Consider the following 52,008-nt stretch of genomic DNA (forward strand, 5'->3'; position numbering starts at 1 on the left):
TTCTTGAAGCTGACCACTTCTGTCACAACCGCCATCTTCTTACTTCTTCATTGCCGCTTTTAGTGCTGCTGCTAATGGGCTTTCTTCTGGTTCTTCTGCCTGTGCATATTTTTTCAGCAAGCGACGTTCTTCATGTTTGGTCATTTTCTTCTTCTGCTCTTTTTTATCAAGCATTTTTTCTGTCGTTCCGTCGTATTTACAACGGAAATAAGCACCATTTTTGCCTTTGATGATTTCCATTTTCCGGTGACATTGTGGGCAGCGATGGTTGGAGACTTTCGGATCTTTTCTTCTGCGATAGCTGCAATCTGAATTGGTGCAGACATAAATTTTGCCGTCTCGTGTGTTTTTCTCACGCAGATTGGCCCCACATTCTGGACATTTCTTTTGGGTGATCGAGAAATCTTGATATTCTTGTTTGCTTGATTTGATTTCATTCACCAAGCGTTTTGTTTCTTTTTCGATCCCATTCAAGAAGGTTCCTGCTTGTTTCTTTCCTGCAGCAATCGCTTCAAGGTCTTTTTCCCAGCTCTCTGTCAGATCCGGTGTCACTAAAGATGGGTTGACTAATACTAATAATTGTTTACCTTTAGGGGATACTTGCAGTCCTTGAGGGGTACGTTCCATCAACTCTGATTTGATCAGTTTCTCAATGATCTCTGCACGAGTAGCCGGGGTTCCCAGACTGTATTTTTCCATTTGTCCAAGCAAGCTTGCTTCTGTCAATGGTTTAGGCGGTGCAGATAATTCTTTTTTGATGGTGAAATCAGGATTGATCCGCATTCCTTTTTCCCATTTGACTGTTTCCGTTTCAGATTCCGTTTCGCCTTTCCACCCTGCTTGGACGACACGATTTTGTCGGAAAATGAATTGTTCTTTACCAAATTCAACCGTGACTTTTGTCTGACTGACTTTGTGTGGTTGAGCAAATAAGCCTAAGAAACGAGAGACGATCATCTGATAGATTTTTTGCTCTTCATTACTTAGTTTTTCATAACGTGCTCGGTTTTCAGTTGGCAAAAGCGCATGGTGATCGGTCACTTTATTGTCTTGGAATACTTTTGTCTGTTGGACGATGGCTCCGTTTTTCAAATACTGCTTGACCTCAGGAGCAAAGTCGCTGACTGCTTGCAGTCGTTCGTTCATCGTACTTTTCATGTCGTTTGTCAGATATTTGCTGTCTGTACGCGGATAAGTAACGATTTTATGGGTCTCATATAAACTTTGTACAAGACTTAATGTTTTCTTTGCAGAATAGCCATAGCGTTGATTGGCTTCTCTTTGGATCTCTGTTAAATCATAAGGCAGCGGCGCAGATTCCGTTTTTAATTTTTCTTGGACTTCTGTGACAGTTCCTTTGCTTGTACTGATCAATTGAACAAGTTTTTGTGCTTCTTCTTGTGTTTTTAAAGCAAATTGATTTTTTTGAACCATTTTGGCTTGTTCTTTTCCAGCGTGTAACGTGATCGTGAAATACGTTTGTGGACGGAACTGTTCGATTTTCTTTTCTTGATCTCTCACTAATGCTAGTGTCGGTGTCTGCACACGGCCTGCTGATAAATTGTCCGCATACTTCACAGTTAAGGCTCTGGTCACATTCAATCCTACCAGCCAGTCCGCTTTTGCCCGGGCAAGAGCAGATTCATACAATGCATCATACTCTTTTGCAGGTCTTAGTTGCTTGAATCCTGTTTTGATTGCTTTATCTGTTTGAGAAGAGATCCATAACCGCTTCACTGGTTTATTGAAATGCACATACTCTAAGATCCAGCGAGCAACAAGTTCTCCTTCCCTTCCGGCATCTGTCGCAATGACTGCTTCTGAGACATCTTTTCGTTGAGCCAGCTGCTTGATTGCTTTTAATTGATGTCCTGTTTTAGGAAGTGGTTTGATTCCTAGTTTTTTAGGGATCATCGGCAACGTGTCCATTTGCCAGCTCTGCCATTCCTTATTCAGATCTTCCGGCATTTTCAATCCTAATAAATGACCAAGGGCCCAAGTAACGATCACCTTGGGTCCTTCATAATAATTTTTGTGCTTTTGATTAGCACCAAGCACCTTGCTTAGGTCTTTCGCAACGCTTGGTTTTTCCGCTAGAATTAGTTGTTTCATAAAATTCCTTTCTGCTTTCTACTGTGATGGGCTGATGATTTTTCAACAACGCAAGTCCCTTGTATTGCTGTAAATCATCGTCACACTCTTCACACCAGCGCTCATCTCCATCATTCCAAAAGGCGCTGAGAAAGTTGCTTTTTGCATTGATATATTCATAATTTTGATGGATCGCGATCCATTGTTTTTCGTACGCTTGTCGTGCTTCTTCAAAAGACTCGAATGTTTCTTCTGCTTCAATATCTTCTTCCCAGTCTTCAAAAAACCACCAAGGCTCATTGTCCCCGAACATGGTAATTACTTGATACATACTCGTGCTCCTTCTTTCAGCTTTTCTAGACTCATCTTAGTCACTTTTCAAGAAAGTTGCAAGAATTTTCTCTTATAAAAGGATCATTTAATGAACATCTTGAAAATGATACCAATGAATCTGATTGTTTAAGGCAAAGTAGCGATAAAGTCATTGATCATCCAAAAATAGCTGTCCTCTGGATCGATTGTCGGTTCTTTTGTAAAGTATCCTAAAAAACGCAAGGAAAGATAGCCGTGGATCATACTACGTAATTCTCTGCTTCGGTGGACTTTTTCTTCTTTCGTTAATTGAAAAGCCTCAAAGATCTGCAAAATGATCTGGTTCGTTTCATGGATTCCCTCTAATAAAACTGCTTCATTGGTGTGGGGCACACTGATCAGCAACTCATACACTGCTTGATTCGAAAAAGCAAAGGATCGATAAGTTTCTGCATAGATCTGCAGTGCTTCCTGACCACTTTTTCCCACAAGAGCCCGACGCAGCTGGTCATTAAGTTCCTGCAGAAGTTTTGCTGTTAGCGCTGTTTTGACATCACGAATATTTTTGAAATGGTTATACAGCGAGGGAGCCTTGATATCCAAGCGTTTTGCTAAATGCTGAAAGGTTATTTGCTGAACATCCATCTCTTCTGCTAGTTCTCGAAAGCAGTCGATGATTTTCTCTTGAGACAGATTTCTTTTTTTCATTTCCATGTTTCCTCTCATAAAATAAATCCTTCACTCTTTCAGTTTACCACGAAAAAGAACGAGAAAAAAGAGACTTTCATTGATAAACTACATATTGTAGTTTATAATAAAGAGTCGTAGATGAAAATTTTCAGAAAGAAGGAGTCTAATTGGCTGCAAGAATAAAGGAAAAATTATTTAGGAAAAGAGAAACTTGGGAACAAAACTTGTTTGTCTTATGGTTTGGAACATTTATGGCTGGTATCGGATTTAGTTTAGTCATGCCTTTTATGTCACTTTACATAGATACGTTAGGTAATTATAGTACGGCACAATTGAACTTTTGGAGCGGATTGACTTTTTCATCTACTTTCTTGGTGACTACGCTGATCTCTCCTTGGTGGGGGAAATTAGCCGACCAAAAAGGAAGAAAATTGATGCTGCTGCGTGCTTCATTAGGAATGGCAATCGTCATTTCTTTGATGGGCTGCGTGACTAGTGTGTATCAATTAGTCGCATTGCGTCTGCTTCAAGGGATTTTTTCTGGTTATATCAGTAATGCCACTGCCCTTGTCGCAACTGGGACGCCAAAAGAAAAAAGTGGTCAAGTTCTTGGAACCTTAGCAACTGGTTCTGTTACAGGAACATTACTTGGACCGCTTCTTGGCGGGATCTCTGCTTCAGCGTTTGGCTATCGCCCTACCTTTTTCATTACAGGGATCATCTTATTTTTCGTCTTCTTGTTGAGTCTGTTTTTCGTCCATGAAAAATTTGTCCCAGTGAAAAAAGAAAACATGGTTTCTGCCAAACAGATTTTCAAAGACTTGAAATATCCACACGTCGTCATCGGTATGTTCGTCACAACGATGATCATCCAAGCATCCAACAATTCCATCAGTCCAATCATCAGTCTGTACATTCGTCAATTGCTGCATGGACATGGGAATGTTACGTTGATCAGCGGAATCATCGCTTCGATACCTGGAATTGCTACTTTGATAGCTGCTCCAAGATTTGGTCGCTTAGGTGACAAGATTGGGAGTGAAAGAATACTTGCGATTGGTTTGGGTTTTGCGATTTTGGTTTATATCCCAATGGCATTCGTCACGAATGTTTGGCAATTAGCTGCCTTACGTTTTTTGATTGGTATCTCTGATGCTTGTCTGCTCCCTGCTGTCCAAGCATTGATCACAAAATATTCGCCTCATCAAGCTGCTGGACGGATCTTCAGTTATAACCAATCTTTCCAAGCAACTGGTAACGTAGTAGGACCTATGATCGGCTCCAGTGTTTCCAGTGCATTTGGTTATCGTGGCGTCTTTCTTTCGACTTCTCTTCTTGTTTTGGTTAACTTCTTGCTTGTACGACACAATACACAAGAGATCCATCAGCAAGAAACTGCAGAAGAAAAAGCTTCAGGAGTCTCCATATCTTCAGAGCACTCTCCTTCTCATAGACAATAAGCGTAAATGAAAAACACTGCTTGAACAGTTGTCACAGACTGTCCTTGCAGTGTTTTTGTTTAGGCCTGTTTTTTCAAGAACTCAGATAAGAGGGATAATCCCTTTTCCAAGGTTTCTTTTTTACAACAGTAACCTAGTCGGGCATGCTTCGGCAAATCAAAGGCACTTCCTGGTACTAATAGTACTCCTGTTTCTTCTAATAAATTGATACAAAATGTCTGGTCATCTTCTTCGATGGCTAATTTGATGAAAGAAGTAGAGACGTAATTGGGAGCGACAAGTTCAACTTTCGGTTCATTTGCTACCCATTGTTTTAAAATCGCAAGGTTCTCTGTAATGATCTTTTTGTTTCGCTCCAAGATTTTTTCTTTGTTCTTCAATGCATGTACAGCAAGATCATCTGACAGGACTCCACCGCAAATCATCGTGTAGTCTCGATATTTTCGAAAAAACTCTGCCAACTCAGGTCCAGTAGCTGTCCAGCCAATACGGATACCTGGAATGGAGTAGGTTTTGGATAGGGAATTGGTTGCTATACCTTTCTCATAGACATCTACGATCGACAAGAATTCACCATTATCCGTTAAAGGCGCATATACTTCATCTATCAATACATATGCATCTACTGTACGAGCAATTTCTGCGATTTTTTCTAAAGTTTTCCGATCTAGCAATGTACCTGTAGGATTGTTTGCACTATTCAAACAGATGATCTTTGTTTCAGGTTTGACTAAGGCTTCCAGCTGTTCTAAATCAAACTGCCAATCTTCTTCTTCCTTCAAATGAACAAAGTCAACAGTGGCACCTAAAGATTTGGGGATGTCATATAATTGCTGATAAGTAGGAAGCATCGAAACAACATGGTCTCCTGCTTCCACTAACGCGTATAGAGCTAAAAGATTAGCACCAGTCGCTCCGTTCGTTTGTAAGATGTTTTCTGGATCGACGGTTTGATAAAGAGAAGCGACTTCTTGTTTGAACGCATCTGATCCTTCAATCCAGCCATAGTCCAATGGTTCATTTTTGCGTTTTTCGAAAAACTCACTTACGTTGGTCCCGTCTAAGCCAACGAGTTCGTCTAATGTCAATGCTTCGATCGAGCTTTGTGCAATATCATATACCGCTTTCTTCTCCCATTTATTTAGCCATTCTTCTACACCGAAATTTGCGATTTCCATGTTTCTTTCCCCCTTATATCTTGATCCAGCCTACAGCAAGCAACCCGATTGAAAGCAGTGCGGCCACACAAATCAGCCCAATCATTACTTTTTCTTTTCCCGTAATTTGATGGTTGGTTTCCCGACAAGCGATCCAGTAGAAGCAAAAACCAGGAAGATAGGCAATACTACATAAAAGGACATAAGAAAATCCTGCTAAAGTGATTCCTATCAATTCAAAAACTACAGCAATCCCACCGATCATTACTTGTTTTTTGACTCCTTCTTTTAAAGAAAACTGGACTTGATAGATTCCGACAAGCAGATAACAAATCAAGATTGCCGCTGTACATAAAGAATAGGCAAATTGATAGGCATAATCAGTAACTAAGAAAGTCAATAAGAATAGATTAGTCAAGATGGCAGTAACAACTAACGAATAAGTTGGGGCATTTTTTTTATTCGTTTTTCCCCAAGCTTTCGGCAACAGACCGTCTCGAGCCATCAACATCGTTGTTTCTGCTGGGAGCATCGTCCAAGACAGCCAAGAACCGATGATCGAAATGATCAAGCCGATATTGATCAGTGCCGCTCCCCAATTTCCCACGATTCCTTTTAAAATATTTGCCATAGCAGGTTGTGAAATAGTTGCTAACTCTTCTTGAGATAAGACACCGTATGGCAAGATCGAAGCAAGGATATAGATAAACAATAAACAAAGCAGCCCAATGATTGAGGCTTGCTGGGCTTCTGAACGTTTCTTCGCGCGGTTAGCTAAAACACTTGCACCTTCGATCCCTACAAAGACCCACATCATGACCATCAAACAACCTTTGATCTGCAACCAGATCGTTCCTTGCTGTCCTGATCCATTCACTAGATTAACAGATACGTTGCCCCAAAAATCAGTAGTGAATATATTCACTTTAAATGCGATAAATACAAATATTAAAAATAGGAATAATGGCACTAATTTACAGATCGTCACGATCGTATTGATCACGCTCGCTCCTTCAATCCCATTGTTTACTAATAAAGTCAGACCCCAAATAAAAAGACTTGCAAATAAAATAGAAGGAACATTTTGTCCCCCTTTGAATATCGGAAAAAATTCTCCCATGGCACTCATTAGCATCGTCGCAAAAGCAACATTTCCTAGCCACGCAGACAACCAATAGCCCCAGCCACTAATGAAGCCACCTAACTTCCCAAATGAAGCTTCTGCATACCCAAAAATCCCGCCATCCAGATCTGGGCGTTTTTCTCCTAAATGATTCAGCGATAATACCAAAGCTAAAATACCAATCCCGACGATTATCCATGAAAGGATTGCTGGCCCAGGGGCGGCAGAACTAGCCAGATCACTCGTGATTCCAAACACACCGCTTCCGATTGACGAACTGACAACGAGAGCAACCAGTCCCCACTTACTAATACCTGTCGATTTCTTTTCCATTTCCATCACCTTCACTTATAAAATTGAACAAACCACCTGCAAAAGATATCCTTTATTTTGCAACTGCTCTTGCTTACCAAAAAGCAACTTTATTCATATTATTGGATATTATGGACTGTTTTCACTGAAATTACAAGTATAAAATGAATAAAAATTAATTTTATTGCAAAAAAACAGCTATGCTGTCCAAAAGAAAAGATGTTTCTTTTGTTAGCCATAGCTGTTTTGATTCATTTCATATCGCTTAAACGTATTGTAAAACTTTTGTTTCTTGGTATGCGTGGTCGATCAAACCGCCACCTAGACATTCCATTCCGTCATAAAATACAACTGCTTGTCCAGGAGTAATGGCACGTACAGGTTCGTCGAATACGACTTCTGCACGGTTATCATCCAATAAGCGAACTGTCACAGGAACATCTTGTTGACGGTAACGGAATTTCGCTGTGCACTTGAATTCTTTTGGCATTGGTTCATTCGTCGTAAAGTGGATTTCACTTGCATCCAAGCTTGTGGCGTACAGTGCAGGATGGTGGAACCCTTGACCCACGTATAATGTGTTCGTCGCTAAATCTTTCCCTACGACAAACCAAGGTTCTTGCGAATCTCCTCCGCCACCGATTCCTAGGCCTTGACGTTGACCGATCGTATAGTACATCAAGCCAGCATGCTGCCCTTTGACTTCACCGTCAAGAGTGACCATATTGCCTTTTTTCGCTGGTAGATAGTTGCTCAAAAATTGTTTGAAGTTCTTTTCACCAATAAAGCAGATTCCTGTTGAATCTTTTTTCTTAGCAGTCGCAAGGCCTGCGCGTTCAGCAATTGCCCGCACTTCTGATTTTTCCATACCGCCTAGAGGGAACATCGTTTTTGAAAGCTGTTCTTGTGATAATTGACTAAGGAAGTAAGTTTGATCTTTATTGTTGTCTACTCCGCGAAGCATATGGACCACACCGTTTTCATCGCGAGTGACTTGCGCATAATGTCCAGTAGCTACATAATCAGCACCAAGATCCATTGCATAGTCCAAGAATGCTTTGAATTTGATTTCTTTGTTACACATCACGTCTGGGTTAGGTGTACGTCCTGCGCGGTATTCGGCTAGGAAATATTCAAATACACGGTCCCAATATTCTTTTTCGAAATTCACAGAATAATAAGGAATCCCGATTTGAGCAGCTACTTTCGCTACATCCTTATAATCTTCCGTGGCCGTACATACGCCGTTTTCGTCCGTATCATCCCAATTTTTCATGAAGATCCCGATCACGTCGTATCCTTGTTCCTTTAATAAAAGTGCTGTTACAGATGAGTCGACACCGCCGCTCATCCCTACGACAACGCGTGTTTGGCTGTTGTCTGTCATGATATCACCATCATTTCAATTAGATTCTGAAACATCTACGAGTTGAAGGTCGCAACTTTTCAGTATTTTACATTATACGTCATATTTCTGAAAATTTCATCCCTTAATTATCAGCGTTCGAATACATAACCTATCATAGGGAAAAAACAGCGCTATCTTCATACTCCAGTGATTCTCATGATCAAAAGAGGAACGGCAGTTTCGATTCATAAGAAAAACAAAAGAACAACATTGTAATAAGTAGCAAATAGATAATTCATTCCTAAAAGTAGCCACTTTATTCGATTATCCTCAAGTTTTGTAGAGAAATAGAGACCCATCAAGCCGGAAATCATTATGAAAAGCAACAAAGCGATGATTGCCCACATCCTGTCGGTATTTAAATAGAAAGCCAATAGATAATGGATCCAAATAAGTAAACTGATCGATATCAACATCGGTAGACCTAGACCGAACAAAAAAAATGCTTTTTCTTTCTGTTTATATTCTAATATTTCTACTAAACCAATATACAACACACATCCTAGCAACAAATCCAACCTAGATAAACTTAACCACCCAATGATGAAAAACAGCCCTAATCCGCAAATCAAAAGAAAATGAAGAGCAATCACTAGCCATTTTACTTTTATGGAATCCATTCTTCTTGTAAAAGCTAGACTGATACCACTTAAAATCCAACATGAATACTGGACGATTAGAAACCCTATCACTTCATGACGAATATACAAATGACTGCTGAGCAAAATCATACAGAAGACTAACAGAACCACCGATACCCGCTTACTTTTCTTACTTTCTATTGATAACATCCAACTCTCTCCTTTTTAATTGACCCATACATCGCCTTCCTCATGCCCCAATGATTCTCATGATCAAAAGAGGAACGGCAGTTTCGATTCATAAGAAAAACAAAAGAACAATATTGTAATAAGTAGCAAATAGATAATTCATCCCTAACAGCAGCCACTTTATTCGATTATCTTCAAGTTTTGTAGAGAAATAGAGACCCATCAAGCCGGAAATCATCATGAAAAGCAACAAAGGGATAACAAGCCAAGATTTAATAGTATTTGAATGGAAAGCCAACAAGTAATGGATTCCAATAAGCGAACTGATCGATATCAGCATCGGTAGACCTAGACCGAACAGATAGAATGTTTTTTTCTTTTTTTGATAGTCTAATGTTACGACTGCTCCAAAATACAACACACATACTAACAACAACTCCCACCTAGGTAAACTTATCCACCCGATGATCCACCCAATGATGTAAACAAGCCCTACTCCGCAAGTCAAAAGAAAATGAAGAGCAATCACTAGCCATTTTACTTTTATGGAATCCATTCTTCTTGTAAAAGCTAGACTGATACCACTTAAAATCCAACATGAATACTGGACGATTAGAAACCCTATCACTTCATGACGAATATACAAATGACTGCTGAGCAAAATCATACAGAAGACTAACAGAACCACCGATACCCGCTTACTTTTCTTACTTTCTATTGATAACATTCAACTCGCTCCTTTTTAATTGTTTGCTTCGTTGCTGACTTCAAAAAGTTTGAAACAAAATAAATAGAAATTGGAAAACATTAAAATATGTAGCAAATAGATAATTGATAACTAACAACAGCCATCTTACCTTCGCAGATTTGATATTTGTCGAAAAATAAAGACCTGCTAAGCCGGGGAAGGATATGAAAATCATTAAAGCTGCACTTTGAAGACTATTTCCATAATAGAAATGAGCCACCCCTAGACACCAGCCAGACAGTAACATAGATATACATAACCCGACCAAATTGATAGTTAGTTTCATTTTTTCTCCTTTTGTTTTTAATCCTCTTTTTCTTACAACAGAAACGTTCCGCCATTTTTTACCAACCAAAAATGATCCAGTTAAAGATACATATCAAATTCGATACTATAACAATCGCTTTTAAACATTTAGAATTGATTTTTGTTGAAAAAACAAGGCTTAACCCACCAAATAACCAAATACAAAACATTATTCGTATACGAGTCCCATCGTCGTTATAATTTATTGAAGGGAAAAAAATAGTCAAAGCTATACAAAGCACTAGCAGACTTATTGAAATGATTGTACACGTCTTACTTTTTAGTGGTAACATTCACACATCTCCTTTTCGATTGATACATGGCTATCTTAATAAATGACCATAAAATTGCATCATAGTAAGATGGGTAGCTATTAGATAATTTAGTATTATCAGGAACCATCTCATTCTTACAGACTTGACTTTTGTAGAAAAATATAGTCCTGTTAATCCTGGAAAAATCATCATAAGTAACATATATACTCCTTGAGGGCTATTTCCGTAATAGAAATGAGCTATCCCGAGACACCAGCCAGACAGTAACATAGATACACATAAACCGATCAAATTGACATTTAATTTCATTTATTTCCCCTCATTTTCGTTTTTTATTGAAACAACAAACTAAAACAGAACAATTTACATAGCATAAATCACCCAACTATAAATACCAATCAAATCAAGCAGGATAACTAGCATTTTTAATATTTGAGAATTGATTTTTGTCGAAAAAACCAAACTCAAACCGCCAGTACTCCAACAACAAAATGTTATGAACACTAAGAACTGAAAATTATTTTCTATAGAAGGATGAAAATAAAAACTAGCTGAAATGAAACAAATTGACAACAAAATTATTGAAATGATCGTACACGTCTTACTTTTTAGTGGTAACATTTACACATCTCCTTTCTAATTGATTGATACTTGTCTATCTTCAAAAAAACTCTAAACAAAAAATCTCACAATTTGTTATTTAAAAATAAATAAATAAAAAATATAATAACGTAATAAAATAAATAGATATACAAATCAACACCCCTATTCAATACTCATCCCTACCAAGAAATTGTATCTTCTGTAGACTATCTAACCCCAAATAAAATATAACACCTTTGATTTAATTCGTAAAAATCCTAAGTTAAACGCTAATTATTCCATTAAAGATAACAGTTCTCAATTATTGATATAGCTGATTTTACTCTTTGGTGTTATGTGCAATATACGCCTATATTAAATAACTGATATATTTTATTTTTAAGCTATCATCATTCTTATTCATATGTTATTATTCTAGCATAAAACAAGGAGGGATTACATTGAAATCAAAAATTAAATTGTTTCTGACTACCTGTTTACTCGCCGTCGCATTTGCCATCCCAATCACTACTGTACATGCTGATACAGATACCCAGCAGATATTGGAGGAGTATTATGAAGAATTCAAAAATGAATACGCTTCCTTCGATCAGGCATTTGAAGAGTTCACCTCGAATTATTACAACCAACCATTCAATTCCGCGATTTCCGAAGAAGACCACTTGCGTGACTACCTAAACACCGTCAATGAGCACTATATTCGTAAAGAAGCCGAACAATTATCCAAAGACCCGCCTCTCTGGTCATTCAATATCGGAAATGCTTTGGAGAATATCACTTTTGAAAAAGTACCAACTTATCATAAATATGATCTGATGAATATCGTTCAACCAGGAGATATCATTTTTGAAAGAAAACGAGCGGATATGGTTTTGCGTTATCTTCATCATGTGATGATCGTAGAAGGCATTTATGAAGAGACACATATCATCAATGGAAAACCAGAGACTTTCACATATATTCGAACTATCGAAGCAACTGATTATAGTCCTATGCTTGAAACAAAAGCTGGAGGCGTTGTTTACGGTGTCTTGGATGATGAGCGTTTCGATTATACTGATTCGACTATTTTAAGAGTTCCAGAAGCGACAACAGCACAAAAAAAAGCAGCCATCTCATTTATGCATGGACAATTAGGTAAACAGTATGATGCAGGATTTGGCCTTTTTACTAAGAACCGCTTATCTAGTAGGAAAGATTGGTATTGCTCTATCCTAGTGTGGGCTGCTTATATGAACGCAACACCAGATGGGAGAATCGATGAACTAACTGATAAAAGTGATCCTAATTTCCAAGGAATTGATTTAGAAACAAAGCAGTTAGTAAACGAACCAGGAGTAAGCCCCAATGATATTTTTCGTTCTCAAAAAGTCGAGAAAATCAATCCCTTTTTTGCAAACTACAAAGACTATCTGGAGAATATTCAATGGTCAAACGCTGGGACAATCATCAACGACGAAGATTTCATTTTTAGCCGCGGTTCCAACTCATACACCTTAAGGAATGATTATCATTTCATCGCCACGGACAAAAATAACGGGAGACCTTATGCAAGTACACGTCTTACTTTCGGGCGTAATCATTCTGGAACGATCGTCGTAGAATTCGATATGTTCACCCGTTTTCTTTTAACAGACGAAGCAAGAGCCAAATTTTCTGACAGGAATATCCCGCTTATTCCAGAGACGATCGAAGATCATGATGTTCCGAACCATGTGATGAACTGGATCAATACCTATACCCAATGTTCGTTGGAGATCGTTTATTCTAACAATATCTCTACTGACAACAATCACTTAAGATATAATCCTTCTTTTACAAAAATCACGAAGAAAAAACATCCAGTCAATCCTTATCAGATCAACCAAGTCGTCCATACACCGCCTGCCTTCACTCAGCAAAGATTTGATTATACAGAGAACCTCAGTATCTATGACAAATACGAAATGACGCGACCGAATCCTTTCAATGCAGATGTTTCTTATAATCGAGCTACACCAAGCTGGTATTATTTTTACAATAATTATCATGCGTTGATAAAATTAGAGAATGGTACCTATCGCCACGCCTCTTATCTAAGGATCCATGGTTCATTCACAACTGCTGCTTCTGTCAGGAATGGTTATGGCTTCAATCATGATTTCACGATGACGGACGAAGCAAAAGCGATTTATGGGAATTATTTCTATCATATCGGCGTGAATCAGTCGGTAGATTATGCGATTGACTGGCTAAACCGATACACAAAAGAAAACACCCTGATCGTCTATTCCACTAATATAGATAATGATGTTAGGAAGTTGAATGACGGTACTGCCACGGTCAGAAAAGCAGTTAATGATCATGGGAAATTCGTATACTGTATTTTGTAGTTCCTCCTATAACATATGGCTGTATTACTAAAAAATAGGATAAAAAGCCGCGCCAAAAAGGGACGACTTTTTATCCTATTTTTGAAAATCAGGTACTTCAATTCTTTTATAACATGCGCGAATTGCTTTTCTATTTTGATCCTTATGACACAGAATTGGGCAGCAGGCTCAAAAGCTTGTATTTGTGGGGACAAGTCTTGCCAAATCAAAAACAGGAGAAGCTGTTTTTAGTTGCCTGTTCTTATCACTTGATGCAGGGCAGCTTTTTCACGACCTCTTTGCTTCATATATTTCTTTGATTTGCTGTTCGGATAATGGCGTACCGAATGGCAGTTTTTCTTTTAGAAGGTCTCTTTCTGGTGCGTCTACGCCTACATTGACGACGTTTTCGATGGGAACACTATAATGATGGATATGCCCGTGAAGGTTTCGAATGGTGTCGTTAGGTCCGAGTAACATTGGATAATGCGTCAAGTAATATTGCTGATGGTCGAACTTCACGATAGCACCTATGTCATAAAAATAAAATTTGGGACTGCCATCAGAAAGTCCAGGATCGTTTTTTTCTAAATAACGGAAGAACGCACGACTGTCATGATTCCCTTTGATCAAGTGGATCGTTCCTTGCAGTTGACTGACTAATTCTAAGATTTCTGCATTTGCTTTTTCATATTGCGGATGCATGGCAAGATCACCTAGATGATAGACGTGATCCGTTTCTTTTACTACTGCATTCCAGCTAGTGATCAACTGTTGGTTCATCTCATCTACATTTGCAAAGAGTCGCGGAGCAAAGTCATTTTCTCCTAGTAAACGCTCATGAAAAAAGTGCATATCACTCGTAAAATAATTCATGTTTCTCCTGCCTCCCTTTTCCTTAGAGTAAACAAAATTGCTGATTGGAGCAACTCATAACATCTAAAAAAGCTGTGAAAAAACCACTTGATTTCAAGTAGGAAGAAAATTTTTATCACCGCTCCTTTTCTATTCGTTTTCTTGTTCACGGTGTTCTTTCACCAGTTTTTTCTGTAATTCTTTATCATAATTTCGAGCAACGGGTGTCAAAAATAAAACGATCCCGCATAAAAGCGTACCAATTCCCGCAATCAGAAACATCTTTTCTACACCAATCTTATCTGTCAAGGGGCCCGCAAATATTAAGCCAATCGGCCCTGGCAAAGTCATTAATGAGTTGAATACACCTAAGACTCGTCCTAAAACGTTCGGTTCATAACTCTGTTGGATGATCGCCATCAGTAAGGTATTGAAATAAGGTGTGGCAAAACCTGCCCCGGCATTCAGTAAAAGAAAATAAAAGAATCCCTGTGTTGTCCCCGGCAACAATCCACTAGCACCAATCGTGGTACCTACGACTACATAAGCCATGAAAATCGGCTTCATCCGGTCTTTCCATTTTCCAAAAAAGCCAATCACCGCCCCACCTGCAAGCATCCCTACTGAATAGACTACTTCGACAAGACCCGCCTGTCCTACATTTTGACCAAAATAGCCCATCGTCATCAACGGATACAGACTGGCAGCCGGCATAAACAATAACGTGAACACAGCACCGTTGAGCATGATATGCCAAAGACCTTTATTCTCGTACAATTTTTTCACACCAAATTTTGTATCTGTCAACAAATGAATGGTTTCGCCTTGCGAAATAACCTTAGGGATCGTCACAAAAACAAGTAAGCCCACACCAAATACCGCGCCTAGCACATCAAGCAAAATCAGCCAGTTGATAGGTATTACTGTAAATAAAAACGCACCTATTGCAGGCGCAATGATAAAATTCGCTGACTGGACCATGCCTAGCTGTCCATTGATACGTGTCAGCTCTTCTTCTGGGACCATCGTAGGAAGGATCGATTGGATCGTCGGCATCTGGAAAGTTTGAGCAATCGCACGAATGAACAACGATACAAACACTAGCCACAACGGAAATGTGTCAGAAATCGTACCGACTACTACCAAGACCATCGCAAACAATGCGACAATGATATCTGTCAAAATCAGCAATCGCTTTTTGTCCCAACGATCCACCAACGGACCAGCAAACGGACTCAGCAAAACCATTGGGATCATACCTAATAACGTAGCAAAGCTCAAGATCGTTGCTGAACCTGTCTCTTTCGTCAGATACCAAATGATTGCATATTGCACGATCATACTCGTGATTCCAGATAAAAATTGACCTGTCAAAAACAAGTTGATATTTTTACGCCAATGTAAAACCGGCTCCTTTTCTTCTCCCATATCCTTCCCTCACTTCCTCTAAAACTTATCGTCCTTACGTAGCTAGAATTATACTTGATTATTTCCTTTAAACCTAGCTGTTTGTTCAAATACCATCGTTATATATTTTCAGTTTTGTTAAAAAAGTAAAATTAGCAGAAAAAAATCAGCAATCATGCTAAACTAAGAAAAAACTAGGAGGGCATCAGTCATGAAAATCAACTTTCAGACCACTCTTACCCCTGAAGAAATCAAAATCGTACTTGAACAGGCACAAGGTACAATCTGGATCAGCCGCAAACTGCCTAAGCTTCCAGAAAATGCTTTTTATCTCTTTTATCATCAAAAGGTGTGTACAGCAATTGGGAAAACAGTCCAACCAGAAACAATCGATACCGTCATCATGATTCAGCTTCCTTGGGATATAGAAGCCGATTATATGATCTACTTGCTCACCGAACAAGCAGAAAAAGCTGGTCTTACAATAGCCAAAGAATCGTTTCCTTCGATTCCTGAAACGGCTAGAAAGAAAATGGCAGAACACCAAGAGAAGATTGCTGCTATACTAAGTACATTTGGTTATCCAATCGATTCTTCCGTGCCATCTGCCGCTGTAGATACGAAGAAAAAACCAGCAAAAGCTCGTCATCGCTGGTCAAAAGAAGTCAGCGAGATTCCTTTTACCGTCGATTTCAGGGGAAGTCAAGCAACGCTTTACTGGATCAAACGAAATGAATTGCTGATCAAAGCAGGCGCGACGCTCGTCAAAGATCCTCCTTTAAATAAAGACGGCTCATTAGGTTATGCTGCAAAATATGGGCAAAAGCTACGAGATGATTATAAAGACAAGATTTCAGGCACAACCACGATCGAAGATATCATCGTAAAAAGTGTGAATGAGGCAAGCTTGCTGTTGTACTTTGCCGGAACAAATAGTTGGTTGGAAATAGTGGATGAACATGGAAAATCAATTGATGAGTGGACGAGAGTCTGATTTACAGCAGAAAAAATAAAAAAGACAACTATTTTGTGTCGTCCTTTCAAAGTTAGAGATCTAACGATTAGGCCGTTTCAAAACTAGTTGTCTTTTTATATCCACAGGTTATTCGACTTTTTCGAATAATCCTCGGCTGATCATCCCATCCATCAAAAAATAGAATTTATCTTGACTCATTTTCTGTTTCGGATCTTTGAAAATATTGACTGCTTTCAGTCCGTTTGCTGTAGTAATCGACATTTTCAATGTTTGGATATCTTTTGATACAGTGATTTTCAGTTTGAAGCCTTCTTTGCTTTGCGGCGTTGCATCTAATGGTCGGATCAATTGATAATTGCCTCCGTTTGTTTCTGTAAACCCATTATCACGCAATGTATATCTTTTTGCATCAGGATGCAAACGATAGCTGATCGGTGCGCCAAGTACAGTTGCTGTTGTTTCAAATGCCATGATTTTCACCTCGATAAAATTAGTTTCTCTTTATTATAAAAGTTTATCCTGATTTTTACTAGGTTTTTCAGTTAAGTTCCCTAAAAAATGAAGGCGTTCTCTCAGACATCTGTCCACATCAGAATGACTTTATTAGTTATTTTTTGACAGCACGAACTAATTGATCAAGGAAATAATGGATGTCTTCTTCAGTATTTCCCAATCCAAAGCTGATACGAATGGATTCTTTTAGTATCGGCGTATCTTCTCCATACATCGCTTCTAATACGTGAGAAGGTTCGATGTTCCCTGCTGTACAAGCCGAACCAGTAGAAATAGCGATTCCGTTCAGATCAAGCTTCATCAGTAGCAAATCATTTGCTTCGCCAATCAAGCGAAGATTCAACACATGAGGGAGTTTATTCGTTAAATCACCATTTACTTGATAAGGGATGTCGTTTGCTTCTAATGTATCAAGAATCAATTGTTGGAATCCTTGATATTTGTTGTTACGTGCTTCACGTTCTTCAGGTGACAGCAGTTCAACTGCTTTTGCCATTCCCCAGATTCCTGCCAAGTTTTCTGTACCTGCACGCCGCTTTTCTTCCTGCTCGCCACCTAAAAGCAAGGCAGGGATATTTACTCCGTCTCGTTTATATAAGAAACCGACGCCTTTTGGTCCATTGATTTTATGAGCAGAGATACTTAATAAATCGATTCCTAATTCTTCTGGATGGATCGTTTGGTTTCCATAAGCTTGTACCGCATCTGTATGGAAATAAGCTGGATGATCTGCTAAAAGTTCACCGATTTCTTTGATTGGCATCAAATTTCCGATTTCATTGTTCCCGTACATCACAGAGACCAAGATCGTATCTTCTCGTAACGCTTTTTTGACCTCTTCGATCGACAGATTCCCTTTTTCATCTACAGGCAGATATGTAACGTCAAACCCCTTTGTCTCTAAATATTTCATGGTATTAAGAACAGCAGGATGTTCGATAGCTGTAGTGATTAGATGTCTGCCTTCTTTTTGACGCGAGAACGCTGTTTCTAAGATAGCTGTATTATCCCCTTCTGTTCCACCACTATTAAAGATGATCTCATGAGGTTTTGCTTGCAGACTATCTGCAATGATTTGTCTTGCTGTTTCCAATTTTTCATGCGCGTGGCGGCCAAACCCATGTATGCTTGAAGGATTACCAAACGTTTCTTGCATGATCGCCGTCATCGCTTCAATTACTTGCGGATGCATGGGGGTAGTTGCCGCATGATCCAAATAAATAGTTTTCACTTCATTCATCCCTTCCAAATTATCGCTAGGCACATTCTAGCATAAAACAGCGAACATACCAAAGAAGAGATTACTTTTACCTAGAAGGCACTTAGTGTAGCGAAAAAGAGGTCGTGAAAAAGCTGTCCTGCATCAAGTAATAAGAACAGCCAAACAAAAATAGCTCCTCCTATTTTTCGTTTGGTTGGGCTTATTACCGCAGATGCAAGCTTTTGAACACCGTTTACCAAGAGGTCGTGCGCCTGCCGTTTAACTTTGAGTCACAAGGAGCAATTTCAAAAAACAGCTTCTCATGTTTGATGAATATTGTGACTTGTGACCGAGGAGTTGGCAGGAGAACACCGTTTATTCGGAAAAAGAGACTGTGACACAACTTTTGTCACAGTCCCTCTTCTCGTTGCTAATTGATCTTCTCGTTTTTTGTCTTTTTTCTTATTCGAATTCTTTTTCTTCCAGACGGAATAACGGACTCATCGGTGTATTTTCATGGATGCGTTTGACCGCTTCACCCATTAATTCTGAGCATGTAACGATCGTTAAGTTTTCCGGATGACGATTTTCTTCTGTGAAAACAGAATCAGTGATACAAATATCTTTGATTGGTGCATTGTCTAAAATGCTTTTCGCATGATCGGACAATAACCCATGTGACGCACAGGCATATACTTCTTTTGCGCCGTTTTCTTTTAATACATTTGCTGCTCGTGCAAGCGTTGCTCCGGTGTTCAAGATATCATCTACCATGATACATGTCTTTCCTTGAACATCACCAATCACATAACCACCCTCCGTTGAAGCATCATCTGCATGGTCTACGATGGCTAATGTACTGTTCAAATATTCTGAAAGACTACGTGCACGCTGAACGCCGCTGTTTTTTGGCGACACAACTACGATGTCATCTCCCGTCAGACCTAATTGACGGTAATAATGAGCAAACAATGGCATCGTAAATAAATTATCTACAGGAATATCAAAGAATCCTTGTACTTGAACCGTGTGCAAATCTAAAGTCAGTACTCGAGTTGCTCCTGCTTCTTCGATTAAGTTAGCAATCAATTTCGCAGTGATCGGTTCATGAGGTTTCGCCGTGCGGTCTTGTCTAGCATACCCATAGTAAGGCAATACGACATTGATCGTTTTCGCACTTGCTCGCTTCATTGCATCAATCATAATCAGCAGTTCCATGTAGTAGTCATTGACAGGTGCATTCGTTGATTGAACGATGTACACATGATCCCCACGGATACTTTCTTCAATATTGATGGAAATCTCCCCATCACTAAATTGCTTCACGACGCTTTTACCTAATTCTGTTCCAAACACTTTCGCGATTTTTTCAGCTAATGGACGATTCCCATTCAAACTAAAAATCTTCAACGTGTCATCCTGATACTTATTACTCATGTAGTCCTCCCCAAAACTTCTCTATTCTTCGATAGTTTAACATATTTTTCCAAGATTTTCTGTTAATTTCAGCAAATTCTTAAGGAAGTGAAACTGTTCCGTTACTCCAACTGGCAGGAATAACTTTATGATAGTCCCCCCAGTTGTCGTGTACTTTGTAATAACGTTCTCCTGTTTCAGTTTCAAAATAAGCATACGCCGTCACCCAATGATTGCCGTAAGTACTACCAAGTACTTTCAAGATTCCAATCATCACAGGCTTGCCTTCACGTATACGTTTTGTGGCTCGCTGCCATGAACCTAGAAGAGTTGCTCGTGCACGCTCGTGATTGCCATTCTTCTTTAAAAAACTAGAAATCCCTGTACTGACTTGAAAAGGAATCGTAGGAAGGCCTAGTGGTTGGATTTGGCTACGCAACGCCTTTGTCAATGCCATCGAGTTAGACGTGTTTTTCTTGCGGATCTCTAGGGGAAGCATCCACTCTTCACGATAGTCTTGATAGTAGGCAAGTAAAACCGCCGCCGCATAAGTCCCGCAAAGATAACCTGAAGGAGTAGCTCATTTCTTATACCTTAAAAAACGTTCTTCTGGCAATCCCACCCAACAATTTGTGAGTTCTTTTCCTGACCTTTTTTCTTCGATCAAAACAGGCACCTCTTCTTTTCTGTGGATCCATTGAGAGAACTCGATTGGTGCTTCATTGATCAGTCTCCATTGGCTACGAGAAATACCCTCTTGATAGGTATATTCTGCTGGAGAGTATTCTATCGGATGTCCTGATTGATCGATGATCACATAACTTTGATCTTCAAAAATCAGTGCTAAAAAAAGCCGTTCGCTTTTTTTTGATTGTAGTTGCTGGGTGCTGGCTAATTTTTTGATTTTTTTATCTATTTTAAAATAGAAAGGTTTATCCACTACTTGTTTCAGTTGGGATCGCCTCCTTTTTTTCATTATAAGTGAACGATTGAAAAAAACAAATCAGTTTGATTGTCCGAATTTTCAAATTTTTTTATGTTCTATTTGTTAATTCCTTCATTTTGTAAGATAATGGGCACACGAAACAAAAAAGGAGCGATCGATGAATGAACAAAGAACGATTGAAACAAGATTTCTATGAAGCAGTCAATGAAGAATGGCAAAAAACAGCAAAAATCCCTGCAGATAAACCAGCTACAGGCGGTTTCCAAGACTTAGTTGACGGGATCGACCAACTTTTGATGGGAGAAACAGACGATCTGCTTGCCCATCCAGAAAAAGTATCTTCAGAAAAAATGAAACATTTCCTTGCTTATTATCAACTGGCAAACGATTATGACCGAAGAAATGAGTTGCATGCTCAACCACTTCAGCCTGTAATCGAGAAAGTTGAATCATTGCAGTCTTTCGACGAATTGAATGAGCAATTCCCGGAATGGTTGTTGGATACACTACCATTGCCATTTAATCTAGATGTAGATGCTGATATGAAGAATGCACAGACGAATGCTTTCTTTGCTTATCCGCCTTCTTTATTTCTTCCAGATAAGACGTATTATGCACCAGAACATCCTAACGGTGCACAACTAATGGGCGTTTTCTTTGATATGGCGGTTCAATTATTGGAGCTTGCTGGCAAAGAAAAAAGTCAGGCAGAAGCAATCACAGAACAAGCAGTGCAATTTGATAAATTGATTGCTCCTCATGTAAAAAGTGCAGAAGAAAACGCAGATTACAGCAAAATGTATAATCCCCAATCTTTTGACACATTTATTCAATACACAGATAAACTTGACTTGAAAAAACTTGTCACTGGTTTGATTGGGACAACCCCAGATAAAGTGATCGTCACTGATCCAGTGTACTTTGATCATTTGAATGACATCCTGACAGAAGCTCATTTCCCCTTATTCAAAAGCTGGATGATCATTAAAACAGTACGTTCTCTTAGTGGGTATCTATCAGAAGAATTCCGCCAAGTCAGCGGAATCTATTCTCGCGTATTGTCTGGAACAGACGAAGCAATGCCTCAGAAAAAAGCAGCGTATTATCTTGCCTCTGGTCAATTTGATCAAGTCGTTGGTGATTACTACGGGAAAAAATATTTCGGCGAAGCTGCTAAAAAAGATGTAGAGCAAATGGTGAAAAAAATGATTGCCGTTTATAAAAAACGGCTAGAAGAAAATGACTGGCTTGGGGATGCAACAAAAGAAAAAGCCGTCATAAAATTAAATAACTTAGGTATCCAAGTCGGTTACCCCGATAAGATCCCAGCACTATTCGACCAATTCAAAACAGTGCCTGCAGATCAAGGTGGTACTTTGCTTTCAAACACTCTTGCTTTCAGCAAACTCACATTAAAAGATCGTTTCAGCAAATGGAACAAACCGGTAGATCGTTCAGAATGGGAAATGAGCGCTGATACAGTCAATGCTTATTATCATCCATTCCGGAATGTGATCGTCTTTCCGGCAGCCATCCTTCAAGCGCCGTTTTACAGTCTAGAACAATCAAGCTCTGCTAATTACGGGGGAATCGGAGCTGTTATCGCTCATGAGATTTCCCATGCATTTGATAATAACGGCGCTTTGTTTGATGAATATGGCAACTTGAACAATTGGTGGACAGAAGAAGATCTTGCACAATTCCAAAACAAAGCACAAGCAATGATCGAAGAATTCGATGGTCTGCCTTTTGCTGACGGAAAAGTAAACGGAAAATTAACTGTTTCAGAAAACATTGCGGATGCAGGCGGTCTAAGCTGTGCATTGGAAGCAGCAAAAACAGAATCAGATCTTTCTATCGAAGAATTCTTTGTCAATTGGGCAACGATTTGGCGTACAAAAGCAAAAAAAGAATACCAACAACTTTTACTGCAAATCGATGTTCATGCTCCTGCTAAACTCCGAGCAAATGTGCAACCCAAAAACCTTGACGAATTCTATGAAACATTTGGTGTCACAGAACAAGATGCTATGTATCTAGCGCCAGAAAAAAGAGTGCGAATCTGGTAAGAGGTTGTGAAAAAGCTGTCCTGCATCAAGTAATAAGAACAGCCAAACAAAAATAGCTCCTCCTATTTTTCGTTTGGTTGGGCTTATTACCGCAGATGCAAGCTTTTGAACACCGTATATCAGAGGTTGTGAAAAAGCTGTCCTACTTCAAGAAATAAGAACAGCCAAACAAACACAGCAAGTGGGATCTCATCTATAAAAATGATAGAAGGAAGCGGGACGAATTGACGTCTCACTTCCTTCTTTTTTTACTTTCCTCAACTAATTGTTCTACCTTATCAAAAGGATACCGTGCGTTTATTTTTTTCGCTGTTTCATGACATAAGCAGCTACACCGATCAACAAAATTCCTCCAGCTACTGCTAACAACGGGCTATTAGACTCTCCTGTTTGTGGAAGTCCTTGAGCGCCATCTTTTTCCCTTTCTTTTGCTGTCCCATCTGGATCAGAAGGTTTTTCATTTGGCGATCCATTCCCTGGATTTTCCCCTTCTGGTTCATCAGTTCCTGGTGGCACACTGACAGCTTCTCGCACTGTGATCGCTTTTTGCTGGGTAACAGGTTCTGTATGAGCAACCCATTTTTCACCATCAAATGTTTCCGAACGATAAGTGACTTCTAGCGTATATTCTCCTTTTGAGGGTGCTGAAAAAATAGCGGTATGATTAGAAAATTGAGCACTTGACTGTGTTTCAACGATTTGGATCTTTTCTGGGAAATAACGCATATCTTCAAAGACAGGCGTTCCTTGATTTGGTGTGAATGCTGACACAGATACTGTAAAAGGCTTCAGTTCGATGATATTTCCTTCTGCATTCTCCGTCATACCATTTGCCTCTTGGATAATGATTGGATTATTTTGTTCGTTTGGTTTTGTCTGATTTGGTTCTTGTACGATTGCATATTCTGGATACTCCGAAGACGGTGAGGTTTCTCCGTCAAAAGTAGCACCTACAGATAGTGGAAGACCATCTACTCTTCCCTTTTCTGTTTGACGATTCTCCGGCTTGATTTGCATCAATCCATGGACATGGATGCTTCCATTCGCATAGCGCGTAACAGGCTGCTGCCCTTCTTGCGAATGTGTATTTAGAGATTCGATCCAATCTTTTGATACGGTATGTCCAAGAGTATTTTCTGATTGTTTCTCTCGTTCATTCCAATAGTAGTTCAACGAGTGATAGATTTGATCTTCGTTTTGATTCAATGGGCGTATCTGCTCTCTCATCTCAAGATTTTCTGTTCGGAAAGATAAGATACCAGAAGCATGGAAGTCTGTGTTTCCTGCCGAAGAGGTATAAAGAGCCACATTATAGGAACCATTGTTGAAGCTTGTACTGCTATTGACGATAATATCTGTTCCGCTATTGGAATCGATTCCTTTCGCAAGATTTTCGAAAGACAAACTATTGATCAATTCATGAGGGCCCGATAAAGAGGAACCACCCATTTTGAATCCATTACCGTTCCCTTCTCCTTCAACTCCCGGTACCCAACCGTTTCGATAAGCAACTGAGTTTTTGATGACTACTTTCCCGATTGAACCTGTTTCATTTTTAGCAAAAAGATCCCAACCATCATCTGCATTATGATAAGCGATACAACCGTCAAATACATTCCCTTCTCCTATTGTCAGTTTGGCCGCAAATCCATCGGCATCTTCAAATCCCGGGTCGGCATTTTCAAAAGATGTACAGTTCTTGACTAAGTTATGCGCTGGCCATGCTTCGAAAGGATCATTTGAGCTACCACTGATTTGGATTCCTGTATTTCCATTCCGATAAGCATGGATCTCTTCAATCAAATTATGGTTTCCAGAAATCTGCAATCCTTTTTGCATAGCAGCACTATTTGTAACGTCAAACCCACGTAAAACCCAGTAGTGACTAAACAGTGTCATCCCATTTCCAGTTCCTTTAAAATCAAGTACAGGTCGCTTGTTTTCTGGATTTTTCTCTGCAATCAATTGAATCGGGTTTTCTCTTGTCCCGTTAACTCCTTTTGGAATCGTCAATCCTCTTTCAAAGGAATAAGTTCCAGGAGCCAGGACGATTGTCTGCCCAGCATATGCGTATCTCAATGCTTGCGTCAGAGATAACGGATTTTGTCTGCTTCCGTTTCCTGTATCTGACCCTTCCGGTGTTACATAAACTGTCGAGTATTTAGGTTTACGGTAATCAACTGTATGCAGGATCTCTTTTGTTTCATAACTAGCCATCTCTACGTATTCTTCTGGCGGATAGTTTTTATCTGGTGTAAAACTGAAAGTAAATTCGTTCGTTCCTTCCATCAATTTTGTCTGATAATCAAATTCCCGATTTGCAGTGATTGCCAAGTCTTTCGCGTTCTCAAGTACCTCTCCTGTTGCTTGATTTTTGATTGTTAATAATCCGTCAGCATTTGCTCTAAAGGACATAGTATGGTCTTGGTTTCCTGAATGATTACTAGAGGTCACAGTGTAAATCGGATCAATCAAGCGAATGGGCCTTTCTTGTCCAGGAGGATCTGTCGCAGGATCTGAGTAAGCCACTTCGATTCCTTCTACCTTGATCGTCATATTCCTTGCTGCAGCAAATCCTGCATAGATAACCGATTCATCGGAAGCATATAGCTTTTCCCAGTCATACATGATGTCAGAAGCTAGCTCTTCCCCTGTTTCAGGATCGTAATAATATGCCTCTAAACCAGTGTTCGTTTTTTTCATCTCTACATCTAGTTTAGTAATCGAATCCGTAGCCGGAAACAGATTCCCATGACCGTTTCCGAATATATTATAAGAACCTGCTTCTTTTTCTAAGAGCCCTGCTGAAGTCTCTAAAGGCGTTGTTTCCACTGAGACACTCCCAGGAGCAGGCGCGGCTTGAGGATCTTCAGATGATATTCCTGTGATTGCCCGTGTCCCCAATCCAAGTCGCATCGTATATTTGCTGCCGTTCGTGCTGACCACTTCTTGTCTATCCGAGTCCCAGACATATTCGATCCGACTGCCCAGTATGGCAAATGAATTCGAATAAAATGCTTGCCCAAACAAATGATCTTTTGGTACTGTGTCTCTCACCATCAATGCAAATCCTTCTTGAGCATTCGTATAGGTCCAAGATTCTATTTCAATCGTCGCCCGCATCCTAAAATTGGTATCTTTCGGAATGGCTTGATAATAATAGGTCATTCCATCTGATCCGCTTGACTGGAATTTCCCACCGTTATTCGTGGAAGAGAGCCGCACGCCGTCTTCTAATGGTTCAATCGCATATCTGCTGGCACTTGTGCTTTCTCCGAAAACTACCCCTTTCCACTCTTCAGGAACTTCATCAGATTGCTTTTCTGTCTTTTCATTTTCTGATTCTTTTATCATAGGATCATTTCCTTCTTCCACATCCTTCTCTTCACTAGCCGTTGATTCTTCCTCCAATATTGACGTTTCTTCGCTGTTCACGTGTGCATTTTCTTCGTTCACAGTCTGTTCGTTAGCAGCAACTTCAACGACAGAAGTCAAAATCGGGGTACTGAGCATGAGGAGATTCATCATTAGTGCACTGTATTTTATTCGTTTTTTTATCAAGTCCATCCCTCCTGAAACAAATTAGAAAGCGTTTACTTAAAGTATTACCTAATTTATTTTTGCTGTCAATAAAAAACAAAATTATAATAAGTGATATTTTATAAAAAGAAAAATATAACTTTAGTTGTTAATAATAAAGGGATTTATTACAGTGTAAATGATATGTTTGATAAAAAATAACAAATAAAAGAAGAGCACAAAACAATGTGATTCGTTTTACGCTCTTCTTTTATTATTTTTTGATTTTTATTTTAAAAAAAGTTTTGTTTTTTTATAGAATCTCTGCACCTAACGCGGCTTCAAAATGTCTCAATGCCCATTCGTGTCCGACAGGATCAAAACTTGCCACGGCATCTTTGAAAATATGGAGTTTGTATCCTAGATTATACGCATCGACTGCTGTATGCAACACACAAATATCTGTACACACGCCGGTCAAATAAACATCTGTAATCTGACGTTCTCGCAAACGAATGTCTAGATCTGTTCCACTAAAAGCGGAATAATGCCGTTTGTCTATCCAATAAACATTTTCCTGCTGCTCATGCTCTTGGTACAAATTTTTTAAAGAGCCGTACAATTCCCGTCCACTCGTTCCTATCACATTATGCGGAGGAAATAAGCGGTTCTCTGGATGGAAAGAATCTTTTGGATCATGTGCATCAATGGCAAAAACGACAAAATCCTTTTGCTCCATAAACTTTTTTGTGTGGGCAGTCAGCTTTTTTTCAATTGCTTGTCCTGCTGCACCAGTCGTCAGCTTTCCATCCTCTGCAACAAAATCATAGGTATAGTCAATCGAAATCAATGCGTTCATCTTAGTCCTCCTTATACGAGATGTTTGACAAATTCGATCACCATTTCTGCTGATCGCTTGCCTGCGTCTTCGATAAATTCGTCAAAGCTTTGTGTCGCCGAGTGATCCGCTGTGTCACTCATTGCACGTACGATCAAAAATGGGATATTGAACTGACGGGCCGTTTGTCCAACAGCGGCTCCTTCCATTTCACAAGCTAAAGCTTCTGGGAAATTCGTTAAGATTTCTTTGATTTTATCTGGAGAATCGACAAATGTATCGCCTGTAACGATCAATCCTTCTTTTGCATTCAAATCCGTTGCTTTTGCTGCTTTAGCCATTTCACTGCGCAAATACGTGCTTGCTTCATAATATAGAGGCATACCTGGTAATTGACCTGGTTTGTAGCCAAATCCTGTTGCATCTGCATCAAAGTAAGCTACTTTATCTGATATAACAATGTCGCCTACTTGTAAGCCTTCACCGATCCCGCCAGCTGAACCTGTATTGATCACCATGTTCACGCCGTATTGTTGGATCAACAGACTTGTGGTAATAGATGCTAAGACTTTTCCTATACCGGAACGTACGACAATCACTTCGTGGTTACCTAATGAACCTGAAATAAATAAAGCGCCTGCGCGTTCCCATGATAATGGTTCGCTTAGGTTCTCTCTCAAAATTTTTACTTCTTCTTCCATTGCGCCGATAATACCGATTTTCATCTTTTTAATTCCTTCTTTCTATATAAATGCGATTGCTAAAAAAACCACACATAACATTAGGATAACAATAATAAGAGATTTCATCAAAAAAGAGTTCCATTTGGTCGTCTTTTCTCGTTCACTGATCCTTGTTTTCGTGATTGGTTTATTCTTTTTGCTTTCTTTACGATAAAAGCTGGCAATCTTTTTTTCTTCTTGCTGATAAGCTGTTTCTGCTTTTCGCTGTTTTTTTAATGACTCGCTTGCTTGTGCTTGTTGTCGCTTGCGAAGTTCGCTTCGCGTAATAAGCGGTCCTTTGGCCATAAGCCGATCCCTCTACTTTCCTTTGGTCAATAATTCCCAGTATTGAATCGCATAAATCGTCTTTGCATCACAAATCAACTGATCTTTCATCGCTTGTTGTGCCTCTTCAAGAGTTAGATGATACAGCTCCAGTACTTCGTCTTCATCTTGAGCTAAAGGATTCTCGACCTTCTCTACTCCTTGTGCATGATAAATATGAAGGACTTCATTTGCAAAACCTGGTGAAAGATACATCGAAGTAAGATGGCTCAGCGACTTCGCACGATAGCCGGTTTCTTCTTCTAATTCTCTGGCTGCAGTCATTTCAGGATTTTTTCCTTCTCCTGGATCGATTTTTCCAGCTGGAATCTCCAAGATCACTTTTTCTAAAGGCTTTCGAAACTGTTTGACAAGGAGCAGGCGGTCATGTTCATCAAAAGCAATGATCCCAACACCGCCAGGATGAAATACCAGTTCCCTCTTCGAAGTTCCTCCGTCTGGTAAACGGACTTCATCTACAGCAACATCGATAATTTTCCCGCTATAGATTTCTTTGCGACTGATTGTTTTTTCTTCAAATTGCTCATTGTTCAGCATATCTTCTCCTGCTTTCTTTGTAATCATAACTGCTTTTTTTTCATTTTTCAATTTTTCTCGAAAACTCCCTATTAGTTTACCATAGATAAACCTTAGATTTTCTCTAAATATAGAAAATCCTTCTTTAGTCCGATACTCTTTCTAGTAGTCAGTATGCTAAAATAAGAATGTAATCGAATAACGGAAAGAATTCAATACTCAATGATAAATGACTTGGAGGGCTTATTATGATAAAACGAAATTGGCCGTGGCTTCTAGCACTGGTCTTGCTGTTTCTCTTTGTCCGAAACAATGGTTTTTCTTTTGTTCTAGGACTTTTATTGATAGGCGTGGTTTTAGTTTTGTGGGGGCTCTTCGGTTCGCGCAGGAAAAAAGGAAAACAAGAAGAAATCCCTGCACTGACTGACGAACTTGAGACTCACTATGAAAAAAGCGGTATGACAGCGAATGAAATCTCATTTTTCCGACAAACGATGAATCAAACAAAAAACGAGATCAATCAGTTGCAAGCGAACATGCAGCAGACAGCCAAACTTAAAGCAATCGATCTCCGTCATGATCCAGTCAAAGCGGCAAAAGCTTTATTCAAAGAATTAGTGAAGGAACCAAACCGACTGCATGAAGCAAGTCAATTTCTTTATACGCATCTGCCGAATCTAGTTGATTTGACAAATAAGTATAATGAGATCAATGACCATGAGATCAAAAACAAACAAACCTATGAAAAACTAGAAGAAAGCGCGCAAATCATCGATCAGCTATCCGCTTTGATTGCACAAGATTATCAAAAATTCGTCGCTGATGACCTAGACGACATCGACGTAGAGATATCTGTTGCGAAACAAAGCTTAAAGCGTGATAATAAACATGAACCAGAACAAAAAGAGTAACTCTTTTGTTCATAAAAAAGACTCGGAACATTCAGATGATGTCTGGTTGTTTCGAGTACTTTTTCTAAAGTAGAGACATTCATGTAAGAATCGAGAACAGATACGACAAGGAGGAATTTTTTATGGATCATAAACCGACTGAAACAAAAGATATCACACCAGTTAACGATACACTTGAAGACTTATTGAACAACCCGTTTTCAACCCCAACAGACACGCTGACCACTTCACAACAAGCGGAGATTGATCAGCTCCAAGAGCAACAGACAGCTGCTCGCTTAATTGACAAACTACCGGCGGAACGCCAAGAACAAGCAAAACAGCTGGCAGCAAAAATCGATGCCAATGATGCACAGTCTGTCATCAGCTATGGCTCAGCTGCTCAAGCGAAATTAAGTGAGTTCTCACAATCAATGTTGAATCACGTACAAGCTCAAGATATTGGCCCAGTCGGAGATTCGTTGACTGAACTGATGTACCGTCTCCAAGAAGCCAACCCTGATGAACTGCGTGCCGGAGAAGGAAATATCTTCCAACGTGTCTTCGGTAAGGTCAAACAATCGATTTATGAAGTGACAGCAAAATATCAAAAAATTGGTGCACAAATCGACAAGATCTCAGTGAAATTAGATAAAGAAAAAGACGGACTATTAAAAGATAATCTGATGTTAGAACAGCTTTACCAAAAAAACAAAGACTACTTTGATGCATTGAATATTTATATTGCTGCTGGAGAATTGAAAATGGAAGAACTTCAAACAACGATCATTCCAGAAGCAATGAAAAAAGCAGAAGAAACTGGTGATCAGATGGATGTCCAAATCGCCAACGATTATACACAATTCCTAGATCGTCTGGATAAACGTACACATGACCTTCGCTTAGCTAGACAGATCACGATTCAGCAAGCCCCACAAATCCGCTTGATTCAAAATACAAATCAGGCCTTAGCTGAAAAGATCCAAGCATCTATTGCTACAGCCATTCCGCTGTGGAAAAACCAAGTCGTGATCGCATTGACCTTGCTTCGTCAAAAAGATGCAGTGACCGCTCAACGCCAAGTCTCTGAAACAACAACCGACTTATTGAAGAAAAATTCAGAAATGCTGAAAATCTCAGCCATCGAAACAGCGAAAGAAAACGAACGCGGAATCGTGGATATTGAGACCCTGCAAACTACACAAAACGATTTGATCGAAACGATCCAAGAAACTTTGCGTATCCAAAAAGAAGGAAAAGAAAAACGTCGTCATGCAGAAGTAGAACTTGGACACATGGAAGAAGATCTGAAACAAAAACTTTTGGATTTAACCCAATAGACCATTTTTTGCTTGTTACTAAAACAAACGCCTATCAACAGTTCAATAAACTGTTGATGGGCGTTTTTCTTATCTTTCTTCTAACTTCTCCATTGGAATCTATTTCTCGTTCATCTTGCTGTGTCCATAGCCATAGCCAAAATAAATGATCAGTCCAATAACCATTACGATACCGAACACGATCCAAGTCACCGTCTGCAGACGAAGCATCAAGACGATACAAGTCAAGATCGAGACGATTGGCAAGATCGGAACGAATGGCACTTTGAATTCTCCTGCTTTTGGTTTGCCAAACATTTTTCTTAACTTCAGTAAGCCTAGACTAACTAGCATCAAATAGGCGAGCGCCATGATATTCGTTAGTTCCGCTAATACATTCAATGGGAAAAATCCGGCAAAGAATATGGCTGCCACACCAGCGGCATAAGTCGCTTTTTTCGGTGTACGATGCTTTTGATCGATTTCTGTCATAAATTTAGGTAGCAAACCATCCTTGCTGACAGCAAACAACAAACGAGCGAGTGAATACATCATCGAGATCGTCACCGTCAGCAACGTCAAGATTGCTCCTACAGCGATCACTGCGCCAACTGTTCCATGTCCTACATACCTCATGGCAAAGGCCACTGGATCATTGACACCTAGTTCAGTATAAGGAACGATTCCTGTCAAGATCAACGTCACGATGACATAAAGGACCGTAGCGATCAGTATCGAACCAATGATCCCTCTTGGTACATCTTTTTGTGGGTTTTTGACTTCCTCAGCTGCCATTGCAACAGCATCAAATCCCAAGAAAGCAAAAAACACAAGAGCTGCACCATCTAGCACACCGGAAAAACCAAAAGGCATAAATGGCTGCCAATTATCAGGCTTAACGAAAAATATCCCTACAATGATAAACAACGCGATGATACCAAATTTGACATATACCATGACATTATTCAAACGTAATGCTTTCTTGGCTTCAAGCGACACGATGTAAGTGACGAATATCACTACGAGTACCGCAATCAAGTCAATGTATGTACCATTTTCCGAATTGTACCCGCCAGTTAATGCTTGTGGAAGTTCGGCTCCTAAGCTTTTCAAGAAACCTTGCATATAGCCAGACCAGCCGGAAGCCACAGAGGAAACGGCTAGCAAAAATTCCCCGATCAACAACCACCCTGTCAACCAGGCAGCAAATTCACCAAAGACAACATACAGATAGGCATATGGCCCACCGATCACTGGCACTCGCGAAGCAAACTCTGCGAAACTCAGTCCAGACAAAATGACAACGATTGCAGCTAAGACAAATGAAAGTGACAGTGCTGGACCAGCATTTTGATTGGCCGCAACCCCTGTCACCACAAATATTCCCGTACCGATGATCGCGCCAATTCCAAGCATGATCAAATCAGACGTTTTTAGTTCTTTTTTCATCTCACTCGTATGATTGAGATTGATTTCTTTCTTACGAAACAAATCCATTGAAGTTCCTCCCCATTTTAGGTTGGAAAACAGTGATTAAACTGTTTTCATGTACCCTAAAAGGATACCACCTAAAATGACTAAAAGGCAACCAACAATAACATAAATGAGCTCTTTTTTCGTTTTTCTTTCGCCAAGGATGAAAATCCCACCTAAAGTAGAGATAATGATCCCCATTTGTGAAAGTGAGAATCCAACAGCTAAACCAAGTGATTTGACTGTTAGAAGCATACAGATATTACCTAAGCCCCATAATAATCCACAGATCATGTTTTTCCATACAAATTGATCTACTTTAACTTTACGGAAAGCAAAGAAGCTTGCACCTAAGATCATTCCGATACTTTGAGGTAAGATAATTGACATCGCATCCAAATTCGCCCAGTTGACAATGATCGTATATACGCCATAACCAATCGTAGAGAAGATCAATGCTCTAAAACCCTTACCAAAATCAAGCATTTTGTTATCTGTATCTATTTTTCCTTCGTCATCTTGTCGTGCCGTCAAATACGCACCGCTTACAAGAAGAGCTAAAGCAATAATACCGTATACATAATCTTTCGTTTGTGTCCATTCTTGGAAGAAAACGGCTCCCGCAATCGTATTCAAAATTAATTGAAAACCAGTAGACAATGGTAACCCTACAGAAACACCCATGTACTTCATTCCATGGAATTGTCCATTTTGTCCAACACTCCAAGCTAAGCCAGATAAAAATCCGATCAAGAAAATCCAAGGGGTGATTACAGGACTAACAACGAAAAAGACAACTAAAGAAAACAGAAATGCACCAATCGTCATTCCTAGTGTTTGTTGATTGGCATCGCCACCAATTTTACCACTTACTAAACCAATACTACCCCATGCCAACATAGGGACTAATGCTATTAAAATTTCCATAACCAATCTCCTTTTATTTCACATGATAAGAAACTTATCAGCGAAAACGTTAACAACACAAGCGTTTTTTTTCGTTTCTAACGATTTTCTAACGTTTTTCATTATAAAAATTTAAGATTGGGAAAAATAAAGTCATTGTCGTCCCTTTTCCTTCAGTTGATTCAGCCGTCAATTGGATACCTAATTTTTCTGCTAGATTTTTTGCCAAATACAGGCCTAATCCTGTTGAATGCGTTTTACTAAGTCGTCCATTTCTTCCAGTAAACCCCTTATCAAAGATTCGTTTCAAATCTTCCTCCGGGATACCGATTCCTGAATCTTTAACAGAAAGACTGACTCCTTGCGCTTCCTTTTTTATGCTCACCATGATATTTCCGTGGTCCGGCGTATATTTGATGGCATTGCTAAGCAGTTGGTTGAAGATAAAAGCGACCCATTTAGCATCAGTCAAAACAGTATGATCCTCACCAATGATTTCGTAGCGAAGATTTTTTTGGATAAAATAATTGGCCTGACTGCGTATCACAGGCTGGATGATTCCTTTCAATCCATACTCTTGGATGAGATAGTCCCGCGAGAAACTGTCGAGTCTTGCATAATACAAGACTTGCTCTACGTATTCGTCGATTTTTGATAATTCATTTTCGAGTAAGGTATACTTTTGATCGTCAATATCGAACTCGATCGAACGAACCAGTAACTTGGAAGCGGAAAGTGGTACTTTGATCTCATGGACCCATGAGTCAATATAATCTTTTTGGTCTTGTTGATTGCTGATTGCTGATTGCATCACTTCTTGATGTTCGCGGATCAGCTGATTGATATATTCTTCTACCAGTTTTTCTTCTTCTGTCCGCCCGCCACTCAAATAATTTTGCAAAGGAGATGTTTTTTGTATGTCAGCTAACTTCCCCCACCATCTTCTTTTGCTCAAGTAGCCGCCTAGCAGATAAAAAATCAGAAAGACGCCCTCGATCAAAGCTAAATAAGCAATCGTGCTCAAATCCACTTTGATATTTGGGGCTAGCCACATCACAAAGATCGTTAAGGCAATAAAAAACAGCCATCCCAAGATCAATGTCCACTGATCTTTCAAATATTTAAAGAAATTCATCTTAACCGCTCATCCTTTCAGGGAACGATATATCCCTGTCCTACTTTTGTTTCGATATATCCTTGGATACCTGCCTGTTCGATTTTTCGGCGTAACCGATTGATGTTCACTGTCAATGTATTGTCATCTACAAACCGCTCGTCATCCCAAAGTGCTCGCAGCAATTTTTCACGGCTTAAGATCTTTCCGTTGTGTTTCATCAAAATAAATAGCAGGCGGTATTCATTTTTGCTCAAATCAATGATCTCTCCATTGATCTCCATACTTCCGTTGTCGACATTCAACGTAATACCATTATGGCTCATCATCTCACTGGATAATTCTGTGTAATTATAAGAACGGCGAAGCAACGCATTGATTTTGGCAATCAGTACATCGATTTGGAAAGGCTTTGTCACAAAATCATCTGCTCCCATGTTCATGGCCATGATCATGTCCATATTCGTATTCCTGCTGGAGATAAAAATGATCGGTACTTTCGATACTTCACGTATTTTTTGACACCAATAATACCCATCCAAAACAGGAAGATTGATGTCTAGCAATACAAGCTGTGGTTCTTCTCTTTCAAAGTCTGAAAATACTTGGTTGAAATCGGTCGTTCCAAAGGTTTCGAATTGCCATTTCTCAAGTTCTTCCATAATCAATTGTCGAATGATTTCTTCATCCTCGACTACCATGATTTTTGCCATAAAAAATCCCTCCATCTTTCTTCTTGCTTCTACAATATCAAAGAAGCCTTTGTGAAACAAGTTGGCTTACCTGTAAAATGTCATTTTAGAAAACGTTCAAAAAAACTGGAAATAGGCGATTTAATCGCTTTTGTCTCTTCCAAGCAGCTTAAATTTATTATGTTATTCTTAATAATTGGTCTATCATCTGTTATTTTTCTTTGGTTGTTTTTGTCTTTTAAATTTTCGATAACCCCAATAACCGAAAAGAGTTAGTATTAGCAATACACCTAATAAGAGCGCAAGTAATCGATAAAGATGGTATCTTTTTGTCTTTTCCATCTTCGAAGAGGCTTCTTCTGTAAAGGGGACTCGCTTTCCTGTCACTAGTAACCTGTGGGTGTTCACAGTATAAGGTGTGCAAGTAATAAGTGTGACCAGATCCTGTTTTTCTCTGATTGCTAATGTATCTGTTTTTGTTGGAAAGACAACGATTTTCTCAACGACTTCATAAGCGAGCATCTGACCATATACTTCAAGATAGAAACGGTCATTTTTCTCCATTTTTTCAAGATCTGTAAACAATTTTTTCTCAGCAACACCGCTATGGGCGGTAATGACGGAATGTGTACTTTCTCCTCCAATTGGAAAAGAGGTACCTTGTAGAACTGTCGCTCCTCTATCTAATAAAAGATCATTTGTTTCATCGAATAAAGGCAAGCTAACATTGATTTTTGGAATATAGATTGCTCCGATCATATGTTGTTCGTAGTATTCTTTTCCTGGATTTCGGACATCTCTAACCGCTTGTTCAAAAGGATCTTTGACTTGACCCATTCCTGGGATGGCTGCCGTACGAGCAAGCGCCTGATTTTTCTTTTCTTGTACTGCTAATCGTTGCTCATGTTTTTCTTCTTTCTCTCGTGCAAGCTGTTTTTGATAATTCTCGATCCTTCTTTGGTCCAAATAATTGCTGAGAGCATCAGCTAAAAATGGATATGTAAAAACTGCAGCTCCTGTAAGAAACATCACTGCCATGAATAATTGTAATAACATACTGATTTTTGCTTGAGGTCTTTTCTCTGTTTTCTTTTTCATTTTCTTCACCTTCTTATTTAAAAAAACTGCAGCAACCTTTATAAAAACCGATTGCTGCAGCTTATTTTTGTTGCTTATACTTCAGACTTCATTTTAGATTTACGGTACCAGCTGTAGGCCCCAATCATCAAACTTAGACCGATCAGCAAGAATGCTAAGATCCCGTTCCCTCCAGTAGAAGGAAGAAATCCTTGTCTTACGTTTGGTACGCGTGCTGCTCCTGGATACTCATAGTCCACAATCACAAGTTCATCATCATAGCTACCATATTCTACATTGAACTCTGTGAAAGCTGCTTCACCTGTTGGTAAAACATATCCTTCTGGTGCTACTGTTTCTTTCATGAAGTATGTTCCGTAATCTAATCCAACAACTTCGAAGTATCCTTGGTCATTTGAGACAAATTCTGTTGCCTCTACACTATTATCACTTACCCAATCGATTGTGATTTCTTCTGCATCAGCACCTGACTCATAAACAGATAGACGTACGCCATCTTTATAGAAAACAGCATAAGCAGTTTTCTCTTCGTTCCACAATTCAAATCTTGCACCGTCTAGTAAAGCATTGCTTGAAGCATCAAACTTTTCAAATCTTCTCCCGCCAGTCGTTACTTCTTCTGGTGGCACGCGACGTTCGTTGTAGTCATACTCGTCACCTCTACCGATTTCGATCAATGCTGTATTGTTATGGAATTCATCTGCATTGATGACTGCGTTGACTTGCAAGTCATAGGTAACAGTTAATTCCCCGCCACGATGATTCCCTAATTTTTCCAGCGTTGCTGTGTTCGGTATACCTCCTGTTTCAAGAATGATCTCCACGACAAAACCGTTACCCGCTTTTGTTACTGTATAATCAGTATCTTTTATCAGTGTTGTATCTCCTGCTTGTACAAGGAGTTCCTGATCAAAATAACTCAAACCTTCTGTTGGCGTATCTGTGATTGTGAAATGCGTGATGACTGTTGTATTGTCCTCATTGATTTCATCAATAAAGTAAGGAATCGGTGCAGTTATTGTATAAGAAACTGTTTTTCCTTTTTCTAAGTCAACATATCGGATCGTTTCTTCTTCACCATTTTCATTGCGAATCGTCACAGTTCTAACGTCTGCTTCATCTACATTCATTTCTTTGGAAGAATCTTGGATTTCATTTTTAGGATATAAGTGTACATCGGTGTTGTACGTATCTTTCCAAGAGGTTCCATCCCATACACCGCCAATAATATCTGGCATCATAACTGGCATCATGACAACCATTGGAGACGCGATTCTTGAAATATGAGCTGGTGAATATGTTTCTAAGAAGAGATAGACTTTATCTCTCGAAGAAGGTGCCTCTTCCGTCACTTGGACATTTCTGAAAACAGCTTCACCATTTTCGCCAGTCGTCTGCTTATCTATACTTTCGATACCATAAGATACAAACCATGCTGCTGTGTGATCTGATTGGATCAAAGCAATCGCAGCGGCAGGTTCTAACCCATCATCATCTATGTCAGTTGTTCTAGGGTCATCTTTCAGCAAATTATAATAGACATCTGTAACATCAAACATTTCAAAATCGACGCCTGGAAGATTCTCATTACCAAAATCATCTGATACCAACCCGCTATTCGGTCGTTCTTCAGGCACAGTCGTGAATGCTTTTTTGTGTAATGTGATCGTCACTTCACTTGGTTTTTCCGTGACTTCTTCAGCGTGAACTAATTTTCCATTTCCAAAACTTCCTAATCCTACAGCTGCGAGCAACAGTGCACTCATCCCCATGGTCATCATTTTTTTATTCATTTTTTTCTCCCCGTTCTTTTTTTATTAATAAAACAGCACCTAACAACAAAAGGATTCCTAACAAAGAAATCAATGTTCTTGCTTCATTGGTTTGTGGAAATACGGACCCTTTCACAGGTTGATTTGGATTGCTTGGTCCACTTGGTTCTTTCGGTTTGTCCGTTGTTTCTTTTATGGTCTCGTTATACACGCGTGGTGTTGCTGATTCATAGGCAGAGGCTGGAACTTTTCCGGATTCCAATTCAGCCATCTTCTGCCCATTGACCATTACATATTGCGGCTGTCCTTCTGCATCCACCCAAGATTCAGGGACAATGACCTCGATTTGCTTACTTGCTTCATCCATTTCGTACCCTTCTACACTTTTCAATTCCTCAAAATAATAGGTACCAGAGGGCAAAAATCGTTGACCTGTCGTGACTAGACCGTCTTTATCTGAAATGAATTTGCTTACATTTTTATCATTCAAAGGATCGTTGTTTGCTGGTTTGATCCATTGATTTTTCAAGTCATTCGCAGGAGCCATGTCTAAATAATATTTTTCTCCTTCTATCATCTGATACAGAGCAAAAACAGCACCTTCTAATGGGCGTCCTTTTTCAGTTGTTCCTCTTTGTCGTCCATACTTGAAAAAGTATGGATCTCTTAAATAACCGACATTTTTAGGATAGATATGGATCTCTTGCAGTTCCTCGGTTGGTTCTGTTGGATGATAGATTGGCAAAACAGCAGCAATCGGGATCGCTGTTTGATCGATATCCACATTCAACCCGATTTCCGGATCAATTGATTCTTCAAAAATCAAATAAACTGCATCTCGATCTTGGTTTTTCTTAGGTACTTGGATGCGTGCAATCCCATCTCCTAATCCACCAACCGTATCTTTTCCAGTCGTTACCGACTCCCCAACCTGGGCAAGTCTTTCTTCTGTGATCAACTGACGGATATTGTTTCTGCTCGTTTCAGCGATTTGCTGGACGAATTCTCTAGAGGTCATGTTCTCAGTAGCTTTTTTGTCATGATAATAATCGGTCATATCGTAAACGGCGAACGTCGCTCCATTTAGCGGGACCGTCTGCGAAATGATATCTGCTGTTTTTCCCGCTTCCTCAGAGATAGCCAGACCGTCATTTTCATGGAATTCAAATTGGTCGTTATAATCGATATCTCGAATCATCCGTTTATGCAATACGAATTCCACAACGTCTTCCCCTAATTCTTCTGCCGACATCGTTTGAGGAAGAAGGACTGCTACAAATGGCAGTAAAACAAGTAATTGAAGCATCAAACACAACAGCTTTTTCATTACCTTGCCCCCTCCTTTTTAGATTGTCTGACATACAAACCATAGGCTGCACCGGCAAGTGCCACGAAGAATGCAGCAAGCAGGATATAGAACAATCGTCCGGATCCCCCTGTAGCAGGCAATGGATTTTCAGAATCGTTCCCGACACTAAGCTGTAGCCTGATTCGGTTCGTATCCAAAAGTTCATACTCTAATTCTTGCTGCAGATCAGGAGTCTCTGCTTCTTCGTTTGGATAATAAGAAACCTCAACTTTTAGTGTCCCGGCTTCTTTTCCTGGAACGACCCGATCATTTTCCACTTCTGGTTCTTCACGATAACTAATTTCTAAAATAAAGTAGCCTGGAAGTTTCCTGTAGCCGTCCGGCGACTTCACTTCCTTGATCCGATAGAATCCTTCCGTCAAATCCAAAGCATTGAATAGGGAAGAATCGTTTGGATCTGGTGCCAAGCCTCCGTCGATGAGTTCATAGTCTCCTGCACTATTTTGTTTCTCAATTGAAAATTCTGCGCCTTCAAGACGTCGACTACTCATACTGTCAACTTTCAAAAGTTCCAGATCGATTGGTGCTAGTTCATCTTCTAAGGTTACTTGTAATACACCATCGATGATGTCATAACCCTCCGGTAATGAAGCAGTTTCGTCTTCGATGACTGTCTCTTCAATGACAAATTTCCCTTCTTCATTCAGTGCAAACTGGAATACTTGATCAGACAATTGATACCCATTTGGTGCAACAGATTCTGAGACCTCATATTCGCCGATAGATAAACGCAGCGGCTGGCTGTATTCTAAATCGACATATTTCTCTACACCGACTGTATAAAGATAGAAGTAACCGATTCCAGACAAACGTTTCGATTCTTCGGGTTCTAACGGGTTGCCTGTGTATGCTCGATACAGCGGGAAGGAAGAATCCCCTATTTTCCTGATATCAAAACCTGCACCATCTAAAGGATTGTCTTCATGATCTAATTTTCTAACTCGGATCTCCCGATAATCAAACGTATTGTAAGCAGTAAATTCTACCCATAATCGGCCCTCTTCGTCTGTTGAATGGGTGAGATATTGCCAATTTGCTTCACCTGTTTGTCTAAGCTGGATGGTACCTGCCTCATTATCGTACAGTCGCAAGATCCATGTGTCGTTTTCGTCAGGTTCTTTGAAACCTTCTGGGCTTTTGTTTTCAACGATTTTGTATTCTGCATAGTTGGCATTTTCTTCATTGTCTATATGAATAAATGAATCTGGTTCTCCAATAGGATGAATGACTTTCTCACCCTCCACGAGCAAATATTCTCCATTTTCATTTACTGAATAAAACGTGAGCATTCCTTTCTCTTCGTCTGCTTCATTCGCACCAGAGATTCCTTTAGCTACCGGCGTTCCAATTTCAAGTCCGCTTCCATCGGTTTGATAAAGTTCAAACTCTGCCCCATTGATTGGCGTAGTGCTTCCTTCAATTAATTTATTGATGTTCATGTGGACTGGCTTGAATTCATTCCGCATTTCCAATTTGACATACAAGTCTTCATAATCCGTTTCGTCCTCATTGACATTTTGAACAATTGAAAGTTTGTGGTATTCGCCTTCATAATAAGAATCAGGATCGCTACCTTCTTCTCCACCAACTCTTACTCCTGAAGTATTTGCTGCTACCAACTCATAGTGACCAAGCGCTGTATCTCCGCTGGAACTATATTTTTTGATTTGGAATTGATACGTCTCATCTACCAGCTGGTAACGTGGTGGCCCTGCTATTTCTCTGATCCAAAATATGTCGCTGACTGCCCCGGTCTCATCTCCTAAAACCGGGATCTTCGTTTCGAAGATTGCCATTCCATCCGCTGTAGTTCTACTTGTTTCGATTGGTTCGACCTCTCCAGCATCCGGATTTTGGTCGTATAATGCAAATTCGATTCCTGTTAAAGGTTCCCCATTTTGCCCCGTCTTGCTTATTTGGAAATTCCGGTCCTTATGCTCATAACGAATAGACGAGGTCGGGAAATACATTCGCCCGTTCATAACGTCGTTTTCATAATCCTCCAAGTTTTGGATATAGGCCATATTGTTCACTGCATAGAAATTCCCATCTTGAGCTCCTGCATCCAGTTTTACTTGATACTTGATCCTGACCATTTCTCCTTCACCTAACGAGATTGGAGAAAATTTATAGGCTTGGTTTTCTCGCCCAACATACGTTGTTGGTGTCGCTACTACTTCTGGTGGCGCTTGTCCATGACGCGCTTCATCCCATATTTCTGGCTCTTGGTACTTCATGCCGTTTTCTCCTGGATCTAGATGGTAAAACTGAATATCCGCCGATCTGCCAGCTCCAAACGGTGAAACATTAAATCCAGTTTCATCATAAAGTGTGGCTTGCTGGATCGTTTTCTTGAAGGTAGAGGAGATATCCTCCAAGGCTGTAATGATGTCATCCTTGTTATTCGCATCGTAATAACGCGGTGTTGTGCCATCATCGTTTAAATCAGCAATGTTTTTTAATACATTTCGTCCGATTGCATCGAGCTGCTGTCTACCGGCAATACTTCCGTCAATTCCTAACCCAATGGAGAAAATACTTGGCGGGTTCTCTTGGTACTTGTTTTTCAGCCAATGATGATATGCAACAGTATTGATGGCTGACGACTTTTCTTGTGAAGTTGGACTACCGTTAGTATCATTGCTTGCGCTTCCTGTACCAACCCAGTGAGTTGCTTTATCATCACCTTCTTTTACTTCTCCGTAACGATATTGCACATTTGTTCCATTAACAGGACGGTCAAAGTCAGATGCATAGGTAACTGGATAAGTAAATCCTGCATTAGAAGTATTCCCAGAAAAGGTTTCAAAGTTTTTGAACAAATCACCACGATCTATGGCAATCTTATCCCCCATGACACTCCAACTGCTCCAAGCTCCCCAAATACTTGTGCGAGATCTTGTTTGGATCGGTGCATAACTGAAGGTGGGTGTTCCGTCTCCTACGACGATCAGGATCTTTTCTGGATTTCTATTTTCTCCGCCGTTATCCGCATACAATGTTTCATAACCATTTTTAAGTCCTAGTGTAAGCGGCGTTCCTCCGATGGGTGTACGATTCAGTGCTGTATTCTCACTACCTGTTAGACGATTGATGTCATTTGTCAACGGAAAGATGTCCGAACTGATTTGTTCCTGGTTATTGATGACTGTACTATTATGATAAAAATTCACCATACCGATCCGAATATCCATATTTGGGTCGGATAGCAGATTTTCACTAATTTCATTTACCGCTTCTATCAGTGCCGCATTTTTACTTTGTCCTCCGCCTTCCAGTGTCCCTTCATTCATACTGGCTGATTTATCTAGAACAAAAACGATATCGATTGGACTGATTTCTTGTTTCTCACTTCCGATCACATCTAGATAAACGTTATAAAGTGTCGTTGCATCTTCAGGATGTAAGTCAGCCGTTGGATTGTTAGAGGGAACTGGTTCTACCCATTTTTTGATATATGCCCCGTTATAATCCAAGTAACTGTTTTCAAAATTCCGTTCATCTCCCCAAAGCTGAACAGTTTGCGCTGGCACATTTACATCTTCTTCGCTTGCAGTTGATCCATTATCAGCCGCATAGTCGTAATTTCGCCAGTTCGCTCCCCCGATTGTGTAATCACTATCATCGATTAAGTTCTCTCCATCATATGGTGAGCCTTTTTCTCCCTGATAGTGTTCATTGCTTTGTGACCAATTTCCTAATACTTTCGTATAGTCATTCGTTGTAAATCGTGGATAGCGGTGCTGATCGTTTTCAGCTATTCCGCTAGGATAGATATATTCATATGGATCTTGCGTAGCTGTTGGTCCAAGACGCTCTAAAATACCGTTGAATAACCGGCGTTGAATGCGTTGGAGTGCTTGACCGCTGGGCACGATTGGTGCGTCCAGCTCTTCCGTTTCATTTTCTTCGCTACGTTGATTTTCAGCGGAATCCTCTGTATCTGTTTCATTTTCTTGTAATTCTTGACTAGCTATTCTTTCATCGACCACCACTTGAAGAGGTAGTTCCCCTTTATTCACATCTGGAATCTTTTCTGTTTCAAAAACCAATGTGCCGGTCTCAGCTTCTTTCGAATAAAATTTTCCGACATACCATTCTTGACCATCGATTGTCTCGACTTTTAAGTCTTCTCCATCTTCATCGTAAGAGGAGAGACCTGTTCCCCGAACGTTTTTTACAGTACCAATGCCGGCAGCAGCTGTATCGATTGCTAAACGTATCCTACCTTCGTTCGCACTCTCTTTCTTTTCAAAAGCCAGATGCCATTCAAACGTTTCTTCTTTTTCGATATACCTCCCTTCGATTTTTGCATAATCCTCATCTAGAAATACCTCATCCTCCTTCACTTCTGTTGACTCAGCAGCTACATCCAATGCTGTCATATGATAGACAGACTGGAAATACGGTCCAAATAGCAGACTGACAGCTGCTAACTGCAAAAGCTTCAATTTTACCCCTTTCACATTCTTATACTCCTTTCTAAAACATGTGTCTTCTTTCACAACAAACACCAAAAACAACATCTATCTAATTATAATCTAATTTAATTTTAACTTTAAATCAAATAATATCCATTTTATTTAAAAAACGCCAATTATACAACACTTATTATTAAAATTAAATTATAAAGTTTTATAACACTCTCATTTAACAGAACTTAAGTTATTAAGACAGGTAAATAATCTCCGACTATTTCCTTGAAAAACAAAAAAATAAAGCACGAATGCGTATTTACGCACTCATGCTTTATTCATGCAATTGATTCAGATAACGGCAGCACACAAGATGCCGATAACACTTCCTAAAATAGCTCCTCCTAAAACATCAGTAGGATAATGTAAAAGTAAAAAAATTCTTGAATAAGCGATCAAACAAGCAAATAGAAAAGCTAGTATTCCTGCAATACGGCTTAACTCGAACAACGCTGCTACAGATAAAAAAGCAAGTGCCGTATGCCCTGAAGGAAAAGAAGAAGTCTTCGGTTTACTTGTGTAAAGGACAAGCCGACGATTTTTTTCATAGGGTCGTTTCCGCCTTGTCGTTTTTTTAATGAGAAGTAGTCCAACAAAAAAATAGATTAGACTGCCTACAAGAATAGCTAGACCATATTCTCTTGTATCAGGTACCAAAACTAAAATCGTAGCAAGGAGCAGCCAAATAAAACCGCCATTAGAGATATTACTGATAAATTTCAAGAAATTGATTTTCCGATTGTCCGTTTCTCGTTGTTTAGCGAACTTATTGATAATACTATCATCGATTTTAGCAATCAAACGCAGCATGTTATTCCTCCTTTTTAAGACCCTTTTCTTGCGTACGATGGATAAAAAGCAGGACTTGAAAATAAAACAAGAAGCTGAAACCTAATAAAGCAAGGTAGACTGGTCCTGCAAACCATAATGCAACCAGAAGTATCGACGTGCCTGCTAAATAGAAAAGTGCACTTTTAAAATCATTAAAAAACAAGAAAAATGCTGCAATCCAAGAGACTTCTTTTTGATTTTCCAGTTGAAGCAAGATTTTGTAACTAAAAAGAACAGCACTTAATAGAAGCAAAAACAACGTAGTATACATCAATGTATAGCCAATTCTCCCACCCAAATAATGGAAAATCCGATAATCGATGAATAAAAGAAGAAAATAACTACTTGCTAAACTATCTTGCTTTCCATAAAGAGAAAGATTCTCACGAAACTTCTTCCAGTATAATGAACTGAGCTTTTTCTCTTCATTTTTTTTGTAATAATAAATCATATAGAGAACTGTTCGACTTGCCGTTCCTAATGTGAGAACAGGCAAGATGCACAGGAACCACAGTAGCTGTAACTGGATAAGACGTGGAATCCATTCAATGATTTCTAAAAAATAATCATTGGCTCTTTTACCAATCGACCGATTCATCATCCTTTTGATCCTCCTGTCAAATCCATTCCTTCAATGAAATAACGTTGTGCAAAAAAGAACAGCAAGATCGTCGGAATCAAGACAAGTGTTGCTCCTGCCATCAGATAATTCCATTGTGTCGTCGCTTGGTTCTGAAAAACTTGCAAGCCAATCTGCAACGTGTATTTTTCTTGATCTTGGATATATAACAGAGGACCTAAGAAATCATTCCAAGCCGCGTTGAAGGAATTGATTGCAATCGTGATCAAAGCAGGTTTCGTCAATGGAAGCATCAAATGACTCCAAATATACAAATGATTCGCTCCGTCGATTTCAGCAGCTTCGATCAATTCATTATTGATCGATAAGTAAAATTGACGCATCAGAAATATATTGAACGCATTGCCGAAGAACGATGGAACGATCAGGGGCAAATAAGTACCTACCCAGCCGATCTTGGAGAATAATACATATTGAGGAATCATCGTTACAAACCCCGGGATCATCATCGTAGAAAGAACCAAAGCAAACATCAGCTTTTTCCCAGGAAAATCAAGCTTCGCAAATCCATAAGCAATAAAAGAATTCGAAAGGACATTACCGATCACTACTAGCACAGTGATGAATAACGTATTTCTTGCATAGCGCCAAAAAGGAAATGCGGCAATCGTATCCAGATAGTTTTCCCATACGATTTTTTCTGGGAAAAAGGTCGGAGGATAACGAACGATTTCTTCCATCGGTTTCAATGAAGTAAATACCATCCAAAGCAATGGAATGAGCAAAATAATTCCTATTATCGTCATAAGCACATAGCTTAGCATCTTTTTTGATTGCCGATTCACACTGGTTTTTTTAAAATAATCCATCATTTGCCGTCACCTCCAGAATAATAGACCCATTTAGGAGCAAGCTTCAAATTGACGAAGGTCAGAACCAAAACGATCAGAAATAGGATCATCGACATAGCCATCGCATATCCCATATCAAAAGCGACGAACGCCTTGTTCCACATATGCAGATTATAAAAAAGCAAGGAATTTGCAGGTCCACCTGTTCCATTTTTCGTCATGACATAAGCTTCTTGAAAAATTTGGAAAGAACCGATCGTAGAGGTGATCACATCGTAAAAAATAATAGGAGTGATTAATGGCAAAGTAATACTTTTGAACTTTCCCCAAACGCCTGCTCCATCGATTTCTGCTGATTCATATAAAGATCTAGGAACATTTTGTAATGTAGCTAAGTAAAGTAGCATTGCTCCTCCAGAGCTCCATATTTTCATCAAAATCAACGCAGGTTTCGTCCATTGTGGATCAAACAACCAAGCTGGTCCAGGGATATGGAACCAGCCCAGAAATGTGTTGATCAATCCTGCAGATGGAGAAAGCAGCTGCATCCATAAGATGTAGACTGCTACTCCTGATAAGACTGCCGGTAAATAGAAAACTGTACGGAATACACTGATTCCTTTGATTTTTTGATTGAGTACTGTGGCTAAAAACACACTGAAAATCGTCGTCAGCGGTACATTGAAGATGACGAAATAAACGGTGTTGTATAACGATTTCCAAAATAAATCGTCATGAACGAACATTCTTTTGAAATTTGCTAGACCAATGAAATTCATCTTGGATGTCAAATTATAATCGGTGAAACTACCAATAACTGAAAAAAGCATAGGCCCTAGCATAAAGACTAAAAAACCGATAATAAAAGGCGAGATAAATAAATAGGCCCATCTTGCTTCTTTTTTCTTTCGGATAGATAAACGCTTCAAATTTTCTTGCCTCCTCTGTACCTAGACAGTCAAAAACGGATTATTGATTTTGCTTGACTAAGTTCTCTACTGCTTTTTGTGCATCTGCCAATCCTTCTTTTGCTGATTTTGTTCCTAAAAGAATCTGGTCGATCTGTTCATTCACTAATGTCGTATAATCCGGTGCATCTAAAGGAACTGGTGTGATCACCGTATTTTTAAAGTTTTCGTCCGCCATTTGATAGATCATTTTCCCTTTGTCCGTTAGGTTGTCATTATTCACTAAATTCTCGTTGGCTGTTTTACTTGCCATGATATCAAAACTTTTTTCGCCGAATTTTTCTTGTACTTCTGGAGAAGAAAGATATTTGATGAATTCATAAGAGGCTTCAGGATCTTTTGCTCCGTATGGTACTTCCAAGACGAATCCGCCACCCCATGACCAATGACCTGAACCTTCCTCTTTTTCTGGAAGCTGCATCACGCCAAAATCAAAATCATCCGGTGCGTTTTCCATCAAGCTAGAGTAATAATTAATGTTTTGGGCGCGCATGGCTACTAATCCAGAAATAAATGGATCAGACACACCAGAACCAAATTCTGCTTCTAATTTGTTGATTGTATTTTTTCCATAATAATCTTGCCAGTCTTGAATCCATTCTAAGGCTTCCACTTTGTTTTTAGTATCAATCTTGACCTTTTCGTCCTTATCAAACCAACTAGTCCCGTTGTCTGCGTTTAATGCCCATACATCAGCACCTAAATTCCATAATGGATAAAAACCGATACGCGTAAACTCTTTTCCTTCTTTTTTATCTAGTTTACGTGCTGTTTCTTCTAATTCATCCCAAGTTGTCGGTAGATCTTGTTCGCTGATCCCAGCTTCTTTAAATAACTTTTTATTATAAAAAATGACTTGTGTATCTGTATTGAATGGGATGGCATAAGGATCACCTTTATATTCTACTGTATCCCAAAGCTGCGGATAAAAATCCTTAGAAGTGTCTTTATCTACATACTCGGAGAGATTGGTTGCTTGCTGTGCTTCTGCTCTTTGCGCAACGGAATTTATGTCCTGTACAATAACATCAGGTGCATTTCCAGCCGTTATTGCAGATAAAGATTTGGTCCAAATATCCCCCCATGGCTGATACTTATAATTTACATGGATCTCGTCTTGTGATTGGTTGAAATCCTCAATGATTTCTTCGATGGCTTCTTTTCGTGCGCCCGACCCCCAAAAGGACCAGAAATCAATATTTTTTCTTCCATCACTTGTTTTTTCAGAAGAATTTGCTGCACTTGAGCTGGCATCGCTTGTATTACTTGATCCGCATCCTCCTAATAAAAACAATGCTGAACTTGCCAACAATCCTGTAAACAATAATTTTTTCATATTTTACCTCCAAATTTTAATGTAACCGATGTCGGTTTTAATATAACGATATCATTTTGTTCTGAAAATAACAATTTATAAGGTGTGATTATCGAAAAATTATTAATGATACCAACACTTTATATAATTCGCGAGCGTTTTCTTTGAATTTTTTAATCTTTCGTAGCAGAATGAGAATGTATTAAAAAAAGATTAGGAGGAATTTTGATGTTTAGACACCAGAAAGAATTGCAGTTTGAGGCAAAACCAGATCGTCCGAATCCATTAATCGCGAAATATCTGCAGGAGCTGATCGGCGGCCAATATGGCGAGATGAGTGTAGCTATGCAGTACCTGTTCCAAGGTTGGAGCTGCCGAGGAGAAGAAAAATATAAAGATATGCTGATGGACATTGCAACAGAAGAAATCGGCCACGTAGAAATGTTGGCGACAATGGTTGCTCGTTTATTAGAGGGTGCGCCTGTTGAAGATCAAGAAGCAGCGATGCAAAAAGATCCAACAATCGGTGCCATTATCTCTGGAATGAATCCACAGCACGCGATCGTAGCTGGCTTAGGACCTCGTCCTGCTGACAGCGTGGGCAATCCATGGAGCGGTGCCTATATCATTGCGAGTGGCAACTTGTTAGCAGATTTTAGAGCTAATTTAAATGCCGAATCACAAGGAAGACTTCAAGTAGCACGTATTTACGAAATGATCGATGATCGTGGCGTAAAAGATATGCTGTCTGTTCTCCTTGCAAGAGATAGCTATCATCAAAACCTATGGGAATGTGCAGTGAAAGAATTAGAAGAAAAAGAAGGTTCAATCTTAGTCCCAAGTACTTTCCCACGTGACAAAGAACGAAAAGACATTGCTTATGACTTCTATAACTTCTCAGAGGGAGACCAAAGTAGTGAAGGTTCTTGGGCTAGCGGCAAAGCATTGGACGGCGAAGGCGAATATCAATGGTTGAAAGAACCTAAGATCGAAGGCGCTGCACCAAAATTAGAACCAGTAACACCAAAAATGTATGGGACACCTCCATTCAAGAAATAAAAAACATACGTAGGAAAAAGGTTGTGACAAGATTTTTGTCACAACCTTTTTATTGTATTAGAAACGACTTTCCTATTGGCTCGATTCAAATTTTTGGAAAAATAAATTCCCTTCAGCAGTTAAGCGAACACCTCTGTTTTCTGGATTCAATGTGATATATTCTTTCTCTTTACACCATCGGAAAAACGCGTTCCCGAGATTTCCTCCTAAATGAAATGTTCGTTCTGTCCAATCTAAGCAAGGCTTCACAAGTGCTCCAGATTGTTTTTTCAGTGCGTCAATATCTATTCCTAAGTCTTTGAAATAACAAACGCCTTCTTCTGTAAGTTCCACATGATGGTTTTCCATCACAAGATAGTTGTTGTGAAGGAGAAAGTTGAAAAAAACTACACCTATCACACCGGCTAAATGCCGATAACAAGATCTTCCTGCTTTTAATTCACTATATTCTTTGTTTTCATTAAATGATTTGATCGGTTTAACCGGACTAACTACCATAAGATTTTCTAACAAATCAGCGATTTCCAGAGATGATAATCGATAATAGACATTTCTTCCCTGTCTATAAGACATCACCCAATCAAGAGAATGAAGTTTTTTTATATGATAAGATGCTGTATGATCTTTTATTTTTGCTTTCTTTGCTAGTTCATGCACGGTATGGAACCTTCCATCCATCAATAAAGTAAGGATCTCAAGTCGCGAATGATCTGCTAAGAGTTTAGTCGTTTGCTGAAGATCAGGAAATCCAGCCATTTTTTTCTCTCCTTTCACACATCGATGAGCATTGAGGAATAAGCTTAGTATACTATATTCAGAGGTGAGGATTATGTTTAAAAAAATGGAAAAAGAAAGTTTCTATTACGGATTTCCCGTCGTGCTGATGACGACTAAGGATGAAATGACTGGTAATGACAACCTCACGCCAATCAGCTCCACTTGGACACTTGGCAAAACGATTGTCATTGGAATCAGTATGCACAGTAAAGGGTATACAAATTTAAAAGTGGGACATGCCGCTACCTTCAATCTTGCAGATCAAACACTTTGGGAAAAAATCGAGAAAATCGCAAAGACGACAGGCCATCCTATCATGCCCGATTATAAACAAAAAGCTGGCTATTCCTTTTGCTCTGACAAATTTCAATTGGGAAAGTTCACGAAACTAGCAGGTGAAGAAGTTGCAACTGTTCGGATCAAAGAATGCCCGATTCAAATAGAAACGTTGGTTCAACGAATTTCAACTAGAGAAGACTTTGCTATTGTAGAGTGTGAGATCGTAGCTATTTTTGTAGAAGAAGGGATTTTACATGATCCAACTCATATCAATGTGGATAAATGGCAACCTCTTATCTATAAATTCAGAGAATATACAACTGCCAACCAGTCGTTAAGTTTGAATTTTAGATTCCAAGAATTCAAAGAGTCGTAATGATAAACATCGTTAGGTATAAACAAAAAAAGACTCGCAGCACGAGTAAAAAACAAATAGAAGCTATACCTTAGAAAGGTCGACTGTGACTCTATAGATACAGTATATGCAGCTTATGAGCATTTCTTCTCTTCTCTTTGTTTTTGGGATCTGTGCTGAAGTCTTTTTTGTTTTTTGCCGATCTTTCTTTAAAAAATCGAATCTGTTATACCTTCTCCATTACTAATTCAGGCATCTGCTGAGTAATGATTTTTCGCGCAAAAGAAATATCTGTTACCCAAGGTTCGATTTGTTCTTCAGTCAAGACAAGAGGCATTCGGTCATGGATTGGTGCGACTGTGCGATTAGGTTCAGTAGTCATTATGATTGATTCTGCCGTTTTTTCATCGTGATGGCTACGATAAAAGCCGCCAATATACACTATTTTTTCCTTATTTGAAAACATAAATTTGTCTTTTTCTTCATTCCACTCATAAAAGCCGCTCATTGGAAAAACACAACGATTTTGCAAAAATGGTTGATGAAAGGTCTTTTTTTCTTCTACTGTCTCTGCCCGGGCATTGATCATCAATTGTCCTTTTTTAAATCCGGTAAATCCCCACTTCATGATTTCCGGAGTGAGATTGTTTTCTTCCTTTTTTCTTAATATCACAACAAGATTTGACGGAAAAATTTCTCCAGCTGCTAATTTTGCTGCCTGTTCCGGTTGTTTCTTCTGGGCTTCTCGATAATAGTTCTGAAGGAGCTCCGACTCTAGATCAAAAAAATAACGACCACACATCCTAATATCTCCCCCTCTTTTTATCTATCATACACTGCAACAAGAAGTTCATACCAACAAAACGCTTTCAATGAATAGAGAATTAAAAAAGTTGTGACAAACTCTCCAGTAAACGTTTTTCTCATGCCAACTCCTCGGTCACAAGTCACAATAT

General features: G+C 39.4%; 41 protein-coding genes and 1 pseudogene. 8 read left to right on the forward strand and 34 right to left on the reverse strand.

Annotated elements, in window-relative coordinates:
- Positions 1 to 39: 39 nt before the first annotated feature.
- The 3 genes from HMPREF2988_RS08890 to HMPREF2988_RS08900 all read right to left on the reverse strand — a co-directional run bounded on the left by HMPREF2988_RS08890 (position 40) and on the right by HMPREF2988_RS08900 (position 3,111).
- The gene (locus tag HMPREF2988_RS08890) at positions 40 to 2,112 is read right to left on the reverse strand and encodes a DNA topoisomerase III (protein WP_083314626.1); all 2,073 of its coding nucleotides are present in this window, start codon (positions 2,110 to 2,112) and stop codon (positions 40 to 42) included.
- A complete protein-coding gene (locus HMPREF2988_RS08895; protein ID WP_002312065.1) occupies positions 2,045 to 2,422 on the reverse strand; it encodes a DUF1033 family protein in 378 nt (125 codons plus the stop codon). Before HMPREF2988_RS08895 ends, HMPREF2988_RS08890 begins: the two co-directional genes overlap by 68 nt.
- A gap of 128 nt (positions 2,423 to 2,550) precedes the next feature.
- A complete protein-coding gene (locus tag HMPREF2988_RS08900) occupies positions 2,551 to 3,111 on the reverse strand; it encodes a TetR/AcrR family transcriptional regulator (RefSeq protein ID WP_002325115.1) in 561 nt (186 codons plus the stop codon).
- 149 nt (positions 3,112 to 3,260) lie between these two features.
- Here HMPREF2988_RS08900 and HMPREF2988_RS08905 point away from each other — a divergent pair, with 149 nt between their 5' ends.
- Complete coding sequence (locus HMPREF2988_RS08905; RefSeq protein WP_002329559.1) at positions 3,261 to 4,553, forward strand: multidrug efflux MFS transporter; 1,293 nt, start codon at positions 3,261 to 3,263, stop codon at positions 4,551 to 4,553.
- A gap of 59 nt (positions 4,554 to 4,612) precedes the next feature.
- Here the strand turns inward: HMPREF2988_RS08905 and HMPREF2988_RS08910 are convergent, their stop codons facing one another.
- The 5 genes from HMPREF2988_RS08910 to HMPREF2988_RS08930 all read right to left on the reverse strand — a co-directional run bounded on the left by HMPREF2988_RS08910 (position 4,613) and on the right by HMPREF2988_RS08930 (position 10,050).
- On the reverse strand, positions 4,613 to 5,731 hold the full coding sequence (locus HMPREF2988_RS08910) for an aminotransferase (RefSeq protein WP_070770456.1): 1,119 nt from the start codon (positions 5,729 to 5,731) through the stop codon (positions 4,613 to 4,615).
- Positions 5,732 to 5,744: 13 nt separating this feature from the next.
- Positions 5,745 to 7,166 carry an arginine-ornithine antiporter gene (gene arcD / locus HMPREF2988_RS08915; RefSeq protein ID WP_083314630.1) on the reverse strand — a complete coding sequence of 474 codons (1,422 nt, stop codon included), beginning with the start codon at positions 7,164 to 7,166 and terminating at the stop codon, positions 5,745 to 5,747.
- Positions 7,167 to 7,410: 244 nt separating this feature from the next.
- On the reverse strand, positions 7,411 to 8,532 hold the full coding sequence (gene mnmA, locus HMPREF2988_RS08920; protein ID WP_002313365.1) for a tRNA 2-thiouridine(34) synthase MnmA: 1,122 nt from the start codon (positions 8,530 to 8,532) through the stop codon (positions 7,411 to 7,413).
- Between the two features lie 206 nt (positions 8,533 to 8,738).
- Positions 8,739 to 9,344 carry a hypothetical protein gene (locus HMPREF2988_RS08925; RefSeq protein WP_070770458.1) on the reverse strand — a complete coding sequence of 202 codons (606 nt, stop codon included), beginning with the start codon at positions 9,342 to 9,344 and terminating at the stop codon, positions 8,739 to 8,741.
- Positions 9,345 to 9,432: 88 nt separating this feature from the next.
- Positions 9,433 to 10,050, reverse strand: coding sequence for a hypothetical protein (locus tag HMPREF2988_RS08930; RefSeq protein WP_070770459.1), 618 nt, complete (start codon positions 10,048 to 10,050; stop codon positions 9,433 to 9,435).
- A 1,645-nt stretch (positions 10,051 to 11,695) separates the two neighbouring features.
- On the opposite strand from HMPREF2988_RS08930, the gene HMPREF2988_RS08955 reads away from it, so the two are divergent.
- The gene (locus HMPREF2988_RS08955; RefSeq protein ID WP_070770462.1) at positions 11,696 to 13,627 is read left to right on the forward strand and encodes a YiiX/YebB-like N1pC/P60 family cysteine hydrolase; all 1,932 of its coding nucleotides are present in this window, start codon (positions 11,696 to 11,698) and stop codon (positions 13,625 to 13,627) included.
- A 267-nt stretch (positions 13,628 to 13,894) separates the two neighbouring features.
- On the opposite strand, the gene HMPREF2988_RS08960 is transcribed toward HMPREF2988_RS08955, so the two are convergent.
- Together HMPREF2988_RS08960 and HMPREF2988_RS08965 are read right to left on the reverse strand one after the other, a co-directional pair.
- Positions 13,895 to 14,482, reverse strand: a complete 588-nt coding sequence (locus HMPREF2988_RS08960) for a metallophosphoesterase family protein (RefSeq protein WP_070770463.1) — start codon at positions 14,480 to 14,482, stop codon at positions 13,895 to 13,897.
- A 129-nt stretch (positions 14,483 to 14,611) separates the two neighbouring features.
- Positions 14,612 to 15,889 carry an MFS transporter gene (locus tag HMPREF2988_RS08965; RefSeq protein ID WP_002308213.1) on the reverse strand — a complete coding sequence of 426 codons (1,278 nt, stop codon included), beginning with the start codon at positions 15,887 to 15,889 and terminating at the stop codon, positions 14,612 to 14,614.
- 190 nt (positions 15,890 to 16,079) lie between these two features.
- Between HMPREF2988_RS08965 and HMPREF2988_RS08970 the strand changes: the two genes are divergently transcribed.
- Complete coding sequence (locus HMPREF2988_RS08970) at positions 16,080 to 16,862, forward strand: hypothetical protein (protein ID WP_070770464.1); 783 nt, start codon at positions 16,080 to 16,082, stop codon at positions 16,860 to 16,862.
- Positions 16,863 to 16,970: 108 nt separating this feature from the next.
- On the opposite strand, the gene HMPREF2988_RS08975 is transcribed toward HMPREF2988_RS08970, so the two are convergent.
- The 4 genes and pseudogenes from HMPREF2988_RS08975 to HMPREF2988_RS08995 all read right to left on the reverse strand — a co-directional run bounded on the left by HMPREF2988_RS08975 (position 16,971) and on the right by HMPREF2988_RS08995 (position 20,950).
- Complete coding sequence (locus tag HMPREF2988_RS08975; RefSeq protein WP_002286736.1) at positions 16,971 to 17,315, reverse strand: DUF1831 domain-containing protein; 345 nt, start codon at positions 17,313 to 17,315, stop codon at positions 16,971 to 16,973.
- A gap of 136 nt (positions 17,316 to 17,451) precedes the next feature.
- Positions 17,452 to 18,597, reverse strand: coding sequence for a cysteine desulfurase family protein (locus HMPREF2988_RS08980; protein ID WP_002344559.1), 1,146 nt, complete (start codon positions 18,595 to 18,597; stop codon positions 17,452 to 17,454).
- A 423-nt stretch (positions 18,598 to 19,020) separates the two neighbouring features.
- Positions 19,021 to 19,995: a ribose-phosphate diphosphokinase gene (locus HMPREF2988_RS08990; RefSeq protein ID WP_002286741.1), complete on the reverse strand. Its 975-nt coding sequence runs from the start codon at positions 19,993 to 19,995 to the stop codon at positions 19,021 to 19,023.
- 79 nt (positions 19,996 to 20,074) lie between these two features.
- Positions 20,075 to 20,950: pseudogene (locus tag HMPREF2988_RS08995) on the reverse strand (dihydrolipoamide dehydrogenase).
- Positions 20,951 to 21,081: 131 nt separating this feature from the next.
- Here HMPREF2988_RS08995 and HMPREF2988_RS09000 point away from each other — a divergent pair.
- Positions 21,082 to 22,989: a M13 family metallopeptidase gene (locus tag HMPREF2988_RS09000; protein ID WP_038398445.1), complete on the forward strand. Its 1,908-nt coding sequence runs from the start codon at positions 21,082 to 21,084 to the stop codon at positions 22,987 to 22,989.
- 297 nt (positions 22,990 to 23,286) lie between these two features.
- On the opposite strand, the gene HMPREF2988_RS09005 is transcribed toward HMPREF2988_RS09000, so the two are convergent.
- From HMPREF2988_RS09005 to HMPREF2988_RS09025, 5 genes are all read right to left on the reverse strand, one after another.
- Positions 23,287 to 26,556, reverse strand: a complete 3,270-nt coding sequence (locus HMPREF2988_RS09005; RefSeq protein WP_083314627.1) for a right-handed parallel beta-helix repeat-containing protein — start codon at positions 26,554 to 26,556, stop codon at positions 23,287 to 23,289.
- 265 nt (positions 26,557 to 26,821) lie between these two features.
- A complete protein-coding gene (locus tag HMPREF2988_RS09010) occupies positions 26,822 to 27,367 on the reverse strand; it encodes a cysteine hydrolase family protein (RefSeq protein WP_070770466.1) in 546 nt (181 codons plus the stop codon).
- A gap of 11 nt (positions 27,368 to 27,378) precedes the next feature.
- A complete protein-coding gene (locus HMPREF2988_RS09015; protein ID WP_002308200.1) occupies positions 27,379 to 28,071 on the reverse strand; it encodes a 5'-methylthioadenosine/adenosylhomocysteine nucleosidase in 693 nt (230 codons plus the stop codon).
- Positions 28,072 to 28,089: 18 nt separating this feature from the next.
- Positions 28,090 to 28,374 carry a cell wall synthase accessory phosphoprotein MacP gene (gene macP / locus HMPREF2988_RS09020; RefSeq protein ID WP_002286760.1) on the reverse strand — a complete coding sequence of 95 codons (285 nt, stop codon included), beginning with the start codon at positions 28,372 to 28,374 and terminating at the stop codon, positions 28,090 to 28,092.
- A 12-nt stretch (positions 28,375 to 28,386) separates the two neighbouring features.
- A complete protein-coding gene (locus HMPREF2988_RS09025; RefSeq protein ID WP_002329574.1) occupies positions 28,387 to 28,950 on the reverse strand; it encodes an NUDIX hydrolase in 564 nt (187 codons plus the stop codon).
- Positions 28,951 to 29,177: 227 nt separating this feature from the next.
- On the opposite strand from HMPREF2988_RS09025, the gene HMPREF2988_RS09030 reads away from it, so the two are divergent.
- Together HMPREF2988_RS09030 and HMPREF2988_RS09035 are read left to right on the forward strand one after the other, a co-directional pair.
- Positions 29,178 to 29,840, forward strand: a complete 663-nt coding sequence (locus HMPREF2988_RS09030) for a 5-bromo-4-chloroindolyl phosphate hydrolysis family protein (RefSeq protein WP_002374972.1) — start codon at positions 29,178 to 29,180, stop codon at positions 29,838 to 29,840.
- Positions 29,841 to 29,962: 122 nt separating this feature from the next.
- Positions 29,963 to 31,159 (forward strand): toxic anion resistance protein, encoded by a 1,197-nt coding sequence (locus HMPREF2988_RS09035; RefSeq protein ID WP_070770467.1) that lies wholly within the window; start codon positions 29,963 to 29,965, stop codon positions 31,157 to 31,159.
- Positions 31,160 to 31,258: 99 nt separating this feature from the next.
- On the opposite strand, the gene HMPREF2988_RS09040 is transcribed toward HMPREF2988_RS09035, so the two are convergent.
- From HMPREF2988_RS09040 to HMPREF2988_RS09100, 13 genes are all read right to left on the reverse strand, one after another.
- Positions 31,259 to 32,635, reverse strand: a complete 1,377-nt coding sequence (locus HMPREF2988_RS09040) for an amino acid permease (RefSeq protein WP_070770468.1) — start codon at positions 32,633 to 32,635, stop codon at positions 31,259 to 31,261.
- A gap of 36 nt (positions 32,636 to 32,671) precedes the next feature.
- The gene (locus tag HMPREF2988_RS09045; RefSeq protein WP_002291228.1) at positions 32,672 to 33,538 is read right to left on the reverse strand and encodes a GRP family sugar transporter; all 867 of its coding nucleotides are present in this window, start codon (positions 33,536 to 33,538) and stop codon (positions 32,672 to 32,674) included.
- 88 nt (positions 33,539 to 33,626) lie between these two features.
- Positions 33,627 to 34,652 carry a two-component system sensor histidine kinase SapS gene (sapS, locus tag HMPREF2988_RS09050; protein WP_002308195.1) on the reverse strand — a complete coding sequence of 342 codons (1,026 nt, stop codon included), beginning with the start codon at positions 34,650 to 34,652 and terminating at the stop codon, positions 33,627 to 33,629.
- A gap of 17 nt (positions 34,653 to 34,669) precedes the next feature.
- Entirely contained in the window at positions 34,670 to 35,344 is a 675-nt protein-coding gene (gene sapR / locus HMPREF2988_RS09055) for a two-component system response regulator SapR (RefSeq protein WP_002291233.1), read from the reverse strand.
- A 183-nt stretch (positions 35,345 to 35,527) separates the two neighbouring features.
- On the reverse strand, positions 35,528 to 36,421 hold the full coding sequence (locus HMPREF2988_RS09060) for a class C sortase (protein ID WP_070770469.1): 894 nt from the start codon (positions 36,419 to 36,421) through the stop codon (positions 35,528 to 35,530).
- A 74-nt stretch (positions 36,422 to 36,495) separates the two neighbouring features.
- Positions 36,496 to 38,214 carry a SpaH/EbpB family LPXTG-anchored major pilin gene (locus HMPREF2988_RS09065; protein WP_070770470.1) on the reverse strand — a complete coding sequence of 573 codons (1,719 nt, stop codon included), beginning with the start codon at positions 38,212 to 38,214 and terminating at the stop codon, positions 36,496 to 36,498.
- Positions 38,207 to 39,520 (reverse strand): pilin N-terminal domain-containing protein, encoded by a 1,314-nt coding sequence (locus tag HMPREF2988_RS09070; RefSeq protein WP_070770471.1) that lies wholly within the window; start codon positions 39,518 to 39,520, stop codon positions 38,207 to 38,209. The genes HMPREF2988_RS09065 and HMPREF2988_RS09070 overlap by 8 nt, the downstream gene beginning before the upstream one ends.
- Positions 39,520 to 44,028 (reverse strand): VWA domain-containing protein, encoded by a 4,509-nt coding sequence (locus tag HMPREF2988_RS09075; RefSeq protein ID WP_070770472.1) that lies wholly within the window; start codon positions 44,026 to 44,028, stop codon positions 39,520 to 39,522. Before HMPREF2988_RS09075 ends, HMPREF2988_RS09070 begins: the two co-directional genes overlap by 1 nt.
- Positions 44,029 to 44,328: 300 nt before the next feature.
- The gene (locus tag HMPREF2988_RS09080) at positions 44,329 to 44,847 is read right to left on the reverse strand and encodes a phosphatase PAP2 family protein (RefSeq protein WP_070770473.1); all 519 of its coding nucleotides are present in this window, start codon (positions 44,845 to 44,847) and stop codon (positions 44,329 to 44,331) included.
- A gap of 1 nt (position 44,848) precedes the next feature.
- Complete coding sequence (locus tag HMPREF2988_RS09085) at positions 44,849 to 45,469, reverse strand: YesL family protein (protein ID WP_070770474.1); 621 nt, start codon at positions 45,467 to 45,469, stop codon at positions 44,849 to 44,851.
- Positions 45,466 to 46,320, reverse strand: a complete 855-nt coding sequence (locus HMPREF2988_RS09090; protein ID WP_002329578.1) for a carbohydrate ABC transporter permease — start codon at positions 46,318 to 46,320, stop codon at positions 45,466 to 45,468. The genes HMPREF2988_RS09085 and HMPREF2988_RS09090 overlap by 4 nt, the downstream gene beginning before the upstream one ends.
- Positions 46,317 to 47,228 (reverse strand): carbohydrate ABC transporter permease, encoded by a 912-nt coding sequence (locus tag HMPREF2988_RS09095; protein ID WP_070770475.1) that lies wholly within the window; start codon positions 47,226 to 47,228, stop codon positions 46,317 to 46,319. Before HMPREF2988_RS09095 ends, HMPREF2988_RS09090 begins: the two co-directional genes overlap by 4 nt.
- A 40-nt stretch (positions 47,229 to 47,268) precedes the next feature.
- On the reverse strand, positions 47,269 to 48,603 hold the full coding sequence (locus tag HMPREF2988_RS09100; RefSeq protein ID WP_002342901.1) for an ABC transporter substrate-binding protein: 1,335 nt from the start codon (positions 48,601 to 48,603) through the stop codon (positions 47,269 to 47,271).
- Between the two features lie 207 nt (positions 48,604 to 48,810).
- Between HMPREF2988_RS09100 and HMPREF2988_RS09105 the strand changes: the two genes are divergently transcribed.
- A complete protein-coding gene (locus HMPREF2988_RS09105) occupies positions 48,811 to 49,641 on the forward strand; it encodes a manganese catalase (RefSeq protein ID WP_002286789.1) in 831 nt (276 codons plus the stop codon).
- Positions 49,642 to 49,713: 72 nt separating this feature from the next.
- Here the strand turns inward: HMPREF2988_RS09105 and HMPREF2988_RS09110 are convergent, their stop codons facing one another.
- Entirely contained in the window at positions 49,714 to 50,397 is a 684-nt protein-coding gene (locus tag HMPREF2988_RS09110) for an ArsR/SmtB family transcription factor (RefSeq protein WP_070770476.1), read from the reverse strand.
- Positions 50,398 to 50,542: 145 nt separating this feature from the next.
- Here HMPREF2988_RS09110 and HMPREF2988_RS09115 point away from each other — a divergent pair, with 145 nt between their 5' ends.
- The gene (locus HMPREF2988_RS09115) at positions 50,543 to 51,073 is read left to right on the forward strand and encodes a flavin reductase (protein ID WP_256924686.1); all 531 of its coding nucleotides are present in this window, start codon (positions 50,543 to 50,545) and stop codon (positions 51,071 to 51,073) included.
- A 205-nt stretch (positions 51,074 to 51,278) separates the two neighbouring features.
- Here HMPREF2988_RS09115 and HMPREF2988_RS09120 read toward each other — a convergent pair whose 3' ends face one another.
- A complete protein-coding gene (locus HMPREF2988_RS09120; RefSeq protein ID WP_070770478.1) occupies positions 51,279 to 51,854 on the reverse strand; it encodes an SOS response-associated peptidase in 576 nt (191 codons plus the stop codon).
- Between the last annotated feature and the right edge of the window lie 154 nt (positions 51,855 to 52,008).

The sequence above is a fragment of the Enterococcus sp. HMSC061C05 genome (genome assembly GCF_001814765.1).
GTDB classification, from domain to species: Bacteria; Bacillota; Bacilli; order Lactobacillales; family Enterococcaceae; genus Enterococcus_B; species Enterococcus_B lactis.

Bases quoted from the DNA above. Each gene is read 5' to 3' on its own strand.
- HMPREF2988_RS08890 (WP_083314626.1), bottom strand. From the start codon at position 2,112: ATGAAACAACTAATTCTAGCGGAAAAACCAAGCGTTGCGAAAGACCTA.
- HMPREF2988_RS08895 (WP_002312065.1), bottom strand. From the start codon at position 2,422: ATGTATCAAGTAATTACCATGTTCGGGGACAATGAGCCTTGGTGGTTT.
- HMPREF2988_RS08900 (WP_002325115.1), bottom strand. From the start codon at position 3,111: ATGAAAAAAAGAAATCTGTCTCAAGAGAAAATCATCGACTGCTTTCGA.
- HMPREF2988_RS08910 (WP_070770456.1), bottom strand. From the start codon at position 5,731: ATGGAAATCGCAAATTTCGGTGTAGAAGAATGGCTAAATAAATGGGAG.
- arcD (WP_083314630.1), bottom strand. From the start codon at position 7,166: ATGGAAAAGAAATCGACAGGTATTAGTAAGTGGGGACTGGTTGCTCTC.
- mnmA (WP_002313365.1), bottom strand. From the start codon at position 8,532: ATGACAGACAACAGCCAAACACGCGTTGTCGTAGGGATGAGCGGCGGT.
- HMPREF2988_RS08925 (WP_070770458.1), bottom strand. From the start codon at position 9,344: ATGTTATCAATAGAAAGTAAGAAAAGTAAGCGGGTATCGGTGGTTCTG.
- HMPREF2988_RS08930 (WP_070770459.1), bottom strand. From the start codon at position 10,050: ATGTTATCAATAGAAAGTAAGAAAAGTAAGCGGGTATCGGTGGTTCTG.
- HMPREF2988_RS08960 (WP_070770463.1), bottom strand. From the start codon at position 14,482: ATGAATTATTTTACGAGTGATATGCACTTTTTTCATGAGCGTTTACTA.
- HMPREF2988_RS08965 (WP_002308213.1), bottom strand. From the start codon at position 15,889: ATGGGAGAAGAAAAGGAGCCGGTTTTACATTGGCGTAAAAATATCAAC.
- HMPREF2988_RS08970 (WP_070770464.1), top strand. From the start codon at position 16,080: ATGAAAATCAACTTTCAGACCACTCTTACCCCTGAAGAAATCAAAATC.
- HMPREF2988_RS08975 (WP_002286736.1), bottom strand. From the start codon at position 17,315: ATGGCATTTGAAACAACAGCAACTGTACTTGGCGCACCGATCAGCTAT.
- HMPREF2988_RS08980 (WP_002344559.1), bottom strand. From the start codon at position 18,597: ATGAATGAAGTGAAAACTATTTATTTGGATCATGCGGCAACTACCCCC.
- HMPREF2988_RS08990 (WP_002286741.1), bottom strand. From the start codon at position 19,995: ATGAGTAATAAGTATCAGGATGACACGTTGAAGATTTTTAGTTTGAAT.
- HMPREF2988_RS09000 (WP_038398445.1), top strand. From the start codon at position 21,082: ATGAACAAAGAACGATTGAAACAAGATTTCTATGAAGCAGTCAATGAA.
- HMPREF2988_RS09005 (WP_083314627.1), bottom strand. From the start codon at position 26,556: ATGGACTTGATAAAAAAACGAATAAAATACAGTGCACTAATGATGAAT.
- HMPREF2988_RS09010 (WP_070770466.1), bottom strand. From the start codon at position 27,367: ATGAACGCATTGATTTCGATTGACTATACCTATGATTTTGTTGCAGAG.
- HMPREF2988_RS09015 (WP_002308200.1), bottom strand. From the start codon at position 28,071: ATGAAAATCGGTATTATCGGCGCAATGGAAGAAGAAGTAAAAATTTTG.
- macP (WP_002286760.1), bottom strand. From the start codon at position 28,374: ATGGCCAAAGGACCGCTTATTACGCGAAGCGAACTTCGCAAGCGACAA.
- HMPREF2988_RS09025 (WP_002329574.1), bottom strand. From the start codon at position 28,950: ATGCTGAACAATGAGCAATTTGAAGAAAAAACAATCAGTCGCAAAGAA.
- HMPREF2988_RS09030 (WP_002374972.1), top strand. From the start codon at position 29,178: ATGATAAAACGAAATTGGCCGTGGCTTCTAGCACTGGTCTTGCTGTTT.
- HMPREF2988_RS09035 (WP_070770467.1), top strand. From the start codon at position 29,963: ATGGATCATAAACCGACTGAAACAAAAGATATCACACCAGTTAACGAT.
- HMPREF2988_RS09040 (WP_070770468.1), bottom strand. From the start codon at position 32,635: ATGGATTTGTTTCGTAAGAAAGAAATCAATCTCAATCATACGAGTGAG.
- HMPREF2988_RS09045 (WP_002291228.1), bottom strand. From the start codon at position 33,538: ATGGAAATTTTAATAGCATTAGTCCCTATGTTGGCATGGGGTAGTATT.
- sapS (WP_002308195.1), bottom strand. From the start codon at position 34,652: ATGAATTTCTTTAAATATTTGAAAGATCAGTGGACATTGATCTTGGGA.
- sapR (WP_002291233.1), bottom strand. From the start codon at position 35,344: ATGGCAAAAATCATGGTAGTCGAGGATGAAGAAATCATTCGACAATTG.
- HMPREF2988_RS09060 (WP_070770469.1), bottom strand. From the start codon at position 36,421: ATGAAAAAGAAAACAGAGAAAAGACCTCAAGCAAAAATCAGTATGTTA.
- HMPREF2988_RS09065 (WP_070770470.1), bottom strand. From the start codon at position 38,214: ATGAATAAAAAAATGATGACCATGGGGATGAGTGCACTGTTGCTCGCA.
- HMPREF2988_RS09070 (WP_070770471.1), bottom strand. From the start codon at position 39,520: ATGAAAAAGCTGTTGTGTTTGATGCTTCAATTACTTGTTTTACTGCCA.
- HMPREF2988_RS09080 (WP_070770473.1), bottom strand. From the start codon at position 44,847: ATGCTGCGTTTGATTGCTAAAATCGATGATAGTATTATCAATAAGTTC.
- HMPREF2988_RS09085 (WP_070770474.1), bottom strand. From the start codon at position 45,469: ATGATGAATCGGTCGATTGGTAAAAGAGCCAATGATTATTTTTTAGAA.
- HMPREF2988_RS09090 (WP_002329578.1), bottom strand. From the start codon at position 46,320: ATGATGGATTATTTTAAAAAAACCAGTGTGAATCGGCAATCAAAAAAG.
- HMPREF2988_RS09100 (WP_002342901.1), bottom strand. From the start codon at position 48,603: ATGAAAAAATTATTGTTTACAGGATTGTTGGCAAGTTCAGCATTGTTT.
- HMPREF2988_RS09105 (WP_002286789.1), top strand. From the start codon at position 48,811: ATGTTTAGACACCAGAAAGAATTGCAGTTTGAGGCAAAACCAGATCGT.
- HMPREF2988_RS09110 (WP_070770476.1), bottom strand. From the start codon at position 50,397: ATGGCTGGATTTCCTGATCTTCAGCAAACGACTAAACTCTTAGCAGAT.
- HMPREF2988_RS09115 (WP_256924686.1), top strand. From the start codon at position 50,543: ATGACTGGTAATGACAACCTCACGCCAATCAGCTCCACTTGGACACTT.
- HMPREF2988_RS09120 (WP_070770478.1), bottom strand. From the start codon at position 51,854: ATGTGTGGTCGTTATTTTTTTGATCTAGAGTCGGAGCTCCTTCAGAAC.